The 54,056-nt window shown below is 74.2% G+C and carries 59 protein-coding genes, 1 tRNA gene and 1 riboswitch (2 of these 61 only partly in view); of the genes, 34 read left to right on the top strand and 26 right to left on the bottom strand.

Annotated features, from left to right (window positions below; translation table 11 throughout):
- The 4 genes from AC1UE5_RS25975 to tmk form a co-directional block, all read right to left on the bottom strand.
- Positions 1-351, bottom strand: the beginning of a protein-coding gene (locus tag AC1UE5_RS25975) for a vitamin B12-dependent ribonucleotide reductase (RefSeq protein ID WP_482928844.1). 2,562 nt of this gene lie to the left of the window's left edge; the window shows 351 of its 2,913 coding nt (coding positions 1-351); it begins with the start codon at positions 349-351; the stop codon falls past the left edge of the window.
- 224 nt (positions 352-575) lie between these two features.
- Positions 576-1,247: a hypothetical protein gene (locus tag AC1UE5_RS25970; RefSeq protein WP_482928843.1), complete on the bottom strand. Its 672-nt coding sequence runs from the start codon at positions 1,245-1,247 to the stop codon at positions 576-578.
- Between the two features lie 62 nt (positions 1,248-1,309).
- Positions 1,310-2,947, bottom strand: a complete 1,638-nt coding sequence (locus AC1UE5_RS25965; protein WP_482928842.1) for a coiled-coil domain-containing protein — start codon at positions 2,945-2,947, stop codon at positions 1,310-1,312.
- Positions 2,948-2,956: 9 nt separating this feature from the next.
- Positions 2,957-3,547, bottom strand: coding sequence for a dTMP kinase (tmk, locus tag AC1UE5_RS25960; RefSeq protein WP_482928841.1), 591 nt, complete (start codon positions 3,545-3,547; stop codon positions 2,957-2,959).
- Between the two features lie 19 nt (positions 3,548-3,566).
- On the opposite strand from tmk, the gene AC1UE5_RS25955 reads away from it, so the two are divergent.
- Positions 3,567-4,667, top strand: a complete 1,101-nt coding sequence (locus AC1UE5_RS25955) for a DNA polymerase III subunit (protein ID WP_482928840.1) — start codon at positions 3,567-3,569, stop codon at positions 4,665-4,667.
- A 3-nt stretch (positions 4,668-4,670) separates the two neighbouring features.
- Here the strand turns inward: AC1UE5_RS25955 and AC1UE5_RS25950 are convergent, their stop codons facing one another.
- From AC1UE5_RS25950 to AC1UE5_RS25940, 3 genes are all read right to left on the bottom strand, one after another.
- Positions 4,671-5,468, bottom strand: coding sequence for a GSU2403 family nucleotidyltransferase fold protein (locus AC1UE5_RS25950; RefSeq protein WP_482928839.1), 798 nt, complete (start codon positions 5,466-5,468; stop codon positions 4,671-4,673).
- Between the two features lie 4 nt (positions 5,469-5,472).
- The gene (locus tag AC1UE5_RS25945) at positions 5,473-6,471 is read right to left on the bottom strand and encodes a hypothetical protein (RefSeq protein WP_482928838.1); all 999 of its coding nucleotides are present in this window, start codon (positions 6,469-6,471) and stop codon (positions 5,473-5,475) included.
- Positions 6,472-6,665: 194 nt separating this feature from the next.
- A complete protein-coding gene (locus tag AC1UE5_RS25940) occupies positions 6,666-7,532 on the bottom strand; it encodes a PHP domain-containing protein (RefSeq protein WP_482928837.1) in 867 nt (288 codons plus the stop codon).
- Positions 7,533-7,565: 33 nt separating this feature from the next.
- Between AC1UE5_RS25940 and AC1UE5_RS25935 the strand changes: the two genes are divergently transcribed.
- The gene (locus tag AC1UE5_RS25935; protein ID WP_482928836.1) at positions 7,566-7,907 is read left to right on the top strand and encodes a hypothetical protein; all 342 of its coding nucleotides are present in this window, start codon (positions 7,566-7,568) and stop codon (positions 7,905-7,907) included.
- 18 nt (positions 7,908-7,925) lie between these two features.
- Here AC1UE5_RS25935 and AC1UE5_RS25930 read toward each other — a convergent pair whose 3' ends face one another.
- Complete coding sequence (locus AC1UE5_RS25930) at positions 7,926-9,302, bottom strand: FAD-binding oxidoreductase (RefSeq protein ID WP_482928835.1); 1,377 nt, start codon at positions 9,300-9,302, stop codon at positions 7,926-7,928.
- Positions 9,299-10,012: a FadR/GntR family transcriptional regulator gene (locus AC1UE5_RS25925; RefSeq protein ID WP_482928834.1), complete on the bottom strand. Its 714-nt coding sequence runs from the start codon at positions 10,010-10,012 to the stop codon at positions 9,299-9,301. The genes AC1UE5_RS25930 and AC1UE5_RS25925 overlap by 4 nt, the downstream gene beginning before the upstream one ends.
- 73 nt (positions 10,013-10,085) lie before the next feature.
- Here AC1UE5_RS25925 and AC1UE5_RS25920 point away from each other — a divergent pair, with 73 nt between their 5' ends.
- From AC1UE5_RS25920 to AC1UE5_RS25905, 4 genes are all read left to right on the top strand, one after another.
- Positions 10,086-10,514, top strand: a complete 429-nt coding sequence (locus tag AC1UE5_RS25920) for a VOC family protein (RefSeq protein ID WP_482928833.1) — start codon at positions 10,086-10,088, stop codon at positions 10,512-10,514.
- Between the two features lie 136 nt (positions 10,515-10,650).
- Positions 10,651-11,130: a hypothetical protein gene (locus tag AC1UE5_RS25915; protein ID WP_482928832.1), complete on the top strand. Its 480-nt coding sequence runs from the start codon at positions 10,651-10,653 to the stop codon at positions 11,128-11,130.
- Positions 11,130-12,701, top strand: a complete 1,572-nt coding sequence (locus tag AC1UE5_RS25910) for a GMC family oxidoreductase (protein WP_482928831.1) — start codon at positions 11,130-11,132, stop codon at positions 12,699-12,701. Before AC1UE5_RS25915 ends, AC1UE5_RS25910 begins: the two co-directional genes overlap by 1 nt.
- A 66-nt stretch (positions 12,702-12,767) precedes the next feature.
- Positions 12,768-12,840, top strand: a tRNA-Thr gene (locus tag AC1UE5_RS25905).
- A gap of 78 nt (positions 12,841-12,918) precedes the next feature.
- Here AC1UE5_RS25905 and AC1UE5_RS25900 read toward each other — a convergent pair.
- Together AC1UE5_RS25900 and AC1UE5_RS25895 are read right to left on the bottom strand one after the other, a co-directional pair.
- The gene (locus tag AC1UE5_RS25900; RefSeq protein ID WP_482928830.1) at positions 12,919-15,099 is read right to left on the bottom strand and encodes a methyl-accepting chemotaxis protein; all 2,181 of its coding nucleotides are present in this window, start codon (positions 15,097-15,099) and stop codon (positions 12,919-12,921) included.
- Positions 15,100-15,257: 158 nt separating this feature from the next.
- Positions 15,258-16,016: a collagen-like triple helix repeat-containing protein gene (locus AC1UE5_RS25895; protein ID WP_482928829.1), complete on the bottom strand. Its 759-nt coding sequence runs from the start codon at positions 16,014-16,016 to the stop codon at positions 15,258-15,260.
- 72 nt (positions 16,017-16,088) lie between these two features.
- Here AC1UE5_RS25895 and AC1UE5_RS25890 point away from each other — a divergent pair, with 72 nt between their 5' ends.
- The 3 genes from AC1UE5_RS25890 (at position 16,089) to fdhA (ending at position 20,111) form a co-directional block, all read left to right on the top strand.
- Positions 16,089-17,453, top strand: a complete 1,365-nt coding sequence (locus tag AC1UE5_RS25890) for a MurL-like N-terminal domain-containing (protein WP_482928828.1) — start codon at positions 16,089-16,091, stop codon at positions 17,451-17,453.
- Positions 17,434-18,798, top strand: a complete 1,365-nt coding sequence (murD, locus tag AC1UE5_RS25885) for a UDP-N-acetylmuramoyl-L-alanine--D-glutamate ligase (RefSeq protein WP_482928827.1) — start codon at positions 17,434-17,436, stop codon at positions 18,796-18,798. The genes AC1UE5_RS25890 and murD overlap by 20 nt, the downstream gene beginning before the upstream one ends.
- A 71-nt stretch (positions 18,799-18,869) precedes the next feature.
- Positions 18,870-20,111 carry a formaldehyde dehydrogenase, glutathione-independent gene (fdhA, locus tag AC1UE5_RS25880; protein ID WP_482928826.1) on the top strand — a complete coding sequence of 414 codons (1,242 nt, stop codon included), beginning with the start codon at positions 18,870-18,872 and terminating at the stop codon, positions 20,109-20,111.
- 15 nt (positions 20,112-20,126) lie between these two features.
- On the opposite strand, the gene AC1UE5_RS25875 is transcribed toward fdhA, so the two are convergent.
- The gene (locus AC1UE5_RS25875) at positions 20,127-20,348 is read right to left on the bottom strand and encodes a hypothetical protein (RefSeq protein ID WP_482928825.1); all 222 of its coding nucleotides are present in this window, start codon (positions 20,346-20,348) and stop codon (positions 20,127-20,129) included.
- Between the two features lie 84 nt (positions 20,349-20,432).
- Between AC1UE5_RS25875 and AC1UE5_RS25870 the strand changes: the two genes are divergently transcribed.
- From AC1UE5_RS25870 to AC1UE5_RS25855, 4 genes are all read left to right on the top strand, one after another.
- Positions 20,433-21,572 (top strand): GTP-binding protein, encoded by a 1,140-nt coding sequence (locus tag AC1UE5_RS25870; RefSeq protein ID WP_482928824.1) that lies wholly within the window; start codon positions 20,433-20,435, stop codon positions 21,570-21,572.
- Positions 21,571-21,755: riboswitch (cobalamin riboswitch) on the top strand. Its footprint overlaps the gene before it by 2 nt.
- A 75-nt stretch (positions 21,756-21,830) precedes the next feature.
- Positions 21,831-22,862, top strand: coding sequence for an ABC transporter substrate-binding protein (locus AC1UE5_RS25865; protein ID WP_482928823.1), 1,032 nt, complete (start codon positions 21,831-21,833; stop codon positions 22,860-22,862).
- 38 nt (positions 22,863-22,900) lie between these two features.
- A complete protein-coding gene (locus AC1UE5_RS25860) occupies positions 22,901-23,935 on the top strand; it encodes a FecCD family ABC transporter permease (protein WP_482928888.1) in 1,035 nt (344 codons plus the stop codon).
- On the top strand, positions 23,932-24,750 hold the full coding sequence (locus AC1UE5_RS25855; protein ID WP_482928822.1) for an ABC transporter ATP-binding protein: 819 nt from the start codon (positions 23,932-23,934) through the stop codon (positions 24,748-24,750). Before AC1UE5_RS25860 ends, AC1UE5_RS25855 begins: the two co-directional genes overlap by 4 nt.
- Here the strand turns inward: AC1UE5_RS25855 and AC1UE5_RS25850 are convergent.
- Positions 24,747-27,197 carry a PhoX family protein gene (locus AC1UE5_RS25850; protein ID WP_482928821.1) on the bottom strand — a complete coding sequence of 817 codons (2,451 nt, stop codon included), beginning with the start codon at positions 27,195-27,197 and terminating at the stop codon, positions 24,747-24,749. The two genes, AC1UE5_RS25855 and AC1UE5_RS25850, sit on opposite strands and share 4 nt — an antisense overlap.
- 67 nt (positions 27,198-27,264) lie before the next feature.
- Here AC1UE5_RS25850 and AC1UE5_RS25845 point away from each other — a divergent pair, with 67 nt between their 5' ends.
- Positions 27,265-28,500, top strand: coding sequence for a YibE/F family protein (locus AC1UE5_RS25845; protein ID WP_482928820.1), 1,236 nt, complete (start codon positions 27,265-27,267; stop codon positions 28,498-28,500).
- Here AC1UE5_RS25845 and AC1UE5_RS25840 read toward each other — a convergent pair.
- The 3 genes from AC1UE5_RS25840 to AC1UE5_RS25830 form a co-directional block, all read right to left on the bottom strand.
- The gene (locus AC1UE5_RS25840) at positions 28,421-29,311 is read right to left on the bottom strand and encodes a bile acid:sodium symporter family protein (protein WP_482928819.1); all 891 of its coding nucleotides are present in this window, start codon (positions 29,309-29,311) and stop codon (positions 28,421-28,423) included. The genes AC1UE5_RS25845 and AC1UE5_RS25840 overlap by 80 nt on opposite strands.
- Positions 29,312-29,388: 77 nt before the next feature.
- Positions 29,389-30,057 carry a peroxiredoxin gene (locus AC1UE5_RS25835; protein WP_482928818.1) on the bottom strand — a complete coding sequence of 223 codons (669 nt, stop codon included), beginning with the start codon at positions 30,055-30,057 and terminating at the stop codon, positions 29,389-29,391.
- A 68-nt stretch (positions 30,058-30,125) separates the two neighbouring features.
- Positions 30,126-30,263, bottom strand: a complete 138-nt coding sequence (locus tag AC1UE5_RS25830) for a hypothetical protein (RefSeq protein ID WP_482928817.1) — start codon at positions 30,261-30,263, stop codon at positions 30,126-30,128.
- Positions 30,264-30,366: 103 nt separating this feature from the next.
- Here AC1UE5_RS25830 and AC1UE5_RS25825 point away from each other — a divergent pair, with 103 nt between their 5' ends.
- From AC1UE5_RS25825 to AC1UE5_RS25815, 3 genes are read left to right on the top strand one after another with little or no spacing between them, the layout of a single operon-like run.
- On the top strand, positions 30,367-30,717 hold the full coding sequence (locus AC1UE5_RS25825; protein ID WP_482928816.1) for an ArsR/SmtB family transcription factor: 351 nt from the start codon (positions 30,367-30,369) through the stop codon (positions 30,715-30,717).
- Complete coding sequence (locus tag AC1UE5_RS25820; protein ID WP_482928815.1) at positions 30,707-31,204, top strand: SRPBCC family protein; 498 nt, start codon at positions 30,707-30,709, stop codon at positions 31,202-31,204. Before AC1UE5_RS25825 ends, AC1UE5_RS25820 begins: the two co-directional genes overlap by 11 nt.
- A gap of 40 nt (positions 31,205-31,244) precedes the next feature.
- Positions 31,245-32,036: a flavin reductase family protein gene (locus tag AC1UE5_RS25815; protein WP_482928814.1), complete on the top strand. Its 792-nt coding sequence runs from the start codon at positions 31,245-31,247 to the stop codon at positions 32,034-32,036.
- Between the two features lie 263 nt (positions 32,037-32,299).
- On the opposite strand, the gene AC1UE5_RS25810 is transcribed toward AC1UE5_RS25815, so the two are convergent.
- Entirely contained in the window at positions 32,300-32,896 is a 597-nt protein-coding gene (locus AC1UE5_RS25810) for an RBBP9/YdeN family alpha/beta hydrolase (RefSeq protein WP_482928813.1), read from the bottom strand.
- Between the two features lie 50 nt (positions 32,897-32,946).
- Here AC1UE5_RS25810 and AC1UE5_RS25805 point away from each other — a divergent pair, with 50 nt between their 5' ends.
- The 12 genes from AC1UE5_RS25805 to AC1UE5_RS25750 are packed head-to-tail and all read left to right on the top strand — an operon-like array spanning position 32,947 to position 42,521.
- Entirely contained in the window at positions 32,947-33,786 is an 840-nt protein-coding gene (locus tag AC1UE5_RS25805) for an ABC transporter permease (RefSeq protein WP_482928812.1), read from the top strand.
- On the top strand, positions 33,783-34,484 hold the full coding sequence (locus AC1UE5_RS25800) for an ABC transporter ATP-binding protein (RefSeq protein WP_482928811.1): 702 nt from the start codon (positions 33,783-33,785) through the stop codon (positions 34,482-34,484). Before AC1UE5_RS25805 ends, AC1UE5_RS25800 begins: the two co-directional genes overlap by 4 nt.
- Position 34,485: 1 nt before the next feature.
- Complete coding sequence (locus AC1UE5_RS25795) at positions 34,486-35,478, top strand: ABC transporter substrate-binding protein (RefSeq protein WP_482928810.1); 993 nt, start codon at positions 34,486-34,488, stop codon at positions 35,476-35,478.
- Complete coding sequence (locus tag AC1UE5_RS25790) at positions 35,478-36,605, top strand: LLM class flavin-dependent oxidoreductase (RefSeq protein ID WP_482928809.1); 1,128 nt, start codon at positions 35,478-35,480, stop codon at positions 36,603-36,605. Before AC1UE5_RS25795 ends, AC1UE5_RS25790 begins: the two co-directional genes overlap by 1 nt.
- Entirely contained in the window at positions 36,602-37,114 is a 513-nt protein-coding gene (locus AC1UE5_RS25785) for an NADPH-dependent FMN reductase (protein ID WP_482928808.1), read from the top strand. The genes AC1UE5_RS25790 and AC1UE5_RS25785 overlap by 4 nt, the downstream gene beginning before the upstream one ends.
- The gene (locus AC1UE5_RS25780; RefSeq protein ID WP_482928807.1) at positions 37,111-37,932 is read left to right on the top strand and encodes an ABC transporter permease; all 822 of its coding nucleotides are present in this window, start codon (positions 37,111-37,113) and stop codon (positions 37,930-37,932) included. Before AC1UE5_RS25785 ends, AC1UE5_RS25780 begins: the two co-directional genes overlap by 4 nt.
- A gap of 29 nt (positions 37,933-37,961) precedes the next feature.
- Complete coding sequence (locus tag AC1UE5_RS25775; RefSeq protein WP_482928806.1) at positions 37,962-39,008, top strand: taurine ABC transporter substrate-binding protein; 1,047 nt, start codon at positions 37,962-37,964, stop codon at positions 39,006-39,008.
- Positions 39,005-39,796, top strand: a complete 792-nt coding sequence (locus AC1UE5_RS25770; protein WP_482928805.1) for an ABC transporter ATP-binding protein — start codon at positions 39,005-39,007, stop codon at positions 39,794-39,796. The genes AC1UE5_RS25775 and AC1UE5_RS25770 overlap by 4 nt, the downstream gene beginning before the upstream one ends.
- 8 nt (positions 39,797-39,804) lie before the next feature.
- Positions 39,805-40,296 (top strand): beta-class carbonic anhydrase, encoded by a 492-nt coding sequence (locus AC1UE5_RS25765; RefSeq protein WP_482928804.1) that lies wholly within the window; start codon positions 39,805-39,807, stop codon positions 40,294-40,296.
- A complete protein-coding gene (locus tag AC1UE5_RS25760; protein ID WP_482928803.1) occupies positions 40,293-41,186 on the top strand; it encodes an amidohydrolase family protein in 894 nt (297 codons plus the stop codon). Before AC1UE5_RS25765 ends, AC1UE5_RS25760 begins: the two co-directional genes overlap by 4 nt.
- On the top strand, positions 41,183-41,704 hold the full coding sequence (locus AC1UE5_RS25755; RefSeq protein WP_482928802.1) for a cysteine dioxygenase: 522 nt from the start codon (positions 41,183-41,185) through the stop codon (positions 41,702-41,704). Before AC1UE5_RS25760 ends, AC1UE5_RS25755 begins: the two co-directional genes overlap by 4 nt.
- 22 nt (positions 41,705-41,726) lie before the next feature.
- A complete protein-coding gene (locus AC1UE5_RS25750) occupies positions 41,727-42,521 on the top strand; it encodes an alpha/beta fold hydrolase (RefSeq protein ID WP_482928801.1) in 795 nt (264 codons plus the stop codon).
- Here the strand turns inward: AC1UE5_RS25750 and AC1UE5_RS25745 are convergent.
- Entirely contained in the window at positions 42,518-42,934 is a 417-nt protein-coding gene (locus AC1UE5_RS25745; protein WP_482928800.1) for a winged helix-turn-helix transcriptional regulator, read from the bottom strand. The two genes, AC1UE5_RS25750 and AC1UE5_RS25745, sit on opposite strands and share 4 nt — an antisense overlap.
- 94 nt (positions 42,935-43,028) lie before the next feature.
- Between AC1UE5_RS25745 and AC1UE5_RS25740 the strand changes: the two genes are divergently transcribed.
- Positions 43,029-44,201, top strand: a complete 1,173-nt coding sequence (locus AC1UE5_RS25740) for a thiolase family protein (protein WP_482928799.1) — start codon at positions 43,029-43,031, stop codon at positions 44,199-44,201.
- A gap of 18 nt (positions 44,202-44,219) precedes the next feature.
- On the opposite strand, the gene AC1UE5_RS25735 is transcribed toward AC1UE5_RS25740, so the two are convergent.
- Genes AC1UE5_RS25735 through AC1UE5_RS25715 form a run of 5 tightly spaced genes read right to left on the bottom strand, consistent with a single transcriptional unit; the run spans position 44,220 to position 48,122 of the window.
- Entirely contained in the window at positions 44,220-44,531 is a 312-nt protein-coding gene (locus AC1UE5_RS25735) for a HEAT repeat domain-containing protein (protein WP_482928798.1), read from the bottom strand.
- 33 nt (positions 44,532-44,564) lie between these two features.
- A complete protein-coding gene (locus tag AC1UE5_RS25730; RefSeq protein WP_482928797.1) occupies positions 44,565-45,647 on the bottom strand; it encodes an NAD(P)/FAD-dependent oxidoreductase in 1,083 nt (360 codons plus the stop codon).
- Positions 45,644-47,020: a HAMP domain-containing sensor histidine kinase gene (locus AC1UE5_RS25725; RefSeq protein WP_482928796.1), complete on the bottom strand. Its 1,377-nt coding sequence runs from the start codon at positions 47,018-47,020 to the stop codon at positions 45,644-45,646. Before AC1UE5_RS25725 ends, AC1UE5_RS25730 begins: the two co-directional genes overlap by 4 nt.
- A 9-nt stretch (positions 47,021-47,029) precedes the next feature.
- Positions 47,030-47,713 carry a response regulator transcription factor gene (locus AC1UE5_RS25720; protein ID WP_482928795.1) on the bottom strand — a complete coding sequence of 228 codons (684 nt, stop codon included), beginning with the start codon at positions 47,711-47,713 and terminating at the stop codon, positions 47,030-47,032.
- A complete protein-coding gene (locus AC1UE5_RS25715; protein ID WP_482928794.1) occupies positions 47,706-48,122 on the bottom strand; it encodes a calcium-binding protein in 417 nt (138 codons plus the stop codon). The genes AC1UE5_RS25720 and AC1UE5_RS25715 overlap by 8 nt, the downstream gene beginning before the upstream one ends.
- 136 nt (positions 48,123-48,258) lie before the next feature.
- Between AC1UE5_RS25715 and AC1UE5_RS25710 the strand changes: the two genes are divergently transcribed.
- The 3 genes from AC1UE5_RS25710 to AC1UE5_RS25700 are packed head-to-tail and all read left to right on the top strand — an operon-like array spanning position 48,259 to position 51,778.
- Positions 48,259-48,990 carry a calcium-binding protein gene (locus AC1UE5_RS25710; protein WP_482928793.1) on the top strand — a complete coding sequence of 244 codons (732 nt, stop codon included), beginning with the start codon at positions 48,259-48,261 and terminating at the stop codon, positions 48,988-48,990.
- 41 nt (positions 48,991-49,031) lie between these two features.
- Positions 49,032-50,219, top strand: coding sequence for a BaiN/RdsA family NAD(P)/FAD-dependent oxidoreductase (locus tag AC1UE5_RS25705; protein WP_482928792.1), 1,188 nt, complete (start codon positions 49,032-49,034; stop codon positions 50,217-50,219).
- A gap of 23 nt (positions 50,220-50,242) precedes the next feature.
- The gene (locus AC1UE5_RS25700; protein WP_482928791.1) at positions 50,243-51,778 is read left to right on the top strand and encodes a hypothetical protein; all 1,536 of its coding nucleotides are present in this window, start codon (positions 50,243-50,245) and stop codon (positions 51,776-51,778) included.
- On the opposite strand, the gene AC1UE5_RS25695 is transcribed toward AC1UE5_RS25700, so the two are convergent.
- Complete coding sequence (locus AC1UE5_RS25695) at positions 51,744-52,652, bottom strand: oxidoreductase (protein WP_482928790.1); 909 nt, start codon at positions 52,650-52,652, stop codon at positions 51,744-51,746. The genes AC1UE5_RS25700 and AC1UE5_RS25695 overlap by 35 nt on opposite strands.
- Positions 52,653-52,736: 84 nt before the next feature.
- Between AC1UE5_RS25695 and trxA the strand changes: the two genes are divergently transcribed.
- Complete coding sequence (gene trxA, locus AC1UE5_RS25690; RefSeq protein WP_482928789.1) at positions 52,737-53,081, top strand: thioredoxin; 345 nt, start codon at positions 52,737-52,739, stop codon at positions 53,079-53,081.
- 35 nt (positions 53,082-53,116) lie between these two features.
- Here the strand turns inward: trxA and AC1UE5_RS25685 are convergent, their stop codons facing one another.
- Positions 53,117-53,290 carry a hypothetical protein gene (locus AC1UE5_RS25685; protein ID WP_482928788.1) on the bottom strand — a complete coding sequence of 58 codons (174 nt, stop codon included), beginning with the start codon at positions 53,288-53,290 and terminating at the stop codon, positions 53,117-53,119.
- A gap of 33 nt (positions 53,291-53,323) precedes the next feature.
- A protein-coding gene (locus tag AC1UE5_RS25680) for a PAS domain-containing protein (protein ID WP_482928787.1) crosses the window boundary here: on the bottom strand, positions 53,324-54,056 show its 3' portion. It continues 653 nt past the right edge of the window; 733 of the gene's 1,386 nt are visible here — the last part of the coding sequence; its start codon lies off the right edge, out of view; it ends in the stop codon at positions 53,324-53,326.

The following is a 54,056-nucleotide window of genomic DNA, read 5'->3' as shown; positions in this document are numbered from 1 at the left end:
GCCGTCCTCGACCGAGGCGAAGTAGCCGCGCTGACGACCCCAGTCGGCGATGGTGCCCGCGACGCGCGAGATCATCTGCTTGACGGAGGACTCGCGGGCCGGCGAGCCGAGCTGGCCGCGGAAGTACTTCTGGGAGACGATGTTGGTCGCGTTCTGCGACCACGAGACCGGGAACTCGACGTCCTTCTGCTCGAAGGCGACGCGGTCGCCGTGGCCGATGCGCGCGTCGCGCTTCTCCCACTCGACGGCGTCGTACGGGTGCACTCCCGGCTGGGTCAGCAGCCTCCGGACCGACAGGGGCTGACCAGGAGCCGTGTCCTGGATGAGTGCGGTCTGCGGGGTGGCTGCCATTCCGGGGTTCTCCTTCTTCCTCTGGTTGCGTCGCCAGGAAGATCCGGCGCCGTCGATGACCTGCAAGAGCGGGTCATGGAGGGTCGCTCGCGGCTCGGATGGAAAAGCGCCTCGCGAGCCTCAGACCCCGCAAATGAGGAGAAAAAACGTGAACGAGACCTTGCAGACCAGTTTACGACGGCGCGCGACTTCGTGACAGAAGTGCGCAGGAGGTGCGCAGGGACTCAGGAGCGGCGCGGGCGCCCGCCGCGGAGCCAGTCCGTGAAGTCCGCCCAGGTGCCGCTGACGTGCCAGCCGGACTCGGCGAGCGCGTGGCGCCAGCGGGCGAGCCAGACCGGGTCCCACGCGAAGAAGCGCGCGAGGCCCCAGACGAGCAGGAGGAGCAGGACGAGCGCGCCCGCGGCGATGCCCGCGATGGCGCCCGGGGGCAGGTCGTCGTCGTCCTCGTCCGCGGGGGTCGTCGCGGCCGCGTTGGCAGCCGTGTCCGTCGCCGGCGGGGTGGTGGTCGCGGGCGGCGGCGTCTGCCCCGCCGCGGCGGGATCCGGCGTGGTGGGCGTCGTCGGCGTCGTCGGCGTCGTCGCGGTGGTGGCGGTCGTCGCGGTGGTCGCGGTCGTCGTCGCCTCGATCTGCGTGCCGGCCTCGTCGTCGTCGCAGCCCTCGGACGCGGTCGCGATCGCCTGGTCGAGCGCCGCCGGGAAGCCGGGCGCGAACTGCCCGATGTCGCCCGGCATCTGCTCCTTGGCCTCCTGGAGCTTCGGGCCGCCGTGGTCGCACGCGGTGATGCGCTCGTCGCTCTGGTAGTCGGCGAGCACGTCGTCGAAGGCGTCGGCGTGGGCGCCCGCGGGGAACGCGAGGAGCCCGGCCAGCGCCGCGGTCAGGACCGTCCGGCGGAGCATGACTGGCCGCAAGCTAGCAGTGCACGGGCGCCACGACGCCCGGCACGAACGGTGCCGACGGGCTACGGCGAGACCGCGACCGACAGCACCGCGAAGATCAGCAGCGCGACGCACAGCAGCCCGACGAGCAGGAGCGCGACGCCCGCGAACCGCTCGCGCGGAAGCCACCGCGGCTGCGGCGGGGCGAGCGCCAGCGGCACCGCGGGCGCGGCGCCGGAGGGGGCCTCGTCACGGTCGGTCACCTCGGGGAGGTCGAGCGCCGGCAGCTCGACGGGCTCCGCGACGTCCTCGGTCGCCTCGCGCAGGCGCTCCTCGAGCAGCGCGACGTGGTCGTGGAACGCCGCGAGCTGGCCGTCGCGCTCGTCGAGCAGGGCGTCGCGGGCGGCGAGGGCCTCATCGCGCGTGGTGACCTCCACGTGGAGAGCCTCGACCTCGGCGTCGCGGGCAGCGAGCGCCTCGTCGCGCGCGATGAGGTCGGCGCGAAGGGTCTCGAGCTCCGCGAGCGCGTCGTCGCGGGCGGCGACGCCCGCACGGAGCGCGTCGAGCTCCGCGCGCACGGTGGCGAGGTCCGCCCGCGCCACGGCGGCCTCGTCCTCCCGCGCGACGAGGTCGGCCCGCAGCGCCTCGATGGTCGCGTCGCGGTCGGCGACGTCGGTGCTCTCGCGCGCCGCCGCGAGCGCCACACGGACCTCGTCGAGCTCCGACCGCGCCGCGTGCGCCGCCTGCTCGGCGCCCTGCCGCGCCGCCTCGACCCGCTGCAGCTCGCGCTCGATCTCCTCCAGCCGCGCGACGGCCTCCTCGGACGCGGTCGCCCGCTCCGTCGCCTCCGCCAGCCGCCGCTCGAGCTCGCCGATCCGCAGCGCCGCGCGCTCGGCGTCGCCGGCCTCGGACAGCGCCGCGGAGAGCGACGCCTCCAGCTCGGTCACCCGCCCGCGCGCGCGGTCGAGCCGCTCCTCCAGCGTCTCCGCGGCCGCGCGCGCCTGGTCGCGCTCGCGCGCCGCCCGGCCCGCCTGCCGCCAGGCCTCCTCGACGTCCTCCGCGCGCGACTCGGCCTCGCGGCGCGCCTCCTCGGCCTCGTTGACTCGCCGCCGCGCCGCGCGCACCGCCTCCGCCGCCTCGGCCCGCGCGACCCGCGCGGCCTCCTCGAACGGCTCGGCCCGCGCCGCGCGCTCCTCCGCCGCCTCGCGGGCCGCGACCTCCCGCCGCACCCGGGCGATGGCCTCGTCACGGAGCCGGTCGAGCTCGCGCCGCATGGCCGTCAGCGCCGCCTCGGCCTCGGCCGCCAGCGCCTCGGCGGCCGCCCGTGCGCGCTTCTCCTCCTCCAGCCGCCGCAGCGTCTCCGCGGCGTCGGTGGGGCGCGTGGAGACCGGGCGCTTGCCCGAGGCCGGCTCGGGTCGCTCCAGGTCGAACAGGTGGCGGCCCGTCTCGAGCGCGAACGCCATCCCGCGCGTCTCGACCAGGTCGCGCGGGACCGAGAACGCGGCTCGCCAGCGCGGCCCGTCGGGGGCGGCGAGCGGCGCGGCCTCGTCGGGGCCGGGCAGGGGCGCCAGACGGTGCGTCCGGCGGCCGTCGTCGAGCACGAGCAGCGGCGGGGACAGGCGCTCGCGCTGGGGCGCCCGCCAGTGGCCGGAGATGCGCAGCAGCGCGGTGTCCGGCGTCGCCGAGACCGACTCGAACCGCTCGACCTCGAACTCAGGCACGCGCGGAGTCTAGGTGCGGCGGATCGCCGAGAGCGCCTGCGCCAGCACGTCGGCAGGATCGCGCGAGGCATCGAGCACCCGGAACCGCTCCGGCTCGGCCCGCGCGAGCGCGTCGTAGGCATCCGCGATCGCCTCGAAGAACGCGGGGTCCTCGCGCTCCAGCCGGTCCTTGCCGTCGCCGCGCCGCTCCTGCCGTGCCGCCGCCTTCCACGTGTCGAGCCGCAGCAGCAGCGTCAGGTCGGCCTCCAGGCCGTCGGTCGCGAAGCGGTTGAGCTGCCGGATCGCGTCGACGCCCAGCCCGCGGGCGGCGCCCTGGTAGGCCAGCGACGAGTCGACGAACCGGTCGAGCAGCACCGTCTCGCCCGCGTCGAGCAGCGGCCGGACGCGCTCGGCGACTAGCTGCGCGCGCGCGGCCGCGTACAGGAGCGCCTCCGCGCGCGGCGCCACGGCGAGCTCGGGGTCCTTGACGAGCGTGCGGATGCGCTCGCTCAGCTCGACCCCGCCCGGCTCGCGCAGCAGCGTCGCGCCCAGCTCCTCCGCCAGGCGCTCCGCCAGCGTCGTCTTGCCGGCGCCGTCGATGCCTTCGATGGTGATCAGCACGGTCGTAGGATCATGTCGGGTGAGCGCCCTGGCCGGCATCGAGCAGCATCCCCACGCCGCCGCGGTGCTCGCCGGCGACCCCTCGCACGCGTACCTGTTCGCCGGCCCCGCGGGGTGCGGCAAGGAGGAGATCGCGCGCGGGTTCGCCGCCCGGCTGCTGAGCGAGGGCGCCGCCGATCCGGACGGCGCGGCGGCCCGCGTCATGTCCGGCGCGCACCCGGATCTGACCTGGATCACGCCCACGTCGTCGGCCGGCCTGCTGGTCGGCGACATCGATCAGGCGGTGGTCGCCGCGGCCACCCACACGCCGTTCGAGTCGCGCCGCCGCGTGTTCGTCATCGAGCACGCGGACGCGCTCAACGACCAGGCCGCGAACAAGATGCTCAAGACGCTCGAGGAGCCGCCGGAGTACGCGCACCTGATCCTCCTGACGTCGCGCCCGGGCAAGGTGCTGCCGACCATCGCGTCGCGCTGCCAGCAGGTCCGGTTCGCGGTGCCGACGCCGGCCCAGGTGGCGGCGCGGCTGGAGCGGCAGGGCGTCGCGCCGGAGCTGGCGCTGGCGTGCGGCCGGCTCGCGCTCGGCGACGTCGACCGCGCGCTGCGGCTCGCCCTCGGCGACGGCCCGGCGCTGCGGCACGGCGCCGAGAAGCTCGCCCGCGCCTGCCTGGCCGACGACCTCGTCGACCGCCCGTGGGTGGCCGTGCTCCAGCGCGCCCGTGACCTCGGCGCGAAAGCCGCCGACGAGATCGAGGCGCGCACGGCCGAGGAGGTCGAGCTCGTCCCCAAGAAGGAGCGCAAGCGCGTCGAGCGCGAGGGCGCCGAGCGGGGCAAGCGCGCGTCGCGCCGGGCGATGCAGGAGGCGCTGGACCAGGGGCTGGAGCTCGTCGGCCTGTGGCTGCGCGACGTGGCCTGCGTGGCCGACGGCGCGGAGGAGCTCGCGCACAACGCGGACCGCCTGGACGTCCTGCACGAGGACGCCGAGGGCCGCTCGTCCGGCGCGCTGCGCGCCGGGCAGGAGCACGTCGAGGAGACGCGCCGCCGGCTCGACCTCAACGTCAGCGAGGAGCTGGCGCTGGAGCAGCTGGCGTTCCGCCTCGCCGAGACGCTCGGCCAGCGGTAGTCGTCAGCCGATCGCGGCCACGAGGTCGCCGGCGAGCGCGGAGCACGCCGCGCTCACGAACGCGGGATCGCCGACCAGTGCTTCCGCCCGTCCGGCCATCATGGCGCCAAGGCCCGTCGGCCCCACGGCGAACAGCTCGCGCAGGTGCTGCAGCCCGATGTGCGTCGCGTCGCCGGCGAGCACGTCGGCCGCGAGCGACCGGAGCCGGCTCGCCAGCACGCCGGTGTCGCTCGCGACGAGCAGTCGATAGACGTCGTGCGCGTCCTTGTCGAGCAGCCGATCGACGTCGCTCTGCCGCTCGCCGAGCTTGTGGAGCTTCGCGACCAGCAGCGCCGCCGGGCCCGCGACGCTGATCGTGGCTTCCCGGGCGTCTCCAGGAGCCAGGGCCCCGACGCGCATCGGCGCGTGGTCCACGACCGCCGCCTCGAGCCCGGACGTGCGGCGGGCGGCGTGACGCCCGTGTGGCGGGATCCGCGCGCCGCGACGACCGCCGTCGCCCGCGAGCGCCGCAGGAACCAGCAGATCGACCGGGATGCCCGACGGCGACAGCCAGCGGCCCGGTTGCGGGTGGTCGGGGTCCCGCCGGAAGCCTGCGTCTCCCATGGCTGCCTCGACCAGCGGCGCCTCGGCGAGGCGCCGCGGATCCAGTGCGAGGTCGCTGTCCCTGGTGGCTTCGGCGAGCGCGACGGCCGCGCCGCCCGTGTGCAGGTAGATCGCCTGGGCGCCGATGAGCACGAGGGCATCGCGCTGATCGGCGAGCGCGACGAGCGCGTCGAGCAGCGCCGACCGCGCGGCCGCCATCAGGTCAGCGTCGCCAGGCCCGTTCATCGGCTTCCATCCAGTCGAGCAGCGCTTCGGCCTCGCTCGGTGCTCGGCCCGGTCCGGTGAGCAGGTCGACCGCGACCTGACTCGGGGCGGCGAGTCGTAGTCCGTCCCGGGCCACCGCGCGCTCGAACACCACGTCGTACGTGGTCTCGGCAAGGACGACGTTCGCTCCATGGGCGACCGGTCGGAGATCGAGGCGTTTCGCGGCGGCGTCGAGGTCCCGGACGTAGAGCGAGGCGAGCCGCGCGGGCGCGTACGGGGCGAAGCGTTCCGCGGCCAGAGAACCGGTGACGACGTACCCCAGACCCTCCTCGGCCGCGAGTCGCCGCTCGAGCGCCGGGAGCCCGCGCGGTTCGAGGAACGTCCCCAGCCTGTCGGACGAGGAGAGCCCGTAGTCCCGGCTCCACCGCTCGAGCAGCGCGCGCCAGCGGACGTCCGTGATGGGCCCGTACCGGTTGCGCGTGAGCAGCTCCTCCTCCTCGAGCAGCCCCACGACGCGGTACGTGGCGCCGGTGGACGCGCCCGCGCGTGCGGCCAGCTCGGGTGCCGTGTACGGCGGGGCGAAGTCGATCAGCGCGCGAACGACCCGTGCCGCGGCCGGCCCCTGCAGCGTTGAGCGGGGACGCCCGGGGCCCCGCCACGGGTCGCGGTCATCGCCGCGGTCGTGCAGGAACACTGCCGGGCGGTCGGCGCGGACCAAGAGGTTCCCGGTGGCGTCCGCGTAGCCACTGCCTCCGGCCGCGATGCGTTCGCGGGTGGCGGGCGCGAGGTACCGCGCGACGAGGAGCGTCGTGACGCCAGAGCCCGCACGGCCGGTCGCCGCCACGCGGAGCGCCTCGAGGGCGAACGGGACCTCGCGTGTGGCGATGAGCCGCTTCACCTGCACGAGCACGGTCAGCATCTCTCCGTCCGGTGCGTGGATCGCGATCTCGGCATCCACGCCGGCGTCGGCGGGCGAGGACACGACGGCGAGCTCCATCGACCACGGAGATGGGAGGCGACCGCGGAGAAGGTCGAACGCGCGGCGGAGGAGCTGCGACTCGGACGGCGCGGCGGGGTGAGGCGCGGAGCGCGGCACGATGCGCATTGTCACCGCATCTTTCGTGAAATACAAGACTTCCGCTCGTACCGGAACCCCGGATTAGGTAGAAACCCCGCTTGGCGGGCCGGTGATCACCCGATCGGGCCGAGGTTCGGCGTCCGGCCGTGGAGCTCGTGCGCGAGGAAGCGCGAGAACTCCGGGTGCCGCGGGCCGTGGAAGTCGCTGGAGCCCGTGGTGAGCAGGCCCGCGGCCGTGCAGTGGTCGTCGAGCAGCGCGACCTGCTCCGGCGTGTGGGTGACGTAGAAGACCTCGACGCCGTCGAGCCCGGCGGCGCGGAAGCGGTCGATGGTGTCGAGCGCGGCGCGGTCGGCCTCGACGTCCCAGAACGGGTGCGCCCACACGGCGACGCCACCGGCGCGGTGGACGAGGTCGATCGCCTCGGCGACCGTGGGGAACGTGCGGCGGCGGTACGCGGGCGTGCCCGGGATGAGGTAGGCGACGAGCAGGTCGGAGAACGTGTGCAGGCCCTCGTCGGCGAGGCGCTGCGCGTTGGCGGGGTGGTCGAACGCGGCGCGCGCGAGGTGCGGGCGGCCGATCGGCTTGCCGGCGGCGCGGCGGGCGTCGAGCGGGGCGGTGTCGAGCACGAAGCCCGCCTCCCGCAGCGCGTCGGCCATCCGGTCCGCGCGGGCGGCCCGGTCGGCCCGGTAGCGCTCCAGCTCGGCCAGCAGGTGCGGGTCGGTGTGGTCGATGCCGTAGCCGAGCAGGTGGAGGTCCTCCCCTTCCGGCTCCACGGTCGAGATCTCGACGGCGGGAACGACCCGCACGCCTTCGCGCTCCCCCGCCGCCAGCGCCTCGGGGACGCCGTCGACCGTGTCGTGGTCGGTCAGCGCGAGCAGCTCGACGCCGGCCCTGGCCGCCGCGCCCACGACCTCCGCCGCGGGCAGCGCGCCGTCGGAGTGGGTGGAGTGGGACTGGAGGTCGAACGCGACGGGGGACACGGTGCGGGGTATAGCGTCCCGGACCGCGCGCCGATGCCCTCCGCCGCAGAACGCCAGCTCCTTCTCGCCCCTGACCCGATCGCCCGTGCGGCGGCCGGGATGGCGCCCGAGCCCGAGCAGCGCTGGATGCTCCGCCAGCCTCGCGCGGTGCGGCGCTCGTTCCACGACGAGGTGCTGGGGCGCGGCGGGCTGGACGACGAGGCGGCGATGCAGGTGTGGATGCTCCACCAGCCGCTCGACGTGCGCCGCTCGTACGCCGAGCACGTGCTGGCCAAGGACCCGGCCGCCCCGCGCGAGATGGCGTGGATCCTCGGCCAGCCGGACGAGGTCTGCCGCTCGTTCGCCCGCTTCGTGCTGCTCGGCGAGCCCGCCTGAGCCCACGCGCGCCTGCGGTCAGACGGCCTTGCCCGGGTTGAGGAGGCCCTGCGGGTCGAGCGCGCGCTTGATCGCGTGGTGCAGCGCGTGCGCGTCCCCGAGCTCCTCGTGCAGGTACGGGCGCTTGAGGAGCCCGACCCCGTGCTCGCCGGTGATGGTTCCGCCCAGCGCGAGCGCCTCGTGGACGATCGCCGCGAACGCGCCGCGCGCCCGCTCGACGGCGGCCGGATCGGTGTGGTCGTAGACGACGGTCGGGTGCATGTTCCCGTCGCCCGCGTGGCCGAAGGTGCCGATCAGGACGCCGTGCTCGGCCGCGATCCGCTCCACGCCGGTGAGGAACGCCGGGATCGCGCCGAGCGGCACGCCGACGTCGTCGAGCAGCGTCGCGCCGCTGCGCTCGAGCGCGGGGAACGCCATCCGCCGCGCGGCCATGAGCATGCGGCCCTCGGCCTCCTCGTCGGTCGTGACCGTGATCGACGCGCCGGCCTCGTCGCAGATCCTCGCGAGCCGCGCGATGTCGTCCGCGCCCGCGGCGCCGCCGGAGTCCACGCGCGCGAAGACCATCGCGGCGGCCTCGCGGTCGAGCTCCATCGGCTCGAGGTCCTCGACCGCGTTGATCGTCGTGCGGTCCATCAGCTCCAGGACCTGCGGGCGCTCGCTGCGGACGATGCGGGCGATGGCCTCGCCGGCGCCGGGGAGGGTGGGGAAGCTCGCGGCGAGCGTGTGCGCGCGGGGCGGCGGCGGGAGCAGGCGGACGGTCGCCTCGGTGATGACGCCGAGCGTGCCCTCGCTCCCGCACAGCAGGCCCGCGAGGTCGTAGCCGGCGACGCCCTTGCGGGTCGCGTGCCCGAGGCGGTGCGCCTCGCCGTCGGCGGTGACGACCTCCAGCGCGAGCAGCGCGTCGCGCGTGACGCCGTACTTGACGCAGCACAGGCCGCCGGCGTTCGTGGCGACGTTGCCGCCGATGGTGGAGAACTCCCAGCTCGCGGGGTCGGGGGCGTACCAGAGGCCCTCGGCCCGGGCCGCTTCGCCCAGGCGCGCGTTGATCACACCGGCCTGCACGGTCGCGGTGAGGTCGCCCGCGCGGACGTCGGTGATGGACGTCATCCGCTCCAGGGAGAGGATCAGGCAGCCGTCGACCGCGTTCGCGCCGCCGGACAGGCCGGAGCCGGCGCCGCGCGGGACCACGGGGACGCCGTGCTTCGCAGCAGCCCTCACAGCCTGCTGCACCTCGCCGGTGGAGCCGGGGCGGACGAGCGCGACCGGCGCCCCCGCGTCGAGCAGCCCGGGCGCCGCCTGGTCGCGGCGGTAGGCCTCCAGGACCCCCGGGTCGGTGTCGAGCGGCCCGGCGCCCCGGAGCTCGTCGAGGAACGCGGCGGCGAGGGCCGCGCTCACGCGGGGCGCCCGTCGTAGAAGCCGAGCACGTGGTCGCGCATCCGCTCGCCCGCCTCGACGGCGTCGCGCCGCTCGATCGCGGTGAGGAGCGCCTCGTGCTCGTCGATCAGGCGGTCGAGCACCGGCTGCGGGTTCGGGAGCGCGCGGAGGTGGTCGAGGAGGTGCGAGGCGATGGAGTCGCGCACGGCGAGCATCACGAGGTGGAGCGCCTCGTTGCCGGACGCGCTGGAGAGCGCGAGGTGGAACCGCACGTCGGCCTGCTCGAACGCCTCCACGTCGGGCCCGGCGGCGACCATCATCTGCAGCTCGTAGCGGGCGTCGTGGAGGTCGGGCCGTGGGCGGCGGCGCGCCGCCGCCTCGGCGATCGCGGCCTCCAGGGCGCAGCGCAGCTGGACGAGGTCCCCGAGCGGGACGCGGCCCAACCGCATCAGGTGGACGAGCGCCTCGCGCACCGGGCCGGTCGACAGGTTCTCGGCGGCGGCGACGCGCAGCGGCGCGGTCGGGCCGGCCGCGACGACGAGCCCCTGCGCCTGCAGCGCGCGCAGCGCCTCGCGCACGCTGGTGCGCGACGCGCCCAGCTGCTCGGTCAGCTCGCGCTCGGACGGAAGCGGGTCGCCGGCCGAGAGCGTCCCGTCGAGGATCGCCTCGCGCAGCTGCTCGGCGACCTGGAGGTAGACGGGTCGTCGCACGACGCTCTCGAAGGACGCCATGGCGCGGAGCCTACCTCCTCGTCTGGACTGCTGGTCTGACAAGCGCGCTGCCGGGCGTGCGACGATGGGCGGCATGGCAACCCAACTGGTCCACACCTGCGTCCGCGTCGTCGACCCCGAGGCGTCGGTGCGCTTCTACGAGGCGCTCGGGTTCGAGCAGCGCGGCCGGCTCAACTTCGAGAGCGCCTACAACGTCTACCTCGGGCTGCCCGGCGGCGGCGACACGCTCGAGCTGACCGTCAACGTCGGCCGCACCGAGCCGTACGACCTCGGCGAGGGCTACAACCACGTCGCCGTCACGGTCGAGGACATCGACGCGGTGCTGGCGAAGCTCGCGGAGATCGGCGTCCAGCCCGAGAAGCCGCCGTACCGCCCCGGCGGCCGCGACGAGCTCCCGCGCATCGCGTTCGTCGCCGACCCCGACGGCTACCGCGTCGAGCTGATCGACGGCGGCCGGTTCGACACGCCGCAGGACCCGCCGCACCCCTCGACCCAGGGCTGACCTCGCGGCCGCGCGGCGCAACGTTCGCGCCGCGCGCGTCCGGTCTGCTTGTCAGACCAGCGGGTCAGGAGGTAGGGTCGGCTGCGGAGAGACGCCGGGGCGGGATCCCGGCGACGATGCTGGAGGAGAAGGGTCCATGGCCTCAGCCCCCGCGGCAGCTGCTGCCGCTTCCGCGCCCACGGCGCCGGCCGACACCGAGGCGGCCGTCCGCGCCGTCGCCCGGGTCATCCGCGCGATGTTCCCCCACGAGCGCTTCCCGGACGGGCCGTACGAGCGGAGCGCGCGGACGATCGTCGACGCGACCAAGGACGACGTCCGGTTCCGCACCCAGCTCGAGCAGGGGCTCCGCGACCTCGACGCGCTCGGCGGCGCGCCGTTCGCCGAGCTGGCGCCGGACAAGCAGCTGCAGGCGCTCCAGGCGATCAGCCACACCGAGGTCTTCGAGGGCATCCGCTCCCGCGTCGTCACCTCGCTGTACGACGACCGCGACGTGTGGACGCTGCTCGGCTACGAGGGCCCGTCGTACGAGCAGGGCGGCTACGTCGACCGCGGCTTCGACGACCTCGACTGGCTCCCCGACCCGCGCGTCGAGGAGTGGGACGGGGGCACGCGCTGATGCCGCGCTACGCGCAGGACGACGCCGACGTCGTCGTCGTGATCGGCTCCGGCGCCGGCGGCGGGACGCTCGCCAACGAGCTGTGCCAGCGCGGCGTCCGGACGGTCGTGCTGGAGGCCGGGCCGCACCTGACCAAGGACGACTGGGTCAACGACGAGTGGCCCGCGTTCAACCAGATGGCGTGGCTCGACAACCGCACGACGAGCGGCTCCTGGCGGATCGCGAAGGACTTCCCGAACCTCCCCGCGTGGACGGTCAAGGCCGTCGGCGGGACCACGACCCACTGGGCCGGCGCCTGCCCGCGGTTCAAGGCGCACGAGTTCCGCATCAAGTCCGAGTACGGCGGCGGCCTCGACGGCGCGAGCCTGCTCGACTGGCCGCTGACGCTCGAGGAGCTCGAGCCCTACTACGACCAGGCCGAGAAGCGCATCGGCGTGACGCACCGCCATGGCCGCCCGCCGCTCCCCGCGAACAACAACTACAAGGTGTTCGCCAACGGCGCCGAGCGCGTCGGCTACAAGGGCTACGCGACCGGCCCGTACGGCACGAACGCCGAGCCCTACGACGGGCGCCCCGGCTCGATCCAGGACGGGTTCAACTTCCAGGGCGACAAGAACGGCTCGAAGTGGTCGACGCTCGTCGCCGAGATCCCCAAGGCCGAGAAGACGGGCAACCTCGACCTCCGCGCGGAGTCGCAGGCCGTCCAGATCACGCATGACGCCAAGGGCCGCGTGGACGGCGTCCTCTACCTCGACGCCGACGGCAACCTCCAGCGCCAGCGGGCGCGCGCGGTCGCCGTGGCCTGCAACGCGATCGAGACCGCGCGGCTCCTGCTGCTCTCCGCCAGCCCGCTCTTCCCCGACGGCCTGGCGAACAGCAGCGGCCAGGTCGGCAGGAACTACATGCGGCACATGACCGCGAGCGTCTACGGACGCTTCGAGGAGCCGGTGCGGATGTACCGCGGCGAGACGATGGCCGGCATCTGCACCGACGAGGCCGGCAACGACACCGACCGCGGCTTCGCGGGCGGCTACTACATGGAGACGCTCTCGCTCGGCCCGTCGTTCCTCGCCGCGTTCGTCGAGCCCGGCGGCTGGGGGCCGGACTTCACGGAGATCATGGAGGCGTACGAGCGGACGGCGGGGATGTGGCTCGTCGGCGAGGACATGCCGCAGGAGACCAACCGCGTGACGCTCAACCACGCGGTCACCGACGCGCACGGCCTGCCCGTGCCGAACGTCCACTTCGACGACCACCCGAACGACGTCACGATGCGCGAGCACGCGTGGAGCCGCGGGGAGGCGATGTACGAGGCGGTCGGCGCGGTCGGCACGCACCGGACGCCGCCGTACCCGTCGACGCACAACCTCGGGACCGCGCGGATGAGCGAGCGGCCCGAGGACGGCGTCGTCGACAAGTGGGGCCGCGCGCACGACGTCCCGAACCTCTTCGTCAGCGACGGCAGCGTGTTCACCACGGGCGCCGCGGCGAACCCGACCCTGACCATCACCGCCCTCGCGATCCGCCAGGGCGAGCACCTCGCGGAGGAGATCCGAACCGGCGCGCTGTGACCCTCGCTTCGCCGCCGCTAAGCTGTGCTGCTCACGGCGCGCGCCCGCCCGCGCGCGCCGCGAAGTGCCGACATAGCTCAGCTGGTAGAGCACTTCACTCGTAATGAAGGGGTCCCCGGTTCGAGTCCGGGTGTCGGCTCCTCAGCAGCACGAAGGCCCGCCGATCTGGCGGGCCTTCGTCGTTCCTGCAGGCCTCGCGCGTCGCCGCGCGGGGCGGTCAGTCGGTGAGCGTGAAGCGCCCGACGAGCCGGTCGAGGTCCTCGGCCGTGCGGCTGAGCGCCTGCGCGGACGCGGCGATCTCCTCCGCGGACGCCGAGGACTCCTCCGTCGAGGCCGAGACCTCCTGGGCGTTCGCCGACGACTGCTCGCTCACGGCGGCGACCTCGGCGATCTGCTCCTGCATCCGGTGCGCGTCCGTCGCGATCGACTCGGCGGTCGTGCGGATCTCGCGGACCCGCTCGCCGACGCCCTCGACCGTCCCGACGATGCGCTCGAACGCCTCGCGGGTCGCCGCGACGCGGGTCGTGCCGTCCGCGGAGTGCTCGCGGGCCTCGCCCACGGCCTGGACCGCGGTCTCGGTCCCCGCCTGGATCTGGCGGACGAGCTCGGTGATCTCGGCGGCCGCGTTCTGCGACTCCTCGGCGAGCTTGCGGACCTCCTCGGCGACGACCGCGAACCCGCGGCCCTGCTCGCCGGCGCGGGCGGCCTCGATCGCCGCGTTGAGCGCGAGCAGGTTCGTCTGCTCGGAGATGCCGCTGATGGTCTGGACGATCGTGTCGATCTCCTCGCTGCGCGTGGCGAGGTCGGAGATCGCGACGTCCACAGCCTCCGACGAGCGGGCGACGGCGTCCATCGCGGCGGTGGCGGCGGTGGCGGTGTCGGCGCCCTCCTGCGCGACGTCGCGGGCGGCGACGGCGGCCTCCGCGGCCTCGGCGGCGCGCTCGGCGCTCTGGGTCGCGGCGGTCACGGTGTCGTCGGCGACCATGCGGATCTCGTCGATCTGGCGCGCCTGCTGCTCGGCGCCGCTGGCGACCTCGCCGATGGCGGCCGCGATCTCACCGACCGCGCGGCCGGTCTCGTCGGACGTCGCCGCCATCTGCTGCGACGCGCTGTTGACCGTGCCGGCGGTGCCGGTCACCTGGCCGAGGATCGAGCGCAGGTCGGTCACGAGCGCGGAGAACGCGTTGCCGAGCGTGTCGCGCTCGGACTTCGGCGTGATCTCCACCGTCAGGTCCCCGCCGGCGACCTTCGTGGCCGCGCCGGAGATGTCGCGCTGGTAGTCGACGATGGCCTCGAACGAGCGGGCCATCCGGCCGACCTCGTCGTGCGAGCGCACGTCGAGCGCGACGTCGGTGTCGCCCTCGGCCAGGCGCTCGGCGGCCGCGGCCACCTCCTGCACCGGCTTGGCCAGGCGCTGGGCGACGAAGACGATCATCGCGGCCGCGGCGAGCAGCAGGACGAGCGCGACGACGATGAGCTTGGTCCGCAGCGCGGCGGCGTCGGCGAGCACCTCGTCCATCGGCGCGACGGTCAGGTACGCCCACTTGCCGGTGGCGACGGGCGCGCTGCTGACGAGGACGTCCTTGCCGGTGAACGGGTCGGTCGTCTCGGCGTGCGCGGCGCGGCCGGCCTTCACGGCGGCGGCGATCTGCGCGAGCTCCCCGCTGCCGTCCTTCTCGGCCAGCTTGGTGAGCGTGCCGGTGCCGAGCTGCTTCTTGTCCGGCGCCGAGACGAGGATGCCGCCGTTGGAGACGAGCATCGCGTAGCCGGAATCGAGGATCTTGCGCTTGCTGATGGCCGCGTGCTGCTGGTCGAGCGTCGCGTCGACGCTCGCGGCGCCGATGAAGCGGTCGCCGGCGTACATCGGCACCGCGTAGCTCGTCCACACGATGCCGTCCCAGGCGTACGGCTCGTTCACCACCGCACGGCCCTCGTCACGCGGCTGCGCGTAGAAGGCGTCGTCGTCGGTCGGCGGCTTGCTCAGCGGGTGGAACGCGAGCTTGTCGCCCTCGCGCGAGAAGTACGTGCCGAAGCGGCCGTCCTTCATCGCGCCGGTCGCCTCGTCGCCACGGTGGGCGGCGTCGGCGCCGTCGAACGCGTTCGGCTCGAACACGAACCCGAACGACATGAGCGAGCGGTCGCGCACGCCGAGCCGGCGCACGTCGTCGAGCACGGCCGCGCGACTCTGGCCGCGGTCGCCCTCGACCATGGTCGCCAGGGCCTGCGCGGACGTCATCTTGGACGCGACCTCGGCGTCGAACGCGTTGGCGTCCGCGGCCGCGGTCTGGCCCATCTTCTCGACCGCGTCCTCCCGTGCGCGGTCGGTCGCGCTGGTGATCGCCAGCGTGGCTAGCGCCGCGAGCGCGAGCACGACGACGGGGAGGAGGTAGGTCAGCATGCGCGCACGCAGGGACCCGGTGAGAGCGCGGGCCGGCCGCGCGACGAACGAAGGCATAGCTCTCCGCAGGTCGGACGAGCCGCCGGGATGTTGAGGGGGTCAGGCGACCAGCGTGGACGTGCGTTCAGTCACGAACGCCCGACTTGGCGCCGCCGCGCTCAGTCGACCACGAACGCGAGCAGTCGGACGTTCGTGCTGTCCTTGCCCGTGTTGGTGCCGACCACCTCCTCGGTGACGTGGAGCGTGTGCGTTCCGGCCGGGACGTCCGGCGTGATGCCGCTCGCGAGCATGAACTCCTCGTTCGACTGCCCCTTCGGCGTGGAGACCACGTAGAAGACGCCGCGGGCGTTGCGCGCGGCCGGGGTGTCCCGGTCGATCGTGACACCCAACCTGCGCGTGCAGTGGGTGGCGCTGCCGGCGGCGCAGTCGAGGCGGAACGACCCGCTGAGCTGCACGAAGATCCGGCCGGGCTCGTCGAGCGTGATGGTCGTGCCGTAGCCGACGAGGATCGGCGAGACGGTCGGGTTCGTGATGTCGGACCCCGCCACGGTGATGCCGGAGATGCCGGCCGGCCCGGGCTCGCCCTGCGGCCCGGCGACGCCCTGCAGGCCCTGGACCCCCTGCAGCCCCGGCTCCCCCTGCGGGCCGGCGGGACCTTGCGCCCCGGTCGCGCCCGCGGGGCCGGTGGCGCCGGCCGGGCCGGTCGCGCCGGTCGCGCCGCGCGTTCCGGCGGTCGACTTCGCGTCGAGCTTCTTCCGCACGGAGCTCGCGAGCTTCGACTCGCTCACCGCGCTCTTGCGGATCTGCGCCGACCCGACGCTGTTCTTCGGCAGCTGCACCGCCGCGTAGGACGTGCCGCCCAGCGCGACGAAGAGCGCGAGGAGGCCGATGTGGTGGCGCTTCAGGTAGGCGAGCATTGGCGCGGGAACGCTACCGGTCGTGTCAAGCGGCACGTGCGGCGCGTGGCGCGGCGCTCGTACCCTTGACGCGTGCCCGAGACCGAGCGGTTCGACCCCACCGCGTACAGCACGTTCCGGTTCGTCTCCCGCTCGATCGACGGTGACGGGCGGGTGGAGCTGCGGTACGCGCTCGACGACGCGCACGAGTTCGTCGAGGTGTACGAGGTGCCCGTCCCGGACGGCGGCATCCCGGAGGGCGACCCGCGGGTCGAGGCGATCCTCGACCTCCTCCACTGGACCGCCGGCGTCAGCTACTACAAGACCGCCGTGCCGCCCCGCGTGGCCATCGACGGCGACCGGCAGCCCACGCCCGCGGCGGCCGACCTGCTCGAGGCGCTCTACAGCGAGGGGCTGGGGGAGTTCGCGTACCGCAACGCGCTGCCGCATCTGCCGCGACCGGTCTTCCCGCGCGCGCCCGCGCGCGAAGCGGCCGGCGAGCAAGGGCGTGGGGAGCTGCGCCGCGTGCTCGTCCCCGTCGGCGGCGGCAAGGACTCCGCGGTCGCGATCGAGATCGTCCGCCGCTCGGGTCTCGACCTCGCGCTCTTCTCGGTCAACACCGCCAAGCCCATCGACGCCACGGTCGAGGTCGCCCAGCTCCCGCGGCTGCTCGTCCGCCGCCGGATCTCCTCCCACCTGATCGAGCTCAACGGGCAGGGCGCGCTGAACGGGCACGTCCCGATCACCGCGATCGTCTCGTGCGTCGCGCTGCTCACGGCGGCCCTGCACGGCTTCGACGCCGTCGCGCTGGCGAACGAGCGCAGCGCGAACTTCGGCAACGTCGCGTTCGACGGGGTCGAGGTCAACCACCAGTTCTCCAAGAGCGCGCTGGTGGAGCGGATGTTCGCCGCCGCGCTCGCCGAGAGCGCTCCGGGCCTCCAGCTCTTCTCCATCGTCCGCCCGGCGTCGGAGCTGGCGATCGCCCGCGCGTTCGCCCAGCTCGACGCGTACCACCCGGCCTTCACGAGCTGCAACCGCAGCTTCACGATCGACCCCAGCCGCCGCCTCACCCACTGGTGCCGCGACTGCGACAAGTGCCGGTTCGTGTTCCTCGTCCTCGCGCCGTTCCTCGACCCCGACGCGCTGGAGCGCATCTTCGGCGGCGCGATGCTCGAGGACCGCGCGCAGTACGACGGGTTCGCGCAGCTGACCGCGACCGGCGGGCTGAAGCCGTGGGAGTGCGTCGGCGAGGTGGAGGAGAGCGTCGCCGCGATCCGCCTCCTGGCCGCCGACCCGCGCTGGCGCGACCAGGCGAACGTCAAGCGGCTGGCGGCCGAGGTGCTCCCGCGCTTCGACGGGGCCGCGAGCACCCAGCCGGACGCCTACTTCCGCCTGAGCGACGAGCACGGCGTGCCCGACGAGCTCCTCGACGACGTGCATGCGCTTCTCGGAGCTTGACGGCCGCACGGTCGGGGTCTGGGGCCTCGGCCGCGAGATCCGCTCGTTCGCGACCCAGCTCGCGCGGCGGCTGCCGGGCGCGCGCATCGCGGCGGTCGCGCTCGACGCGCCCGACGCGGAGGAGCTGCCCGACGAGGTCGCGGCGTTCGCGCCCCGCGTCACCGGCCCGGGCGCGGAGGCGGTCGCGGCGCTCGGCGCGTGCGACGTCGTCGTCCGCTCCCCCGGTGTCTCGATCCACCGCGACGAGCTGCGCACGCTCGCGGCCCGCGGCATCCCCCACACGACGCCGACCGGCCTGTGGCTCGCCGAGCACGGCCCGCAGCGCGTCATCGGCATCACCGGCACGAAGGGCAAGTCGACCACGGCGACCGCCGCCGCGCACCTGCTGCGCGCCGCCGGCGTGCCGGTCGAGCTGGCAGGCAACATCGGCCGCCCGGCACTCGACCTGCTCGACGTCGCCGGCCCCGACACGTGGGTCGTGCTCGAGCTGTCGAGCTACCAGATCGCCGACCTGCCGGCCGGCCCGCAGATCGCGGTGATGACGAACCTCTACGGCGAGCACGTCGACTGGCACGGGAGCGTCGAGACGTACCGGCGCGAGAAGCTCCGGCTGCTGAGCCTGCCCGGGGTCGCGACCTGCGTCCTGCGCCCGGCCGACGCGGAGGCCGTGGCGGCGGCGAGCCGGACCGCGCTGCGGGTCGTGTTCGAGACGCCGGAAGGCTGGCATGTCGAGAGGGACGGCGGGATCGCGGACGGCGCGGGCGTGCACGTCGCAGCCGACGCGCTCCCCCTCCGCGGCCGCCACAACGCCGCGAACCTCTGCGCCGCCCTCGCCGCCCTCGACGCCGCCGGCCTCCCGCGCCCGGCGGACCTCGCGGCCGCGCTCACCGGCCTGGAGCCGCTCCCGCACCGCCTCCAGACCGTGCTAACGCGCGACGGCGTGGACTGGGTCGACGACTCGATCTCCACCACGCCCGAGTCGACGCTCGCGGCGCTCGCCGCCTACCCCGGCCGCGACCTCGTGCTGATCGCCGGCGGCACCGACCGCGAGCAGGACTTCGCGCAGCTGGCCGCCGAGCTGGCGCGCCGTCCCGACGTCACGCTGCTCGCCGTTCCTCCCACTGGCGCGCGGCTGCTCGCGGCGGCGCGCGAGGCGGGCGTCCCGGACGCGCGCGCAGCCGCCTGCGCCGATCTCGACGAAGCCGTCGCGGAGGCTCACCGCCGCGCGACGTTCGGCACCACGGTCCTGCTCTCCCCCGCCGCCCCGAGCTACCACGCCTACCGCGACTTCACCGAACGCGGCAGACACTTCCTCGACCTTGCCATGGCGGCGGCCGAGTGGTAGTCCACACCTGACGCCCGGGCTGAAGCGCAGGGGCGACCAGCTCCGGGTCCGGGCGGGAGAGGAGCACGCACATGGCGGACAACCATGGCGTCGCGTACATGGGCCCCAAGCGCGTCGAGGTCCAGTCGATCGACTTCCCGAAGCTCGAGCTGCAGGACGGGCCGGGCGTCCACCCCGACAACGTGGGGCGCAAGTGCGACCACGGGGTGATCCTGCGGATCGTCGCGACGAACATCTGCGGCAGCGACCAGCACATGGTCCGCGGCCGCACCACGGCGCCGGAGGGGCTGATCCTCGGCCACGAGATCACCGGTGAGGTGATCGAGGTCGGCCGGGACGTCGAGTTCATCAAGAAGGGCGACATCGTCTCGACGCCCTTCAACATCGCCTGCGGCCGCTGTCGCAACTGCAAGGAGGGGCACACCGGCGTCTGCCTGACGACGAACCCGGACCGGCCGGGCTCGGCGTACGGCTACGTCGACATGGGCGGCTGGGTCGGCGGCCAGGCGGAGTTCGTGATGGTCCCGTACGCGGACTGGAACCTCCTGCCGTTCCCCGACAAGGACGAGGCGATGGAGAAGATCCTCGACCTCACGATGCTGTCGGACATCTTCCCGACCGGCTACCACGGCTGCGTGAGCGCGGGCGTCGGCACCGGGAGCACCGTGTACGTCGCGGGCGCCGGGCCCGTCGGGCTCGCGGCGGCGCACTCGGCGCAGATCCTCGGGGCGGCGGTCGTCATCGTCGGCGACCTGGTCCCAGAGCGGCTCGCGCAGGCCCGCAGCTTCGGCTGCGAGACGATCGACGTCTCCAAGGGCGACCCGAAGGACCAGATCGCGGAGATCCTCGGCGTGCCGGAGGTCGACTGCGGCGTCGACGCGGTCGGGTTCGAGGCCCACGGGCACGGCTCGCACGCGGGCGAGGAGGCGCCGGCGACGGTCCTCAACTCGCTGATGGACCTCACGAAGGCCGCCGGCCAGCTCGGCATCCCGGGGCTCTACGTCACCGGCGACCCGGGCGCGGCGACCGAGGAGGCGAAGGTCGGCTCGCTGTCGATCCGCATCGGCCTCGGCTGGGCCAAGTCGCACCGGTTCGTCACCGGCCAGTGCCCGGTCATGCGGTACCACCGCGGGCTGATGGAGGCGATCCTCGCCGAGCGCGCGCACATCGCGAAGGCCGTCAACGCGACGGTCATCAACCTGGACGACGCTCCGCAGGGCTACGCCGACTTCGACGGCGGCGCCTCGAAGAAGTTCGTCCTGGATCCGCACGGGCTGCTGAAGAACGCCCGGCCGATCCCGCTGCCCGCGTAGGCCGCGGGCGGTTCGTCAGGCGGGGGAGCGGGCCGGCGCATCCGGCCCGCCACCCTCCGTCAGCTCCGCGATCCGCGCGCGCAGATCGGCGGCGTGCTCGCGGATCGCGGTCAGCCGCGGGTCGGTGCCGAGCGTGTGCGAGTGGCCCATCGCGAACGCGTACTCCATCGAGCCGATCAGCTCGCGGTACTCGGCGCGGAGCGCGTCGAGCTTGGTCATCGGGAGGTGGTGGGGCATGGGACGGGGTGCCCGTTCGCTTCGCCCCGAAATCCAGACGGCGCTCAAACTGAGAATAGATCTCATTTTGGTAGCGTGGGAGGCATGGACCTCCCACGCCTCCCCGTGACCGTCCTGTCGGGCTTCCTCGGCGCCGGCAAGACCACCCTGCTCGAGCACGTCCTGCGCAACCGCGAAGGGCTGCGCGTCGCCGTGATCGTCAACGACATGAGCGAGATCAACGTCGACGCGCAGCTCGTCGCGCGCGGCGACGCGTCGATCGACCACGTCGAGGAGCGGCTGGTCGAGATGAGCAACGGGTGCATCTGCTGCACGCTGCGCGAGGACCTGCTCGTGGAGGTCGCGCGGCTGGCGCGGGAGGGGCGGTTCGATCACCTGCTGATCGAGTCGAGCGGCATCTCGGAGCCGATGCCGGTCGCGGAGACGTTCACCTTCCCAGGCGAGGACGGCGTCGCGCTGAGCGACCTCGCGCGGCTCGACACCATGGTCACCGTCGTCGATGCGTCGACGTTCCTCGACGAGTGCGCGGGCCACGACGACCTCGCCACGCGCGGGCTCGGGCTGTCCGACGAGGACGACCGCGCGGTGGTCGACCTCCTGGTCGAGCAGGTCGAGTTCGCCGACGTGATCGTGCTCAACAAGGCCGACCTGGCCGGCGACGAGACGCTGCAGCGCACCGCGGCGGTCATCCGCACGCTCAACCCGGCCGCGACGGTGATCGGCGCGGTGCGGGGCGAGGTGCCGGTGAGCGAGGTCGTCGGTACCGGTCGCTTCGACCTCGAGCGCGCCGCCAACGCGCCCGGGTGGCTGAGCGTCATGCGCGGCGAGGAGCAGCCGGAGACCGAGGAGTACGGCATCGGCTCGTTCGCCTACCGCGCCCGCCGCCCGTTCCACCCCCAGCGGATCTGGCGGCTGATGCAGGCGCCGTGGGAGGGCGTCATCCGCGCCAAGGGCTTCTTCTGGCTCGCCGACCGGCCGCACCTCGCGGGCGAGTGGTCGCAGGCGGGCGGCGTCCTGACCGTCGGTCCGGCGGGCATGTGGGAGCGGCCCGGCGACGGCGTGCAGGAGCTGGTCTTCATCGGCACCGACCTCGACGAGCCCGCGATCCGCGCCCGCCTCGACGCCTGCCTGCTCACCGACGCGGAGCTGAGCGCCGGCCCCGACGCGTGGCGCGCGATGGCTGAGCCGGGCATGGACGCTTGGGTCCCCGCCGCCGTCGTGTAGGGTCCTGCCGCGAGCCAGTCGTACCCACCCTGGGTCAGGGAATCCGGTGAGAAGCCGGAGCTGACGCGCAGCGGTATGGGAGACGGAGGCGGCGACACGCCACTGGCCTGCTCCGGCAGGCTGGGAAGGCGCCGCGTCCGGACGATCCCGAGCCCGAAGACCTGCTGGCTTGCGGCCCGCCGTGCACGCTCGTGCGCGACCGGCCGGATCACGCCAAACGGGCTCCGCGTACGGGCCCTCTGATCGAAGGAGACCGCGATGCGCTCGCGGCTGGTGCAGGTCCTCGTCGTCGCCGTGGCCGCTGTGGCCCTGGCCGGATGTGGGGAGAACGAGAGCGAGACGGCCGCCGCGGCGCCCAGCGCCGCCGACTACCCGATGACGCTGCGCAACTGCGGCCGCACGGTGACGGTCGACGCTCCGCCGCAGCGGGCGGTGTCGGTCAACCAGGGCTCGACCGAGGTGCTGCTCTCGCTCGGCCTGGCCGACCGCATGGTGGGCACCGCGACGTGGACCGACCCGGTGCGGGAGAACCTCGCGGCGGAGAACGCGAAGGTGGAGCGGCTCAGCGACGACGCGCCCTCGTTCGAGCGCGTGCTGGCGCGCGAGCCCGACCTCGTCACGGCGTCGTTCGGCTTCGCGCTGAACGGCGAGGATCCGGACCGGCGCGCGAAGTACGCGCAGCTCGGCGTCCCGACCTACATGGCCCCGTCGGAGTGCACCGACCGGCCGGGCGGCGGCAGCGGCGACGGCCCGCGCTCGAAGCCGCTGAAGATCGAGGTCATCTACGACGAGGTGCGCGAGCTGGCGCGGATCTTCGGCGTCGAGGAGCGCGGCGAGCAGGTCGTCGCCGACCTGCGGCGGCGGCTCGCGGCGGCGTCCGGCGACGTCGCGAGGCCGGGCGTCACCGTGGCCTTCTGGTTCGCCAACTCCAAGGCGCCGTACATGGCCGGCTGCTGCGGCTCGTCGGGCATCATCTCGCGCGCGGTCGGCGTCGAGAACGTCTTCGCGGACACCCACGACGAGTGGCCGCAGGTCAGCTGGGAGAGCGTCGCCGAGCGCGACCCGGACGTGCTCGTGCTGGGCGACCTGACGCGCCGCCAGCAGTCCGCGGAGAGCTTCGACGCGAAGGTGCGGTTCCTCGAGCGCAACCCGGTCACGCGCCGGCTGACCGCGGTGCGCAAGAAACGCTACGTGGCGATGAACGGGGCGGACCTGAACCCGTCGCTCCGCACCGTCGACGGTGTCGAGAAGCTGGCGGCCGGGCTGCGCCGGCTCGGGCTGGCGCGGTAGTGCACGAGCTCGCCCCTGACGTCCGCCCGGCGGTCGCGCTGCCGGCCCCGGCCCGCCTCGCCGTCCGCGTCGCGGCGTGGGCGGCGGGGCTCGCCGTCCTGCTCGCGTCGCTGGCGGCGTCGATCGCGATCGGCCCGGCGGACCTGTCGGCGGGCGACGTCGCGCGCGTGGTCGGCGAGCACCTGGGGGTCAGCGGCGACGCCGGCGTGACGCGCATCCAGGACGGCATCGTGTGGGAGCTGCGGCTCCCGCGCGCGCTGCTCGCCGCGGTGTGCGGCGCGGGGCTGGCGCTGTGCGGGGCGATCATGCAGTCGCTGCTGCGCAACCCGTTGGCAGACCCGTTCGTGCTCGGGATCTCCTCTGGCGCGTCGACCGGCGCGGTGCTCGTCGTGGTGCTCGGGATCGGGGGCGGCGCGGTGTCGCTGAGCGCCGGCGCCTTCATCGGCGCGCTGGTGGCGTTCGGGCTCGTGCTGCTCCTCGCGGCGGGCGCGGGTGGCGGGACCGACCGCATCGTCCTCGCGGGCGTCGCGGGCACGCAGCTGTTCAGCGCGCTGACGTCGTTCATCGTCACCTCGTCCGCCGACGCCGAGCAGACGCGCGGGGTGCTGTTCTGGCTGCTCGGCTCGCTGGCGGGCGCGGACTACGGCGACGTGCTCGTGGCGGGCGCGGTCGCGGCGGTCGCGATGGCGGTGTGCGTCGCGCAGGCCCCGGCGCTCGACGCGTGCAGCTTCGGGCAGGACGCCGCCGCCGGGCTCGGTGTGCCGGTCGCGTGGCTGCGCGGCCTGCTCCTCGTCGTCACGGCACTGCTCACCGCGACGCTCGTGAGCGCGGCGGGCGCGATCGGGTTCGTCGGGCTCGTGCTGCCCCACGCGGCGCGGCTGCTCGTCGGCCCGGGCCACCGCATGCTGCTGCCCGCCACCGCGCTCGTGGGCGCGATCTTCCTCGTGTGGGTCGACACCGCGGCGCGGACGGTGCTCGACCCGCAGGAGCTGCCGGTCGGCGTCGTCACCGCGCTCGTCGGCGTCCCGGCGTTCGCGGCGATCCTCTACCGCCGTCGCGGGCGGAGCGCATGAGCGTCGCGGCGCGCGACGTGCGCTGGTCGGCGGGCGGCCGGCTGATCGTGGACGGCGTCTCGCTGGACGTCGCGCGGGGCGGCACGCTCGGGCTGCTCGGGCCGAACGGCTCGGGCAAGTCGTCGCTGCTGCGGCTGCTCGCGGGACTGCGCCGGCCGGATGGCGGCGCGGTCCTCCTCGACGGGCGGGAGCTCGGGACGCTCAGGCGGCGCGACGTCGCGCGCCGGCTCGCGGTGGTCGACCAGCACGCGACGACCGACGTGGAGATCACCGTGCTCGACGTCGTCCGGCTCGGCCGCATCCCACACCGCGGCGCGTGGACGGGGCGCAGCGCGGCCGACGACCGGGCGGTCGCCGAGGCGATCGCGCGCACCGACCTCGCCGACCGGCTCGCGCAGCCGTGGCACACGCTCTCCGGCGGCGAGCGCCAGCGCGTGCAGATCGCGCGGGCGCTGGCGCAGGAGCCGACCGAGCTGCTGCTCGACGAGCCGACGAACCACCTCGACGTGCACCACCAGCTCGACCTCATGACGCTGGTGAGCGAGCTGCCGATCACCACCGTCGTCGCGCTCCACGACCTCAACCTCGCGGCGCTCTACTGCGACGCGGTCGTGGTGCTCCAAGACGGCCGCGTCGTTGCCGCCGGCACGCCCGAGGCCGTGCTCACGCCGGCGCTGATCGAGCGCGTCTACCGCGTCCGCGCGGTCGTCGCCCGCGACCCCGACGACGACCACCTGCACGTCCGGTTCCTGCCCGGCCGGCGCCTCGCGCCGCGCGCCCCGGAGCGGGCGCGCGGCGTCGAGCGCACGGCCTAGCCGCGGAGCTTGATCGTGTCCTTCAGCGCCTTCTTGGTGCCCGGCACGAGCGCGGTCAGCGTCGCCGTCAGGGACTTGCCCTTGGCGGCGGAGCGGATGCGCGCGCGCATCAGGCGGCCCGGCTTGACGCGGACCTTGTAGGTGCCCGCCTTCGTCACGCGCCGCTCGGCCCGCGCGATCGTCACCGTCGCGGTGCCGCGGCGGCCGACGCGCGGGAGCTTGGCCGTCAGTCGCACGACGATCGTGCCCGCGTTCGCGGCGTAGACCGTCACCAGCGTGCCCTGCGTCAGGAACGTCGCCACGCTCGCCGACGACGGCAGCGACGCGGTGGGCTTGTTCGGCTTCGGCGGCTGCCCGGGCTGGGGCTGCGGCTGCGGCGGGATCGTGTTCTGCGGCGGCGCGTCAGGCAGCCACTCGGGCACCCTCTCGATCGCCACCGTGGTCGGGATCGGGGTGGACGGGTTCAGGCCCGTCGTCTTGTTCCCCTCCGGCCAGTAGCTGCGGTACGTCGTGGGATCGCCGTACACCGACTCGGGCCGGTCGGCGGTCACCTCGCCCGGGTGCTGGACGTTGATGAACAGCGTCCGCTCGTCGGGCGTGAAGTACGGGCCGGTGCCCTCCGCCTCGATCGGCATGTTCGCGAAGCGGAACGCGACGCCGGCGTTCGGGCCGCTGCGCGGGATCATGAACACCGCGTTGTTGCCGTGGTAGTCGTACCACGTCTTCGCGCTGGTGGAGCCCTTGAGCGACGACGACGAGATGTCGGTCACCGTCCACACGTTGCTGGCCTGGTCGATCACGAGGTTGTCGCAGGACGAGAAGCCCTGCTCACCCGCGTCGGCGCGGCCCGTCGGGCCGCCCTCGGCGTAGTCCTCCCACGTGAACGTCAGCGCGGTCGCGTCGTTGCCGTCCTCGACGAGCCTGCGGATCGCGCCGTGCTGGTCCTTCACCGCCGAGTTGTTGGTGAACGCGATGTAGACCGTGCCGTCCACGTCGACCTCGACGTCCTCGGGGCGGTTCGTCGCGAAGTGGGTGTCCCACTCGTTGACGCCGTCGCCGTTGACGAAGTTGAAGCGGCCGGAGTAGTTGGCGGCGGCCGGGTCGGTGACCCCGGCGGCGCGGCGGTTCGACGCGGGCGAGGCCGCTGCGGACGGGAAGCCGCCGAGCATCAGGCGGGTGTCGTGGAGCTCCCACTCGTGGACCTCGACCCACTCGCCCGTCCCCGACGTCGGGGTGACCGGGTCGACGTCGCCGTCGGCGGCGAAGCGGCGGCGACCCTCCGGCGCCCAGCGCGCGACGTAGAGCGTGCCCTCGCTGAGGATGCGCAGGTTGTGGTCGCGCGAGTCCGGGGTGTAGGACCGCGAGGAGACGAACTTGTAGACCGCCTGGTTGGTCTGGTCGTCGCCCATGTAGAGCACGAACGGCTTGTTCTCCTCCGCGCGGAACGCCGTGTTCTCGTGGCGGAAGCGGCCGAGGGCGGTGTGCTTGCGGCCGGTGAAGTACGGGTCGTACGGGTCGTGCTCGCACACCCAGCCGTACAGGCGGCTCTCGTTGGAGGCGCCGGTGGTCGGGTCGTACTCGTCCGGGTCGACCTGGCCCCAGCCGTAGCCGCCGGGCAGCGGGTAGCCGTACGAGTCGTAGTTCTCCTCGCAGGAGAGCGCGGTGCCCCACGGCGTGATGCCGCCAGAGCAGTTGCCGACGGTGCCCTTGGCGCGCGTGCCGATCGCGACGGTCGCGGCGCGGGAGCCCGGGACGGCGGCCTGCAGCACGACGTCGCGCGGGCCGGCGAGCGGGCCCGTGATGTCGAGCGGCGTGTCGGGCATGCCCGGAACGTCGCCGCCGAAGACGCGGCGGTTGTACTTGGAGGGCGAGACGACCTCCCAGCGGTGGTCCTCCGAGGCACGCTTGACGTGGAGGATCGAGTTGCCGACCGACTCGATCTCCTCGTGGATCGCGGCGTCGGTCTTCGTCTGCGTCGCCGGCTGGCCCTGGACGGGCTTGAAGCCGTTCTGGAAGAACGGCGACGGGTACTCGTGGTTGACGAAGAGCAGGCCCTCGTCGTTCGAGCCGTTCAGCGGGAAGAACGCGAGGTAGTCGTTGTTGTAGCCGTAGCGGTAGACGGTGCCGTCGGTGTTGGCGAACTCGTCGCCGTAGCCGATCAGCGTGTAGGCGCGGAACCCCTCGGGGACCTGCAGCTGGTCGGCGCTCGACGCGGCGATCGCCTTGAAGTCGGAGAGCGGCGTGGGCGGCTTGAGCTTGGCCGCCTCGGCCTCCTCGCCGCCGAAGAGGTCGGTGACGCCGGCGGCGCTGAGGACGGAGGTGGCGGCGACCGTGCTGGCGCCGCTGGCGGCGATGCCCCGGACGAAGGTCCGCCGGGTGTGACCCGCCGGGGCGTCGCCCTCGGGCTGGGCGGCGTCGGGTGCGGCGGGGACGGAGGTGGGTTCCATCAGCGGAAGGCTTCACGGCGCGGCGGGGAAGGCTGTGAAGTCGTCGTGAACTAGGGTGCACCGCCGCGTGGCCCACGATCACCACCACCACCACGACAGCGGCCCTTCGCTCGGTCCCCGCGCGCTGCTCGACCTGCTTTGGGAGCGCCCGGCGGGCCGCGTCGTCGCCGCCGCGCTCGTGCTGCTCGTGGCGGGTGTGATCGCCGGGCTGCTCGCGCTCTGGCCGTCCGGCGAGCGCTCCGGCGGCAACGACTGGGCGGGGAGCGGCACGACGTACGCGGCGGAGGTCGACCGGGTCGTGCGGGAGCGGTGCGAGCTGTCGCGCGACGTCCCCTGCCAGATCGTCGAGGCGACGCTGACCGAGGGGCCCGGGGCGGGGCGGCGGACGACGCTCACGCTGTCGGGCACCGACGTCGCGCCCGAGGTCGGGCCCGGCGACACCGTGCGGCTGGCGCGCAACCAGGCGCCCGAGGGGGCGGACGTCGACGAGTACGCGTTCGCGGACTTCGAGCGGCGCGCGCCGCTGGTGTGGCTCGCGCTCGTGTTCGTCGCGCTCGTCGTCGTGCTCGGGCGGTGGAAGGGCGTCCGCTCGCTGGCCGGGCTCGCCCTCTCGCTGCTCGTCGTGACGCAGTTCATGGTCCCCGCGATCCTCGACGGCTCGGCGCCGCTGGCGGTCGCGCTCGTCGGCGCGCTGGCGGTGATGCTGCTGACGGTCGGGCTCGCGCACGGCCTCGGGGTGACGAGCGTCGCGGCGGTGCTGGGGTCGGCCGCGTCGCTGCTGGCGACCGCGCTGCTCGCCGTGCTGTTCGTCGGCCTCGCGCACATCACCGGCGCGTCGTCGGAGGAGGCGACGCTCCTCAACGCGTCGGGCGGGAGCACGCTGTCGCTGGAGGGGCTCGTCCTCGCCGGGATCGTCGTGGGAGCACTGGGTGTGCTCGACGACGTGACGGTCTCGCAGGCGTCGACGGTGCTCGCGCTGCGGCGCGCGAACCCGCTGCTGCGCGGGCGCGAGCTGTTCCGCGAAGGGCTGAGCGTCGGCCGCGACCACCTGAGCGCGACGGTCAACACGCTCGTCCTCGCCTACGTCGGCGCGGCGCTGCCGGTGCTCCTGATCTTCGAGCAGGGCGGCATCGGGTTCGGCGACGCGGTGAACCGGGAAAGCGTCGCCGGCGAGGTCGTCGCGATGCTCGTGGGGTCGATCGGGCTGATCCTGGCGGTGCCGCTCACGACCGCGCTGGCGGCGTGGCTGGCACGGGCGCTGGTTCCAGCCCCGCCTGGCCCGCGACGTTCCGCCGGTGCATGACGCGCGCGAACGCGCCCGCGGTGAGGAACATGAAGCTCGAGTAGACCGCGGCCGGGATCGTCAGCTCGTCGGCGACGAGCGTGCCGACCCCGATCGCCAGCGACGCGTTGTGGAGCCCGAGCTCGATCGCGACCGCGGTCGACTGCGCGAGGTCGAGCCGGGCGAGCCGCGCGGTGACGAAGCCGAGCGCCATCGCGGCGACGTTGAGCGTCAGCGCGGCGGCGGCCAGCTCGCCGGCGTGGTCGCTGACCTCCTCGAACTCGGAGATCACCGCGCCGACGACCACCAGGAGGAACGCGACGAGCGCGAGGCGCTTGACCCGCTCCTGGTGCGCGTCGGCCCACGCGGTGCGGCGCGCGCGGACGAGCATCCCGAGCCCGAGCGGGACGACGGTGATCGCGAGCACCTGCGCGGCGATCCCGACCGCCCGCACGTCGTCGTCGATCGGCGCGTCGAAGTGCGCGACGGCGAGCGCGAGGTAGAGCGGCACCGTGACCGCGGCGGCCACGCTGCTCAGCGCGGTCATCGTGATCGACAGCGCCGTGTCGCCGCGCGCGAGGTGCGTGAGCAGGTTCGCCATCGTCCCGCCCGGCGCGGCGCCCAGCAGTACGAGCCCGACGGCGAACAGCGGCTCGAGCCCGTACAGCTCCGCCACCGCGAACGCGAGCAGCGGCGCGATGAAGAACAGGTTCGCGAGTCCGATCAGCACGCCCCGCGGCTGCGTGACCACCCGGCGGAAGTCGGCGAGCGTCAGCGTCAGGCCGAGGCTCGCCATGATGAGCGCCAGCGCGGCGGGCAGGACGGCGGTCACGCGCCAGCATCTTCACGCAAACCGCCGCCGCGCGCCACCGGTTCCAGGCAGCGCGGCGGCGGCAGGTGGCCGGGCTACTAGTTCGAGCCGTTCGGCGCCGGGACGATCCGGAGCCAGGGGCGCGGCGCGTCCCAGCCCTCCGGGTACTTCTCCTTCGCCTGCTCGTCCGAGACCGAGCCGGCGATGATGACGTCCTCGCCCGGCTGCCACTGGGCGGGCGTCGCGACCTGGTGGTTGGCCGTGAGCTGGAGCGAGTCGAGGACGCGGAGGACCTCGTCGAAGTTGCGGCCGGTCGTCATCGGGTAGATGAGGACGAGCTTGACCTTCTTGTCCGGCCCGATCACGAAGACGTTGCGGAGCGTTGCGTTCTGGGCCGGGGTGCGGCCCGTCGGGTCGCCCTCGACGTCGGCCGGCAGCATGCCGTAGGCCTTCGAGACCGTGAAGTCCGTGTCCGCGATGAGCGGGTAGTTCGGTGCGGTGCCCTGCGTCTCGCCGATGTCCTGGGCCCACTTCTCGTGGTTCTCCAGCGGGTCGACCGAGAGGCCGATGATCTTCGCGCCGCGCTTGTCGAACTCGGGCTTGATCGAGGCCATGTAGCCGAGCTCGGTCGTGCAGACGGGCGTGAAGTTCCGCGGATGCGAGAACAGGACGGCCCAGCCGTCGCCGATCCAGTCGTGGAACTTGATGCGACCCTCGGTGGTGTCCGCCTCGAAGTCCGGGGCGGTGTCGCCGATCGTCAGCGCCATGGGGGTACTCCTTCGGAAGGAAAGCTGATCAGCTTTCGACTGTATACCCGATCGGCGCTACCGCGGGGTTACCGCACTGTTGTGGTGCACATCAGGTGTCGCAGCAGCTGGCGCAGGCGGGGGAAGCGGCGCGGCGGCAGGCGCGTCGCCGCCTCGTGGAGCTGGCGGCCGACGTCGTCGAGGGCTTCGATCCGGTGGACGCTCATGCGTTGCGCGGGAAGGTTCCCCTGGAGACATGCATGTATGCACGTCTCACCCGCTGGCGCCAGGGCTTGACAGATATTCCGATATGGGAATACGATGCGCGCCATGGCCCGAGCAGCGACCACCACGGACGCGTTCAACGTGATCGCCGAGCCCCGGCGGCGGGACATCCTCGACGTCCTGGCGGGCGGCGAGCGTCCCGTCAACGACCTCGTGCGCGAGCTCGGGCTGGCCCAGCCGCAGGTCTCCAAGCACCTGCGGGTCCTGCGGGAAGTGGGGGCGGTGGAGGTGCGCGACGAAGGCCGGCAGCGGCTGTACCGGATCAACGGGCGCGCCCTGAAGCCCATCCACGACTGGGTCAGCTCCTACGCCCGGCTGTGGGAGGAGCGGTTCGAGGCCCTCGACGACGTGCTCGAGGACCTGAAGCGAGAAGAAGGAGAGGGCGATGCCCAGTAGTGCGACGGCAGTCGTGACGCTGCCCCAGGACGAGCAGATCCTCATCGTCCGCGAGTTCGACGCCCCGCGCCACCTCGTGTGGCGCGCGTACACCGAGCCGGAGCTGGTGCAGCGGTGGTGGGGTGCGAAGCGCGGCGAGGGCGTGAGCGCGGAGATCGACCTGCGCGTCGGCGGCAGGTGGCGCTACCTCATGACCGCGCAGGGCGGCTTCGAGGTCGGCTTCCACGGCGAGTTCCGCGAGATCGTCCCCGAGGAGCGGCTCGTGATGACCGAGGTCTACGAGGGCGCCGGCACGCCCGAGGAGGCCGAGGCCGGTGCCGGGCTCAACACGATCACGTTCATCGCCGACGGCGACCGCACGCGGCTGGAGATGCTGTGCGAGTACCCGTCGAAGGCGATCCGCGACATCGTGATCGACTCCGGCATGGAGGCCGGGATGCAGGAGTCGATGGACGCGCTGGAGGACGTGGCGGCGTCGCTCGTCTGAGCCGCCGGACGGATTGTGCACCAACCCGATCGGGAATCATGTGTTCTCGATCGGGATGGTCGACTTCCACGGCTCCTCCACCGCCACGGTCGAGCTGTCGCGGGCGGATCTGCGCGCGACGCTGGGCCGGTTCGCCACCGGCGTGACCGTCGTGACCTTCCACGAGGACGACGGCTCGCCGCGCGGGTTCACCGCGAGCGCGTTCACGTCGCTCTCGCTCGACCCGCCGATGATCCTCGTCTGCGTCGACAAGCGCAGCGAGAGCCACGACCCGCTCGCCGAGGAGGGGCGCCCGTTCGGCGTCAACATCCTCGCGGCGGAGCACGGCGCGCTGGCCCGGCAGTTCGCCGGCAAGGGCGGCGCCGGGAAGTTCGCCCGCGTCGCGTACGACCCGGGCGAGCACGGCGCGCCGCTGCTGCACGGCGCGCACGCCGCGCTGGAGTGCCGTGTCGCGCGGGTCGTCGAGGGCGGCGACCACACGGTGCTGTTCGGCGACGTGCTCGGCCTGCACGCCGGGCAGGACACGTCGCCGCTCCTGTACCACGCGGGCGTCCTGCACGACGCGCCGCTTGGCGCGGTCGAGCCGCGCCACGACGACGGCGCGTGGGCCCGCTACGTCGGCGACCGCACCGTGCCGGAGTTCCTGCGCGCGATGGGCTTCGACCCGCGCGACCGCAGCCGCGCGACGGCGACCGCGGCGGTCGAGCGGTACCTCGAGCTGCAGCGCGACTCGGCCCGCGACCTGCCCGCGCACCTGCGCCGCCGCGTCGACGCCCGCGGGGCCACCGACGCCCTCGTCGCGCACATCGTCGCCGCTGGACGGCGGGCCTGACGCGCGCCCGGTCCCTGGTCACCGTTGCTCGCGTGCCGACGGAAACCGCCATCTCGTGGCCTGACGTGCGTCGAGATGTCGTTGACCGTCGCCTGGCGACGGTAGGTGACGTCTCGGTGCTGTGCGCGGGGTGAGATGACGGTTTCCGTCGGTGGCCCCGGAACCGGTTGACGCCTCGCGGGCGCAGGACGGACGAGGGACCGCCGGGTCCCGCTCCAGGGAGGAGGCGGTCACTCGCGTCTCGAAGAGGCCTGGTGGTTCGGCTAGGCGGCGGCGCTGGTGGGAGATCTGGCGGGGAAGGCGCCGGTCAGCGCCCACTGCTCCACCGCGGGGAACGCGCCGTAGCCCGCCTCGATGTCGAGGTGGCCGCCCTGGGAGACGACGTGGACATCGCACCCGAGCGCGTCGCCGTACACCGCGACGGCGCCCTCGGGACACCACGGGTCGGCGTCGGTGCAGACGAGCTCGGGGCGGCGCGCGACCGACGTGGCGAGCGCCTCGCGGTCGCCGGGGGCGGGGAAGAAGGGCGCGAGCGCCGGCGGGAGCGTGCTCGTCGAGGGCGGACAGACGAGCAGCAGGCGGTCGATCGGCCGAACACCCCGGGCGTGCGCGGCGTGGCGGAGCCAGAGCAGGCAGCCGAGCGAGTGCGCGATCACGATGCGCTCGCCGTCGCCGAGCATCCGCAGCTCGTCGTGCAGGACGTCCATCCACTCGTCGAGGACCGGCTCGTCGGGCGCCGGGAGCTGGGGGTACAGCACCTGCTCGCCGCGGGCCCGGAGGCGCTCGACGAGCCAGTGCTGCCAGTGCTCGGGCGGGCGGTGGTTCTGCCAGCCGTGAAGAACGAGGAAGCGACGGGTCATGGAGACAAAGTACATAAAGGTGATCGAGATTGTGATATCTCTTCGCGCCGATGTCAGCGACGACGCCCACAGCCGCCGCCGCAGCCACCAGCGGTGCCGCGGCCCGCAACGCCGTACCGCGGGGCCTGCGCGCCCGCGGGCGCCGCTTCGTGCCCTCCGCACGGATCCTCAGCCCGATCGCGATCCTGCTCCTGTGGCAGCTCGCGTCCGCGACCGGCGTGCTGCCCGAGGACACGCTCGCCTCGCCCTCCTCGCTCGCCTCCACGGCACGCGACCTGACCAGCAGCGGCGAGCTCCCCGACGCGCTGCTCGTCTCGCTCCAGCGGGCGCTGATCGGGCTGGCCATCGGCACCATCGCGGCGATCGTCCTCGGCACGATCGCGGGGCTCAGCAGGATCGGCGACGCGGTCGTCGACCCGCCGATGCAGATGATCCGCACGCTCCCGCTCTTCGGGCTCGTGCCGCTCTTCATCCTCTGGTTCGGGATCGGCGAGACGCCGAAGGTCACGCTCGTCGCGCTCGGCGTCGTCATCCCGCTGTACCTCAACCTCGTCGCGGCGCTGCGGAGCATCGACCCCGACCTGCGCGAGGCGGCGGCGACGCTCCGCCTGACGCGGGCCGTGTACTTCCGCCACGTGATCGTCCCGGGCGCGCTGCCCGGCGCGCTCGTCGGCTTCCGCCAGTCGCTGGGCGTCGCGTGGCTGGCGCTGATCGTCGCCGAGCAGATCAACGCGTCCGAGGGCCTCGGGTACATGATCAACAACGCCCGCGACTTCCTGCGGACGGACATCGTGGTGGTCGGCCTGCTCGCGTACGCGGCGCTCGGCCTCATCACCGACGCGATCGTGCGCAGCTTCGAGCGGCGCGCGCTGCGGTGGCGGGACGCATGAGCGTCGTCGCGCTCCGCGAGGTCAGCCGCGGCTTCGACGGCACGGTCGTCCTCGACGCGCTCGACCTCGAGATCACGCGCGGCGAGTTCGTCGCCGTGCTGGGCCGCTCGGGCAGCGGCAAGACGACGCTCCTCAAGCTCCTCGCCGGACTCGACCGCGGCGCCACCGGCGACGTCCGCACCGGCAGCGCGCCCGCCGTCGTTTTCCAGGACCCGCGCCTGCTCCCGTGGCGCAGCGCGCTCGACAACGTCGCGCTCGGCCTGCGTGGGGAGGATCCGCGCGGCCGCGCCGCCGCCGCGCTCGCCGAGGTCGGCCTCGCGGGACGCGAGCAGGCCTGGCCGCGCGAGCTGTCCGGCGGCCAGCGTCAGCGCGTCGCGCTGGCCCGCGCGCTCGTCCGCGAGCCCGACCTGCTGCTGCTCGACGAGCCGTTCAGCGCCCTCGACGCGCTCACCCGCATCGAGGCGCAGAGGCTCGTCGACACGCTGTGGCGCAAGCACGGGCCCGCGGTCCTGCTCGTGACCCACGACGTGGAGGAGGCGCTGCTGCTCGCCGACCGCGTCCTGCTCATCGACGGCGGCCGCATCGCGGTCGACGAGCCCTTCGACCTCCCGCGCCCACGCCGGCGCGACGACCCGCAGCTCGTGGCCAGGCGCCGCGAGCTCCTCAGCCGCCTCGGCGTCATCGACCAGGAGAACTGACATGCCTCGAACACTCGCCCTGCTCGCCCTCGTCCCCGTGCTCGCCCTCGCGGCGTGCGGCGACGACGAGGGCGAGACCGCCGCGGCCACCGGCTCGGCGTCGTCGAAGGAGCGCGTCACGCTCCGCGTCGGCGTCCAGAAGGACGGCATCCGCGCGGTGCTCGAGCAGACCGGCGCGCTGAAGGGCGCCCCGTACGACGTCGAGTTCTCGACCTTCCAGTTCGGCCCGCCGCTCGTCGAGGCCGCGGGCGCGGACAAGATCGATCTCGCGTGGGTCGGCTCGACGCCGCCGATCTTCGGCGCCGCCGCGGGCAGCGACTTCAAGATCATCGCCGCCGTCCGGGAGCGCGACGCCCAGGAGAACACGATCCTGGTGCCCAAGGACTCCGCGATCCGCAAGGTCGAGGACCTGAAGGGCAAGAAGGTCGCGGTCCCGAAGGGCTCGTCCGCGCACGGCCTGCTCCTCAACGCGCTGCACCGCGTCGGGCTGTCCGGCAAGGACGTCGAGCTCGTCTTCCTCCCGCCGGCCGACGGCCTCGCGGCGTTCAAGAACGGCGCCGTCGACGCGTGGACCGTGTGGGACCCGTTCACGATCCAGGCCCAGAAGCAGCTCGGCGCGCGCGGCATCACCGGCGGCGAGCCCGACGAGCACGGCTACGGCTTCGAGATCGCGTCGAGCAAGGCGCTCGAGGACGATGCCAAGCGCGCAGCGATCAAGGACTACGTCGCGCGGCTGGCCAAGGCGTGGCAGTGGGCCGGCACGCACCCCGACGAGTGGGGCGACGCGTGGGCGAAGGAGTCGGGCCTGGACAAGGAGGTCACGCGGGCGACGGCGCGCGTGAAGGTCTCCGACATCGTCCCGGTCGACGAGGAGATCGTCGCGCGCCAGCAGGAGCTGGCCGACCTGCTCTCCGACGAGAAGGTGCTCCCGAGCCCGGTCGACTTCCAGTCGATCGTCGACACCGGCGTCCTCGACCTGCCGGCGGCGCCCTGATGGCCGTCAAGCTTCACTGGTTCCTGCCCACGACGGGCGACTCGCGCAGCGACCTGAGCCACGGCGACGCGGTCGGCTACCGGCCGGGCGCGGAGGGCCAGCACCACCAGCGCGAGGCGTCGCTCGAGTACCTGGCGACGATCGCCCGGGCGGCCGAGCAGTCCGGCTTCGAGGCGGCGCTGACGCCGATCTCGTCCTGGTGCCCCGATCCCTGGGTCCTGACGAGCGCGATCGCGCAGCACGCGCGGCGGCTGAAGTTCCTCGTCGCGTTCCGGCCGTCGTTCCTCTCCCCGACGCTCGCCGCGCAGATGGCGGCGACGTACCAGCGGGTCACCGGCAACCGCCTGCTGCTGAACATCGTGGTCGGCGGCGACGACGTCGAGCAGCACCGGTTCGGCGACTGGCTGTCGAAGGACGAGCGGTACGCGCAGGCCGGCGAGTTCCTCCACGTCTTCCGCGAGGCGTGGGAGCGCGAGTACGACTTCGCCGGCGACCACCTGCGGGTCGAGGGCGCGTTCGTGCCGGACCCGCCGGCGCGCCCGCCGATCTACCTCGGCGGCTCCTCGCCGGCGGCGATCGAGACCGCGGCGAAGTACGTCGACGTCTACCTGACCTGGGGCGAGCCACCGGCGCAGGTGGAGGAGAAGCTCGCGCGCGTACGCGCGGCGGCGGAGCGCGAGGGCCGCGACGTGCGGTTCGGCATCCGGCTCCACGTGATCACGCGCGACACGGCCGACGAGGCGTGGGCGGAGGCCGACCGGCTCGTGCGCGGGCTGTCCACGGAGGAGATCGAACGCGCGCAGGCCAAGCTGCGCTCCTCGCAGTCCGAGGGGCAGCGGCGGATGGTCGCGCTCCACAACGGGCGCACGGACGCCCTCGAGGTCTCGCCCAACCTCTGGGCCGGTGTGGGCCTCGTGCGCGGCGGCGCGGGGACGGCCCTCGTCGGCTCGCATCAGGAGGTCGTCGACCGCATCGCCGAGTACCACGACCTCGGCATCGAGGAGGTCGTGCTCAGCGGCTATCCGCACCTGGAGGAGGCGTACCGGGCGGGCGAGGGCCTGATCCCCGAGCTGCGCCGGCGCGGGCTGCTCGCGGAGGACGCCGCGGCCGTGGAGGTCGCCGCGTGAGCGCGCACGTCGTCGCGGTGAGCGGGAACCCGCGGCCGGGCTCCCGCACTGCCGCGTTCGCCCTCGACGCCGCGCGCACGATCGCGGTCGCGCTGGAGGGCCAGGCGTCGGTCGAGCTGCTCGACCTGGCCGAGCCGCGGCTGGACTCCGACGCGCTGCGGGCGACGGTGGCCGGTGCGACGGTCGCGGTCTTCGCGTCGCCGACCTACAAGGCGACGTACACCGGCCTGCTCAAGACGCTGCTCGACGGCTACGGCCCGGGCGCGCTCGACGGCGTCGTCGCGGTGCCGCTGATGGTCTTCGCCGGCGCGCAGCACGCGCTCGCCGCCGACGTGCACCTGCGGCCGCTGCTCCTGGAGCTGGGGGCCACCACGCCGACGAGCGCCATCGCCGCCTCCGAGGCCGACGTCGCGGACGCCGCGGCGTTCCTCGGCGGCTGGATCGAGCACAACGGCTGGGCCCTGCGCGCGACCGCGAGCGCCGGCCTCGCGCGCCGCATCGCCGCATGACCACGATCGTCGCCCGCCCGGCGCTGCGCGTCTCGGGCCGCTGGCGGCGCGCCGGCGCGCGGCTGCTCTCGCTCGCGGTCTTCCTCTTCGCGTGGTGGCTCGTGGCGGAGCTCGACGTGTGGTCCGACCTCTTCGTGCCCGATCCGGCGCAGGTGTGGGACCGCTTCGTGGAGTCCGAGTCCGTCCACGACGGGCAGATCGGGCTCAGCGGCTACTACCTCCACGACCACCTGCTCGCCTCGCTCGGCCGCATCGGCGCCGGCGTCGGGCTGGCCATCGTCGCGGGCGTGATCGTCGGGCTGCTGCTCGCGACCGTCCGGCCGTTCCAGGTGATCGCCGAGCCGTACGTGACGTTCCTGCGCTCGCTGCCGCCGCTCGCCTACTTCTCGCTGCTGATCATCTGGTTCGGGATCGGCAACGCGTCGAAGATCTGGCTCCTCTTCCTCACCGCGTTCCCGCCCATCGCGCTGTCGGTCGTCGGCGGCGTGCAGGCCATCCGCGCGGACCGCGTGCACGCCGCGCAGGCGCTCGGCGCCTCGCGCTGGCAGGTCCTGCGGCACGTCCAGCTGCCGAGCGTCCTGCCCGAGGTGTTCACCGGCACGCGGCTGGCGATCGGCTTCGCGTGGACGACGATCGTGGCCGCGGAGACCGTCGACGGCATCCCCGGCATCGGCGGCCTGGCGTGGACGACGAAGAAGTTCCAGCAGACCGACGTGGCGGTGCTGTGCATCGTCGTGATCGGCATCACCGCGCTGCTCCTCGACCAGCTCGTCAAGCAGGTCGAGCGGCGCGTCGTGCCCTGGCGGGGCAACGGATGACCTCGCCGCCTGACCCCACAAGGAGGACCATGACCCTCGCCCGCGGAGCCGGCGCCCTGCTCGCAGCCGCCGCGCTCTTCCTCGCCGCCTGCGGCGACGACGACACCGACTCGACCGCCACGGCCGGCGACCAGCCCGCGGCCGAGGCGAAGGCCCCCGACACGATCGTGATCGGCTACCAGGCGATCCCCAACGGCGATCTGGTCGTCAAGCACGAGAAGTACCTGGAGCAGGCGTTCCCCGACACGAAGATCGAGTGGAAGCAGTTCGACTCGGGCGGCTCGGTGAACGAGGCCATCGCGGCCGACTCGATCGACATCGGCCTGGCCGGTTCGTCGCCGGTCTCGCGCGGCCTGTCGCAGCCGCTGGAGTACCAGGTGCCGTGGATCCACGACGTCATCGGCAAGGCCGAGGCGCTCGCCGCGCGCGAGGGCATCACCGACGTCGCGCAGCTCAAGGGCAAGAAGATCGCCACGCCGCTCGCGTCGACCGCCCACTACTCGCTGCTGGCTGCGCTGCAGGAGGCGGGGCTGGAGCAGAAGGACGTCAAGATCATCGACGCCGAGCCGCCGGACATCGCGGCGGCGTGGGAGCGCGGCGACATCGACGCGGCCTACGTGTGGAACCCGGTGCTCGCGCAGCTCGTCAAGGACGGCGCGACGATCCTCGCCGACTCCGAGCAGCTCGCGCAGAAGGGCAAGACGACGTACGACCTGGCGGTGGTCGCCAACTCCTTCGCGGAGGAGCACCCGGACGCCGTGCGGACGTGGGTCGCCCAGCAGGACAAGGCGGTCAAGCTCATCGAGTCCGACCCGGACGAGGCCGCCGCCGCGGTCGCCGCCGAGCTCAACCTGGAGCCCGCGGAGGCCAAGGCGCAGATGGAGGACCTGATCTTCCTCGACGCGTCCGAGCAGGCCGCCGCGGACGCGCTGGGCGGCGGCCTGGGCAAGGCGCTGTTCGCGACCGCGACGTTCAACAAGGACCTCGGCCAGATCCCGCGGACGCAGGACGAGGCCGCGTACGCCGACGCGGTCAAGCCCGAGTTCGCGGCGGCGGTGGCTCAGGGGCAGGGGTGACGGTCGCCCTGACCGGCGTCCGCCATCGCTACGGCGGTGGCGGGCGCCGGGACGGGGTCGAGGCGCTCGGCCCCGTCGACCTGGAGATCGCGGACGGCGAGCTGGTCGTCATCGTCGGGCCGTCCGGGTGCGGCAAGTCGACGCTGCTGTCGCTGCTGGCGGGGTTCGTCCACGCGACCGACGGCGTGGTCGCGGTCGACGGGGCGCCCGTGACCGGGCCGGGGCCGGATCGCGGCGTCGTGTTCCAGCACCCGAACCTCTACCCGTGGCTGACCGTGCGCGACAACGTGGCGTTCGGGCTGCGGATGCGCGGCGTCGGGCGGGCGGAGCGGCGCGCGCGCGCGGATGCGCACCTGGCGGCGGTCGGGCTGAGCGAGTTCGCGGACGCGCGGCCGTACGAGCTGTCGGGCGGCATGCAGCAGCGCTGCCAGATCGCGCGCATGCTCGCGGGGGAGCCGCGGATCATGCTGCTCGACGAGCCGTTCGGAGCGCTGGATGCGCTGACCCGCGAGCAGATGCAGGGCGAGCTGCACCGCATCTGGCAGGGCTCGGGCCGCACCGCCGTGCTCGTGACGCACAGCGTGGAGGAGGCGGTCTTCCTCGGCACGCGCGTGCTCGTGATGTCGCCGCGGCCGGGGCGGATCGTGCTCGACGAGCGCGTCCCACTGGCGGGTGAGCCGCGCACGCGCGCGCTGCGCACCGCGCCGGAGTTCGTCGCGTTCCGCGAGCGGGTCTCTGCGGTGCTGTATGGTGATCAACACAATTCTGATCGACTTCTAGGTGTTTAGGAGTTCCCGTGTCCGTCACCGATGAGCTGCTGAAGAACAACGAGGCGTACGCCGCCGAGTTCAGCAAGGGCGAGCTGCCGCTCCCGCCCGCGCGCAAGGTCGCGGTCGTCGCCTGCATGGACGCGCGGCTCATCCCGTCGCGCGTGCTGGGGCTCGAGGAGGGCGACGCGCACGTCATCCGCAACGCGGGCGGCGTCGTGACCGACGACGAGATCCGCTCGCTCGCGATCTCGCAGCGGCTGCTGGGGACGGAGGAGATCATCCTCATCCACCACACCGACTGCGGCATGCTCACGTTCACCGACGACGAGTTCAAGCGGTCGATCCAGGACGAGACCGGCATCAAGCCCGAGTGGGCGGCCGAGGCGTTCGGCGACCTCGACGAGGACGTCCGCCAGTCGATCGCGCGCATCAAGGCGTCGCCGTTCATCCCGAAGAAGGACAGCGTCCGCGGGTTCGTCTACGAGGTCGAGACCGGGCGCCTGCGGGAGGTGTCATGACGCGCATCGACGTCCACCAGCACGCGTGGACGCCGCGGCTCGTGGCGGCGCTGGCGGCGCGTGACGCGCCGCCGCGGCTGCGGGTCGGGGCGGACGGCGGCTGGGTGCTGGAGCTGGCGGGCGAGGCGCCGTGGGCGCTCGCCGACGTGCCGGCGCTGCCTGCCGACGACGCCGACCTCGCGGTGGTCGGGCTGTCGAGCGCGCTGGGGGTCGAGCGGCTGCGCGGCGACGAGGCTCGCGCGCTCATCGCGGCGTGGAACGACGATGCCGACGAGCTCGACGGCCCAGCGCGGCGGACCTGGGGCGCGGTGGCGTTGAACGACCTCGACCCGTCCGACGTCGACCGCGTGCTCGCGCGGGGCCGGGTCGGCCTCTCGCTGCCGGCGACCGAGCTGGCCTCGCCGTCCGCGCTCGACCGCGTCGGGCCGCTGCTCGAGCGGCTCGCCGCGCACGACGCGCCGCTGCTCGTCCACCCGGGGCCGGTCGCGGCCGGGACGTGGCAGCCGGCGGTGACCGCGTACGTCGCGCAGCTGCAGGCGGCGTGGATCGCGTGGGCGCTGCACGGTCGCGCGGCGCATCCGACGCTGCGGGTCGTGTTCGCCGCGCTGGCCGGGCTGGCACCGCTGCACGCAGAGCGGCTGGCCGCACGGGTGCCCGACGGCGGCTCGTCGCTGCTGGTCGACGACCCGCTCACCTCCTTCGACACCTCCTCGTACGGGCCGGTCGCCGTCGACGCGCTCCTCCGCGTCGTGGGCGAGGACCGGCTGGTCCTCGGATCGGACCGTCCGTACGCCGCCGCGACCGCGCTCGGGAGCCCCCTCGCCGAGCGGATCGCGGGTGGCAACGCCGCGGCGCTGCTGCGGCTCCGTCCGGCGGCGGTGGCGGCATGAGCGCGCTCGCGCCCGTGCCCCCGCCGCGGCCGGCCGGTCGCGACCTCCTGGTGCCCGAGCTGCGCGCGCTCGCGTCCTGGCTGGGCGAGCGGCCGTCGCTCTGGCGCCCGCACGTCGTCCACGACCCCGCGCAGCGCACCTACCACCGGCTCGTCGCCGACGAGTTCGTGACCGTGTGGCTGATCTGCTGGATGCCCGGCCACGACACCGGCTTCCACGACCACGACGGCTCGGCCGGGGCGGTCGCGGTGCTGGAGGGCGAGGTCGTCGAGGAGCGCCTGCGGCTGCTCGGCGGGCCGGCGTCCGCCGTGTACGGGCCGGGCGAGGTGCTCGAGTTCGGCCCCGCCGACATCCACCGTGTCCGGCACCACGGCGTCGCGCCCGCCGTGACGATCCACGCGTACTCGCCCGCGCTGCGGCGGATGGGCGCGTACGCCGAGGACGAGCACGGCCGCCTGATCCGTCACGCGCTCGACGAGGACACCGAGCTGAAGGTCGAGGAGCCGGTCCCGGCCTGAGTCGTTCGTAGCCTCCGCGGGCGTGACGTTCACGCGCATGCACCGCGGAGGCTCCGGCGAACCGCTCCTCCTGCTCCACGGGGTCACCGAGACGTGGCGGTCGTGGGAGCTCGTGCTGCCCGCGCTGCAGGCCCGCCACGACGTGCTCGCGGTGACGATGGCCGGCCACGCCGGCGGCCCGCCGCTGCCGGCGCCGCTCACCGACGGCGCGCTGGTCGAGGCGGTGGAGGCGGCGATGGACGAGGCCGGCTTCGCGACCGCGCACGTCGTCGGCAACTCGCTTGGCGGCCACGTCGCGCTGCAGCTCGCCGAGCGCGGCCGGGCGCGGAGCGTCGTCGCGCTCGCGCCCGCGGGCGGATGGGCGGCGGACGATCCTGCGCCGCGTGCGCTCCTCGCCGAGCAGCGCACGATGTGGCGCGAGCTCCGCGCGCTCCCGCCCGCGGCGCTCTCGGCCACCGCGGCAACGCCGGAGGGCCGCCGCCGCGCGCTCGCGCTCCTCACCGAGCACCCCGACCTGCTCGACGCGGCCTTCGTCGGCCACCTGCTCCGCGGCATCGCGGCCTGCGACCTCGAGCCGATGATCGACCACGCCGCCAGTCACGGCTGGCCCCGCGACCCCGCCGCGATCACCTGCCCCGTCCGCGTCGTCTGGGGCACCGCCGACCGCCTCCTCCCCTGGCCCGTCGCCGCCACCCGCTACCGCCGGGACTGGCTCCCGCACGCCGACTGGGTCGTCCTCGACGACGTCGGCCACGCCCCGCACCTCGACGTCCCGCTCGAGGCCGCCCAGCTCATCCTCGGCTGGACCGCGCCCTAGCGGGTCAGCGGCTCGCCGCAGTCGTCGCAGCGCACCTCGACGCGCGGCGCGATCGGGTGCGCGTCGGGGCCGTGGGTGGGGAGGTCCCACGCCTCGGGCTCGCCGTGCTTCATGCCCCACTCGGTCAGCGCGAGGAGGACCGGGGAGAGGTCCGCGCCCGCGCGGGTGAGGTGGTAGGAGGAGCGGGGCGGGTGCTCGGAGTACTGCCGCTTCTCGATCACGCCGGCGTCGACGAGCGAGCGCAGGCGCGCGGTGAGGATGTCGCGGGGCGCGCCGGTGTTGCGCTGGATCTCGCTGAACCGGTGCGCGCCGCGGAAGAGCTCGCGCACCACCAGGAGCGACCACCGCTCGCCCACCACGGCAAGCGCGTCGGCGATCGGGCACAGGCGGGGCTGGGCGGGCGCGGTCGGCATGGCCCACACCCTAGTCGGTCCGGGAATCCAACTGACTCTGCTAGCGTGCGCCGCGCAGGGTCGGTTTGGAAATCGAACTCATGGAGTCGAAGCGATGCGAGATGCGGTGATCGTCGAGGCGGTGCGCACGCCGGTCGGGCGCGGCAAGGCGGGCAAGGGCGCGCTCAACCCGATCCACCCCGTCGACCTGCTGGCGCACAGCGTCCGGGAGCTGGTCGCGCGCAGCGGGATCGACCCCGAGCGGATCGACGACGTGATCGGCGGGGCCGTCGACCAGGTCGGCGAGCAGGCGATGAACACCACGCGCTACGCGGCGCTCGCGGCCGGGCTGCCCGAGTCGGTGCCGGCGACGACCGTCGACCGCCAGTGCGGCTCGTCCCAGCAGGCCGTGCACTTCGCCGCGCAGGGCGTGATGGCCGGCGCCTACGACGTGGTGATCGCGGCCGGCGTCGAGTCGATGAGCCGCGTCCCCATGTGGTCGAACGTCCCGCCCGGCACCGACCCGTTCGGCCCCGGGGTCGCGAAGCGCTACCCGGAGGGGCTCGTCCCGCAGGGCATCAGCGCCGAGCTGATCGCGGCCAAGTGGGAGCTGCCGCGCTCCGAGCTCGACCGGTTCGCGCTCACCAGCCACCAGCGCGCCGCCGCCGCCACCGAGGCGGGCCACTTCGCCGACGAGATCGCCCCGATCGACGGCCTCGCCACCGACGAGTCGATCCGCCCGACCACGACGCTCGAGCAGTTGGCCGGGCTGAAGCCGGCGTTCGAGGATCAGGCGTACAGCGAGCGGTTCCCGCAGATCGACTGGCGCGTGACCGCGGGCAACAGCTCTCCGACCAACGACGGCAGCGCCGCGCTCCTCATCACCACGCCCGAGATCGCCAAGGAGCTCGGCCTGAGGCCGCGGGCCCGCCTGCACTCGTTCGCCGTCGTCGGGGACGACCCGCTGTACATGCTCACCGGCGTCATCCCCGCGACGCAGAAGGTCCTCCAGCGGGCGAACCTCTCCCTCGACGACATCGACCTGTTCGAGGTCAACGAGGCGTTCTCGTCGGTCGTCCTCGCCTGGCAGCGCGAGACCGGCGTCCCGCTCGACAAGGTCAACGTCGACGGCGGCGCGATCGCGATCGGCCACCCGCTCGGCGCGTCCGGCGCGCGCATCGCGACGACGCTCGTCCACGCGATGGAGCGCCACGGCGCCCGCTACGCGCTGCAGACGATGTGCGAGGCGGGCGGCCTCGCGAACGCGATGATCCTGGAGGCGGTGTAGCGCGGGGCGGCGGTGCGGCTAGCCGCGGCGCGCGATCGCCTCGCGCACGTCCGGGTCGGGATCGTCGGCGAGCAGCGCGGCGATCGCGACCGGCAGCTGGCGCTTCATCGCCACGCGCAGCCGCACCGCCGGGTCCTCGTCCTCGGCCAGCCGGCGGAGGATCTCCTCCGGGACGGTCTTGTTGTGGGCGACCCAGCCCCGCATCTCCGGGTACTCGTCGATCACCTGCTCCCACACCTCGACGGGCGCGGCCTCGTTGGCCGCGCGGTCGTACTCGTCCTTCAGCGTGCTGCGGCGCAGCCAGACGAACTGCTCGGCCGACTCGATCATCGACCCGATGATCGCGCAACTCGCGCGGAGGTGTCAGACCGGGCGCAGGCCGGGCGCGACGCCGCCCGCTGAGTCGACGATCGTCCGGGCGAGCAGCTCCCCGAGCACCGGCGCGAACTTCATGAGGTTGGAGCCGAGGAACGCGACGACGTTCCCCTGGCGGGCCGCCGCGAACCCGTCGTCGTGGTGGATCCACGGCGCCTCCAGGCCGACGCACCGGATCTCGGCAAGGGGCGTCGGGTCCAGCCCGGGCAGGAAGCGGGGGAGCCACGCGGCGTGCTGCTCGCGCACGGCGGCGGCGTAGGCGTCGGGATCGGCCGTCCGGTACGGCTCCGGCGCTCCGGGGTCGTCGAGGCCGAGGCCCCAGCGGCCGGTCGTGCCGAGCGGCAGCCCGTACGCCTCGCCCACCGCCAGGCAGGCGGTCGGCGCGGCCGGGTCCCGGCGCGCGTAGGTGAGCCGGACGTGGTGGGTGAGCGTGACGGCGAGCGGGATCCCGGCGGTCGCGGCGAGCATCGGCGTCGCGGTCCCCGCCGCGAGCAGCACGCGCCCGGCGCGCAGGACGGTGCCGTCGGCCAGCCGGACCGCAGCGTCGCCGCGGGCCGGGTCGTCGGCCGCCGCGACCACCTCGGCCGCCCGCAGCTCCACCCGCGCCGCGAGCGCGGCGATCGTCCGCGCCACCCGGATCGAGCCGCCGCGCGGGTCGAACAGCGCCTCGGACCACGGGTGGTCCGGCGCTACGTCGGGCACGCGGCGCCGCAGCTCCGCGCCGTCGATCGCCTCCCATGCCGCGCCCGCCTCGTCCATCGCGGCGGCGCGCACGGTGAGCACGTCCTCGCCGGCGCTGACGTGGCCCTCGTCGCCGAGCAGGCGTCCCGCGCCGAGCTCCTCGGTCCACCGCTGCCAGCCGTCCCACGCCTCCAGCGCCAACGCGCACAGCCGCGCCTCGCGGTGCGTGACGCGGAAGATCCGGCCGAGCCCGGCCGACTGCTCGGCGCCCGCGCCCAGCCGCTCCAGCACGAGCACCCGCTGCCCGCGCCGCGTCAGCTCGTACGCCGCGGCGAGCCCGCAGATGCCGGCGCCGACGACGATGACGTCCCAGTCGTTCGAGGTCCTCACGCGGGCGGGAACCGTACCGTGAAGCGCGCGCCGCCCAGCTCCGCGTCGCAGACCTGCACCGTCGCGCCGTGGTGGCCGGCCTGCTGGGCGACGAGCGCGAGCCCGAGGCCCGAGCCGGGCCGCTCGGCGTCGGGGTCGAGCCGCGCGAACGGGGCGAAGATCCGCTCCCGGTCGGCCTCCGGGACGCCCGGCCCGTCGTCCTCGACCACGAGCACCGCCGCGTGCGGCCCGTCGGGTGGCGCCGTCAGCGTCACGCGCACCGTCCCGCCGCCCGGGCGCCCGTGGCGCACCGCGTTCTCGACGAGGTTCTCGGCCAGCATCCGCAGCCCCGGCTCCCACCCGCCGACGACCGCCTCGTCCGCGACCTCGGCCTCCAGCCGCGCGCCCGGGTGGCGCGAGCGGGCCGCCGCGACCACCGCGTCGACGACCTCCGCGAGGTCGACCGGCGCGCGCTCGACCGGCCCTGCGTCGCCGCGCGCGAGCGCCTGCAGCCCGTCGAGCAGGTCGACGAGGCGCCGCTGCTCGGCCAGCGCGTCGCCGGCGATCTCGACCCGGCGCTCGGCCGGCAGGTCCGGGTGGCGCTGGAGCGCCGAGAGCGACGCCTGCACGCTCGTCAGCGGCGTGCGCAGCTCGTGGCCGGCGTCGGCGGCGAACCGCCGCGTCGCGTCGAGCGCGCGCTCGCGGTCCTCGGCCGACCGCTGCAGTCGCGCGAGCATCGCGTTCACCGACGCGGCGAGCGACCGCACCTCCGCCGGCCCGCCGTCCTCGGGCACGCGCCGGGTCAGGTCCTCGTCCTCGGCCACCTGCGACGCGACCGAGCGCAGCCGGCGCAGCGGCCGCACCGCCAGCGCCGCCGCGAGCCACACGCCCGCGACGACGAGCAGCGCCGCGCCCAGCCCGACGACCGCCAGCCGCCGCTCGAACCGCGCCTGCCGCTGCTCGGTGCTGCGCAGGCTCGTGGTCACCTCCAGCCGCGCCAGCCCGCCGAGCGCCTCGTCGCGCAGCGTCGTCGCGTAGGCCCGGTAGCGCTGGCCGTCGGAGGCGGTGAACGTCTGGAGCTCCTGCCGCAGCCGGGGGCGCGAGCGGGGCGGCGAGCCGGTGTCGAGCAGCACCCGCCCGCCGAGCGTCAGCCGCAGCGACGTGCGGGTCGCGTCGAGCACCGCGTCCAGCCGCGCGTCGGCGTCCGGCAGCTCCTCCTGCACCGCCGCCAGCGCGGTCGCGCGCGACAGCTCGGCGGTGCGCTTGAGGCGGTCGTCGACCGCGTCCATCTCGGCCTGCTCGACGTACCGGGACGTCGCGATGCCCGCGCCGGTCAGGGCGACGGCGAGGACGAGCAGGACGCCGAGCGTCAGGCGGCCGCGGAGGCTGCGCATCAGAGCGCGTCAGCTTCGCAGGACGAACCCGACGCCGCGCACGGTGTGGAGCACGCGCGGCTCCCCGCCGGCCTCCAGCTTCCGGCGCAGGTACCCGACGAAGACGTCGGCGACGTTCGTGCGCGGGTCGAACTCGTAGCCCCAGACGTCCTCGTGCAGGCGCTGGCGTTCGAGCACCTCGCCGGGGTGCCGCATGAAGAGGTGCAGGAGGTCGAACTCGCGCCGCGTCAGCTCGAGGTCGCGGCCGGCGCGGGTCGCGGCGCGTGCGCGCGGGTCGAGCCGCAGCTCGCCCACCTCCAGCGCCTCGTCGGTGCCCGTCGGGCGGCGGCGCAGGAGCGCGTGCAGGCGCGCGACGACCTCCTCCAGCGCGAACGGCTTGACCACGTAGTCGTCGGCCCCGGCCTGCAGGCCGCGCACGCGGTCGTCGACCTCGTCGCGCGCGGACAGCACGCAGACCGGCACCGGGTCGCCGTCCGCGCGCAGCCGCTGCAGCACCTCCAGGCCGTCGAGGTCGGGCATGCCGAGATCGAGGAGCACGACCGCGGGCTTGACGCGCGCGGCGGCCTCCAGCGCGGCGCGCCCGCCGGAGGCGGCGACCACCTGGAAGCCCTCCAGCTCGAGGCCCATGCCGACCGTGCGGCGGATGGCGGCGTCGTCGTCGACGAGCAGGACGACGGGGCCGTCGTCACCCACGCTCGACGACCTCGCAGTCGCCCGCGATCTGGTCCCCTCCGTCGGCGACCACGCGGTCGCGCCCGCGCCCGCACGAGATCGTGTCGACCTCGCCGTCGCGCGCGCGGATGCGGTCGTTGCCGGCGCCGCCGAGGAAGACGTCGGGCCCGCGCCCGCCGTCGAGCACGTCGTTGCCCGTGTCGCCCGCCAGGACGTCCGCGCCGGCGCCGCCGTTGAGCCGGTCGTTGCCGCCCTTCCCGCGCAGGTCGTCGTTGCCGCCGCGGCCGACGAGCCGGTCCGCGCCATTGGTCCCCACGAGCGAGTCGGGGCCCTTGGTGCCGAGCCGGTCGGCCGCGACCGCCGCGCCCGTGACGCTCACGCTCGCGGCGAGCAGCAGGAGCGTGAGGAGGAGGGCGGGGAGGCGGCGCATGGGGTGGCGGGGAGGATGACGGACGACGTGCCCGCGCGCAGGTGCATCTTCGCGGGTTCTCACCGTTTCCTCATCGAGCGTGAGAGGTCCGATAGACCGGTGTCCTGACCGGCCGCCGCGCGGTGATCCTCCGGCCATGCACCTCCGCCGAACCACCATCTGCACCGCCGCGACCACGCTGGCGCTGCTTCCTGCCACCGCGTTCGCCGCGACCGTCACCGGCACCGACGGCGGCGAGCGCCTGCGCGGCACCAACGCGCCCGACACGATCGACGCCGCGGGCGGCAACGACCGCGTCTTCGGGCGCGCCGGGGACGACGCGCTCACCGGCGGCTCGGGCAACGACCGCATCTTCGGCTGGCGCGGCAACGACACGATCGACGGCGGCACCGAGGGCGACCGCATCTTCGGCGGCCCCGGCAACGACGCGATCACCGCCGGCGACGGCCACGACCGCATGAGCGGCGGCATCGGCGACGACGTCCAGGACGGCGGCACCGGCAACGACGTGATCTACGCGAACCGCGGCACGGACACCTCGTCCGGCGGCGAGGGCGACGACGTGCTGTGGGCAATGGCCCGCAAGGACGTCACGCCGGGCCCGGGCGGCGCGGTCGACCAGGTCGGCGACACCCTCGACGGCGGCGCCGGCAACGACCGCTTCCGCACGCGCGACGGCGAGGTCGACCGGATCACGTGCGGGGAAGGCCGCGACCGCGCGTTCCTCGACCTCGTCGACGTGATCGCCGACGCGACGGCCGAGAACCCGAACGGCTCGTGCGAGCGCGTCGAGCGCCAGGTGCCGCGGGGCGGCTCGGGCGCCGAGGACGCGCAGGAGGAGTCGGCGGAGGCCAAGGCACAGGCCTAGCGCCAGAGACCGTCGAGCGCGCCGGCCATACCTTGTGGACGGTGCGCTCGACCGACGTCGCGATCATCGGCGCAGGGGCCGCCGGGCTGATGTGCGCCTTGACGGCCGCGCAGCGCGGCCGTCAGGTGCTGCTCCTCGACAGCTCCAACAAGCCCGGCAAGAAGATCCTCATGTCCGGGGGCGGCCGGTGCAACTTCACGAACATGTGGGCGGACCCGGCGAACTTCTTCTCGCAGGGCGGCAACCCGCACTTCTGCAAGTCGGCCCTCGCCCGCTACACGCCGTGGGACTTCATCGCGATGGTGGACAGCCACGGCGTGCCGTACCACGAGAAGAAGCTCGGGCAGCTGTTCTGCGACAACAAGTCCAAGGACATCCTGCGGATGCTCCTGACCGAGTGCGAGCAGGCCGGCGTCGAGCTGCACGTCAGCACGCCCGTGCACGAGATCGACCGAACCGACGCGGGCTACGCGCTGCGCACCGCGATCGGGGACGTGACCGCGGAGTCGCTCGTGATCGCGACCGGCGGCCTCTCCATCCCGACGCTCGGCGCCACCGGCTTCGGCTACGACGTCGCGCGCCAGTTCGGCCACACGGTGCTGCCAACGCGCGCCGGCCTGGTGCCGTTCACCGTCACCGACCCGCGGCTGAAGGAGCTGTGCGTCGAGCTGACCGGGACGTCGGTCGCGTGCGACGTGCGCTGCAACGGCCACAGCTTCCGCGAGAACCTCCTGTTCACCCACCGCGGCCTCAGCGGCCCGGCCATCCTCCAGATCTCCTCGTTCTGGCAGCCGGGGGACGCCGTGGAGATCGACCTCCTCCCCGAGCACGACGCGTTGGAGTGGCTGCAGGCCCAGCAGGCAGCGCGGCCCGACAGCGAGCTGAAGACGGTCCTGGCCGAGGCCTTCACGAAGAGGATGGCCGCCCTGCTGGCCGAGCGCTGGTTCACGTCCAAGCCGATGAAGCAGCACACGCCGGCCGAGCTGCGCGCCATCGCGGACCGGCTGGGCGCCTGGCGCGTCGTCCCGGCCGGCACCGAGGGCTACCGCACGGCGGAGGTCACGCTGGGCGGCGTCGACACGCGCGAGATCTCGTCCAAGACGATGGAGTCGCTCAAGTGCCCCGGCCTCTACTTCATCGGCGAGGTCCTGGACGTCAACGGCCACCTCGGCGGCTTCAACTTCCAGTGGGCCTGGGCGTCCGGCCACGCGGCCGCGCAGGTCGTGTGACGGCGCGACTACCCTCCGCCCTCGTGTCGCGCGGCCGCCTCATCGCTGTGCTCTGCGCAGCCGCGGCGGTGGCCGGCGGCGGTGTCGCCGTGCTCGCCGGGCGCGGGAGCGACGAGGAGGAGCCCGCGGAGCGGACGGTGAAGGACCCGCTCGGCGAGGCGCTCGCCTACCTGCCTGCCGACGCGTCCGTCGTCGCCGTCGTCGAGACGGGCGGCCCGCAGGTGCAGGCCGCGGGCGAGCTGCTCGACCGCCTCCTCGTCGGGCCGATCCTCGTCCGCCAGCTCGTCAGCTCGTTCGGGCTCGACTTCGAGGACGACGTGCGGCCGCTGCTCGGCCACCCGCTCGCGCTCGCCACCAGCCGCACGCCCGGCCTCGACCTGCCCGCCCTCCTGCGCGACGGCGGCGTGGCTGCGCTCCCCACCGACGACGCCGCGAAGCTCCGCGAGACGCTCGCCGCCGCGCGCGACGCCGGGCGCCTGCGCGAGGCCGAGGCCGGCACCTACGTCACCGCGCGGGGCCGCATCGCGCTCGCCGCCGACGGGCCGGTGCTGGTAGCGGGCGGCGACGCGCTCGCCGTCCGCAACGCGATCGACCGCCGCGCACAGCGCACCGGCCTGCGCCGCGAGGACTTCGTCCGCCGCACCGACCAGGTCGCCAAGCCCGCGGGCGACGCGCGCGAGGCGCTCGTCACGCTCGCCGCCCCCGCGCCGCAGATCGTGCAGCTGGCCGGCATCGGCGCCGTGCCCAACGCCGAGGCGCTCACCGACGGCGCGCTCGCCTTCCGCGTCACCGAGCCCGGCCTCGCGATCTCCTTCTCCGCCGACGCCGACCAGGCGAAGGTCAAGCCCGAGGAGATCCCGCTCCCGACCGGGCCCGAGCCGCCGCGGCCCGCAGGCGGCGACGCGCCGTTCGTCCTCGCCGTCCGCGGCGCCACCCAGACGATCGGCGCCATCCGCGCCACCGACGGCAGCACGAACATCCCGGCGCTGCGCTCGCTGGAGGAGGCGCTCGACGAGCTCGACAAGGTGAGCGGGCCGCTGAAGACGTTCGGGCGGATCGACTTCGACGAGGCGCTGTTCGACCAGCTCACCGGCACGACGACGATCACGCGCGAGGGCGGGGGAACGGTCATCCGCGCCGAGCTGCGGGACGGGGACCCGCTGCGCACGGCGCTCGACCGGATCGAGAAGGTGCCCGCGTTCGCCTACGAGCTGGCCGGCATCGACGGCGTCGCGCTCGATCGCGAGGGCGACGAGGCGTTCGTCCTGAAGCTCGAGGGGGAGCGGCCGGTCCGGCTCGCCGTCCTCGACACGACGCTCGTCGCCACGACGAGCGAGACGGTCGGCCTGCGCGCCGTCGCCAACCGCGAGCCGGCCACGGTCGACACCCGCGGCGCCCTCCACGCGCGCCTGCGCCGGCCGGGCGACCTCGTCATCCGCCGCCTCGGCCTGCCCGACATCGCGGGCGTGGTGCTCCGCGCGCTCGGCCCGCTCGACGTCGCCGTCCAGGCCGAGCGCTCCGGCCTCACGGGGTCGGCGACGCTGACCGTGGCGCGCTGAACGCGACGCCCGTCAGCTCCTCCGACCGCTCCCACAGCTGCCGCGCGACGTCCGCGTCGCTCGCCGCCTTCGTCCGCCCGACGAGCGTCGGGTGGCCGCGGCCCTCCATGAAGCCGTCGGGCCCGACGTACGACCCGCCCGGCAGGTCCTGCGTCGCGGCGTAGAGCGTCGGCAGCGTGCCCATCGCGTCGCTCTGGGCCATGAGCCTGTTGCCGATCGCCATGACGCCGTTGAGGACCTTGTTCTCCGAGCGCGACTGGAGGTTCGTCGCCGCGTAGCCGGGGTGCGCGGCGACCGCGCGCACGCTCGCGCCGGCCTCGGTCAGCCGCCGCTGCAGCTCCAGCAGGAAGAGGAGGTTGGCGAGCTTGGACTGCTGGTAGGCGGGCCAGCGCTGGTAGGAGCCCTTCATCCAGTTGAGGTCGTCGAGCCGGATCTTGCCGCCGCGGTGCGCGCTCGACGCGACGATCACCACGCGGTCGGTGACGTGCGGGAGCAGGAGGTTCGTGAGCGCGAAGTGACCGAGGTGGTTCGTCCCGAACTGCAGCTCGAACCCGTCCTCGGTGCGTTTCTCCGGCGTCGCCATCACGCCCGCGTTGTTGACGAGCACGTCGATCGGCTGCTCGCCCCACGCCTCGGCGAACGCGCGCACGGACGCGAGCGACGCGAGGTCGAGCGGGTGCACCTCCGTCGTGCCTGGCATCTCCGCCGCGACCGCCTCGCCGCGCTCGGTGTCGCGGACGGCGAGCACCACGCGCGCGCCCACACGTGCGAGCTCCCGCGCGGTGATGCGCCCGAGGCCGCTGGTCGCGCCGGTGACGATCACCGTGCGGCCGGACTGGTCGGGCAGGTCCTTCACGGTCCACTTGGCGCTCATGTGCCGATCCTTTCAAAGGCGCCCGCGCAGCGCAGGGGGGAACCCCCGATGAGACCCCGGCGACGCGTCGTCACGGTGCAGGACATGTCGAACCTCCCCGCCGTCTCCGACGCCACGTTCCAGCGGGACGTGCTCGAGGCCGAGCGGCCGGTGCTCGTCGAGTTCACCGCCGCCTGGTGCCCGCCCTGCCGCATGATCGCCCCGCACCTGGAGGCGATCGACGCCGAGCGCGACGATGTCGACCTCGTGCAGCTCGACGTCGACACGTCGCAGCGCACCGCCGCGCAGTTCGGCGTGCTGTCGATGCCGACGATGATCCTCTTCCGCGGCGGCCGCGAGGCGGGCCGGTTCGTCGGCGCGGCCCCGCGCCGCCGGCTCGAGCAGCAGCTCGACGAGCTCCTCGTCCGCGCCGAGCAGCCCGCCTTCTAGACGACCGCTCTAGAGAGCCTCTCTAGAGAACTTCTCTAGAGCGCGCGCGGGCGGTACGCCGCGCACCGCCGGTGCACGAGCACCCCGTGGATGCGCAGGTGCCGCTCGTCGTCGAACACGGTTCCGCGGCAGGCAGAGCAGGGGCCGACGGTGTGGCGCCGGCGCAGCATCGCGTCGGCGATGCGGGTGGTGAGGCTGGAGGCGACCATGACAGCCATGGTGGCCTCCGGCGCCCGGCCCGCCTACGGACCGGTGGTCGGAAGCGGCTCGGACGCCGGGGCCGAAGCCAGCGCGCTGACGACCTCCTGCAGCGCCGCGACGTGCTCGCCCGCGCGCCGCTCGACCGTCGCGTCGCGCTGCAGCACGCGGCGCACGTCGCCGAAGCCCGCGATCTCCTCGCGCGCCGCCTCGACCTTGCCGCCGATCTCGGTGAAGAGCATCCGCACCTGCTCGGTGTCGTTGGAGCGCGCAGCCTCGATGCGGCCGTTGACCTCCAGCGCGCGGACGACCTGCAGCCCGCGGTCGAGCTCGTGCGCGTGCTGCGCCAGCGACTTCACGCGCGCGTCGAGCGCGGCCAGCCCGGTCGACAGCTGCTCGACCGCGTCGCACAGCGCGTGCGTCAGCAGCTCGAGCTGCGCGGCCAGCGACGTCGACACGCGCGGGTCGCCCACGTGCTCGTGCGCGAACGCGGCCATCATCTCGGTCTGGATGCGGCTCCCCGCGATGCGGAAGCCCATGTCGCCGAGCAGCTCGACCGCGTCGCTGATGTCGGACGCGAGCGCGTGGAGCAGCGGGTTGAGGTCGTCGAAGCGCGCCCGCTGCAGCGCGGCGACGGCCGACAGCGCGGCGCCGTCCGCCAGCCGCGAGGACGCGAGCATCGCGTTGAGGGAGAAGAGCCGCATGTCCTCCGACAGCTCCCGCACGAACACGGACTTGCCGGCCAGGCGCGCGCCAGTCTCGGCGTAGGACGCCACG

This window comes from Parviterribacter multiflagellatus (assembly GCF_056863265.1).
Note: the sequence above shows the minus strand (reverse complement) of the source record. Positions and strands in the feature narration are given on the sequence as shown.

Coding starts and splice junctions, on each gene's coding strand:
- AC1UE5_RS25870 (WP_482928824.1), top strand. CDS start 20,433: ATGGACCTCCCACGCCTCCCCGTGACCGTCCTGTCGGGCTTCCTCGGC.
- AC1UE5_RS25970 (WP_482928843.1), bottom strand. CDS start 1,247: ATGCTCCGCCGGACGGTCCTGACCGCGGCGCTGGCCGGGCTCCTCGCG.
- AC1UE5_RS25685 (WP_482928788.1), bottom strand. CDS start 53,290: ATGGTCGCCTCCAGCCTCACCACCCGCATCGCCGACGCGATGCTGCGC.
- fdhA (WP_482928826.1), top strand. CDS start 18,870: ATGGCGGACAACCATGGCGTCGCGTACATGGGCCCCAAGCGCGTCGAG.
- AC1UE5_RS25790 (WP_482928809.1), top strand. CDS start 35,478: ATGGCCGTCAAGCTTCACTGGTTCCTGCCCACGACGGGCGACTCGCGC.
- AC1UE5_RS25935 (WP_482928836.1), top strand. CDS start 7,566: ATGCCCTCCGCCGCAGAACGCCAGCTCCTTCTCGCCCCTGACCCGATC.
- AC1UE5_RS25715 (WP_482928794.1), bottom strand. CDS start 48,122: ATGCGCCGCCTCCCCGCCCTCCTCCTCACGCTCCTGCTGCTCGCCGCG.
- AC1UE5_RS25745 (WP_482928800.1), bottom strand. CDS start 42,934: ATGCCGACCGCGCCCGCCCAGCCCCGCCTGTGCCCGATCGCCGACGCG.
- AC1UE5_RS25850 (WP_482928821.1), bottom strand. CDS start 27,197: ATGGAACCCACCTCCGTCCCCGCCGCACCCGACGCCGCCCAGCCCGAG.
- AC1UE5_RS25925 (WP_482928834.1), bottom strand. CDS start 10,012: ATGGCGTCCTTCGAGAGCGTCGTGCGACGACCCGTCTACCTCCAGGTC.
- AC1UE5_RS25710 (WP_482928793.1), top strand. CDS start 48,259: ATGCACCTCCGCCGAACCACCATCTGCACCGCCGCGACCACGCTGGCG.
- murD (WP_482928827.1), top strand. CDS start 17,434: ATGCGCTTCTCGGAGCTTGACGGCCGCACGGTCGGGGTCTGGGGCCTC.
- AC1UE5_RS25835 (WP_482928818.1), bottom strand. CDS start 30,057: ATGGCGCTGACGATCGGCGACACCGCCCCGGACTTCGAGGCGGACACC.
- AC1UE5_RS25910 (WP_482928831.1), top strand. CDS start 11,130: ATGCCGCGCTACGCGCAGGACGACGCCGACGTCGTCGTCGTGATCGGC.
- AC1UE5_RS25740 (WP_482928799.1), top strand. CDS start 43,029: ATGCGAGATGCGGTGATCGTCGAGGCGGTGCGCACGCCGGTCGGGCGC.
- AC1UE5_RS25825 (WP_482928816.1), top strand. CDS start 30,367: ATGGCCCGAGCAGCGACCACCACGGACGCGTTCAACGTGATCGCCGAG.
- trxA (WP_482928789.1), top strand. CDS start 52,737: ATGTCGAACCTCCCCGCCGTCTCCGACGCCACGTTCCAGCGGGACGTG.
- AC1UE5_RS25695 (WP_482928790.1), bottom strand. CDS start 52,652: ATGAGCGCCAAGTGGACCGTGAAGGACCTGCCCGACCAGTCCGGCCGC.
- AC1UE5_RS25805 (WP_482928812.1), top strand. CDS start 32,947: ATGTCAGCGACGACGCCCACAGCCGCCGCCGCAGCCACCAGCGGTGCC.
- AC1UE5_RS25760 (WP_482928803.1), top strand. CDS start 40,293: ATGACGCGCATCGACGTCCACCAGCACGCGTGGACGCCGCGGCTCGTG.
- AC1UE5_RS25800 (WP_482928811.1), top strand. CDS start 33,783: ATGAGCGTCGTCGCGCTCCGCGAGGTCAGCCGCGGCTTCGACGGCACG.
- AC1UE5_RS25795 (WP_482928810.1), top strand. CDS start 34,486: ATGCCTCGAACACTCGCCCTGCTCGCCCTCGTCCCCGTGCTCGCCCTC.
- AC1UE5_RS25875 (WP_482928825.1), bottom strand. CDS start 20,348: ATGCCCCACCACCTCCCGATGACCAAGCTCGACGCGCTCCGCGCCGAG.
- AC1UE5_RS25895 (WP_482928829.1), bottom strand. CDS start 16,016: ATGCTCGCCTACCTGAAGCGCCACCACATCGGCCTCCTCGCGCTCTTC.
- AC1UE5_RS25725 (WP_482928796.1), bottom strand. CDS start 47,020: ATGCGCAGCCTCCGCGGCCGCCTGACGCTCGGCGTCCTGCTCGTCCTC.
- AC1UE5_RS25755 (WP_482928802.1), top strand. CDS start 41,183: ATGAGCGCGCTCGCGCCCGTGCCCCCGCCGCGGCCGGCCGGTCGCGAC.
- AC1UE5_RS25945 (WP_482928838.1), bottom strand. CDS start 6,471: ATGGAGCTCGCCGTCGTGTCCTCGCCCGCCGACGCCGGCGTGGATGCC.
- AC1UE5_RS25830 (WP_482928817.1), bottom strand. CDS start 30,263: ATGAGCGTCCACCGGATCGAAGCCCTCGACGACGTCGGCCGCCAGCTC.
- AC1UE5_RS25900 (WP_482928830.1), bottom strand. CDS start 15,099: ATGCTGACCTACCTCCTCCCCGTCGTCGTGCTCGCGCTCGCGGCGCTA.
- AC1UE5_RS25915 (WP_482928832.1), top strand. CDS start 10,651: ATGGCCTCAGCCCCCGCGGCAGCTGCTGCCGCTTCCGCGCCCACGGCG.
- AC1UE5_RS25735 (WP_482928798.1), bottom strand. CDS start 44,531: ATGATCGAGTCGGCCGAGCAGTTCGTCTGGCTGCGCCGCAGCACGCTG.
- AC1UE5_RS25865 (WP_482928823.1), top strand. CDS start 21,831: ATGCGCTCGCGGCTGGTGCAGGTCCTCGTCGTCGCCGTGGCCGCTGTG.
- AC1UE5_RS25775 (WP_482928806.1), top strand. CDS start 37,962: ATGACCCTCGCCCGCGGAGCCGGCGCCCTGCTCGCAGCCGCCGCGCTC.
- AC1UE5_RS25920 (WP_482928833.1), top strand. CDS start 10,086: ATGGCAACCCAACTGGTCCACACCTGCGTCCGCGTCGTCGACCCCGAG.
- AC1UE5_RS25810 (WP_482928813.1), bottom strand. CDS start 32,896: ATGACCCGTCGCTTCCTCGTTCTTCACGGCTGGCAGAACCACCGCCCG.
- AC1UE5_RS25855 (WP_482928822.1), top strand. CDS start 23,932: ATGAGCGTCGCGGCGCGCGACGTGCGCTGGTCGGCGGGCGGCCGGCTG.
- AC1UE5_RS25780 (WP_482928807.1), top strand. CDS start 37,111: ATGACCACGATCGTCGCCCGCCCGGCGCTGCGCGTCTCGGGCCGCTGG.
- AC1UE5_RS25820 (WP_482928815.1), top strand. CDS start 30,707: ATGCCCAGTAGTGCGACGGCAGTCGTGACGCTGCCCCAGGACGAGCAG.
- AC1UE5_RS25950 (WP_482928839.1), bottom strand. CDS start 5,468: ATGGCGGCCGCGCGGTCGGCGCTGCTCGACGCGCTCGTCGCGCTCGCC.